The 57671-nt window shown below is 56.7% G+C and carries 48 protein-coding genes (3 of these 48 running past the window's edge); 23 read left to right on the top strand and 25 right to left on the bottom strand.

Annotated elements, in window-relative coordinates:
- Both ACR0EV_RS05215 and ACR0EV_RS05210 read left to right on the top strand, forming a co-directional pair.
- Window positions 1–1650, top strand: the 3' portion of a protein-coding gene (locus tag ACR0EV_RS05215) for a xanthine dehydrogenase family protein molybdopterin-binding subunit (RefSeq protein WP_480799105.1). 711 nt of this gene lie to the left of the window's left edge; 1650 of the gene's 2361 nt are visible here — the last part of the coding sequence; its start codon lies beyond the left edge, outside the window; the stop codon is at window positions 1648–1650.
- A gap of 93 nt (window positions 1651–1743) precedes the next feature.
- Window positions 1744–2535 carry an FAD binding domain-containing protein gene (locus ACR0EV_RS05210; RefSeq protein ID WP_480799104.1) on the top strand — a complete coding sequence of 264 codons (792 nt, stop codon included), beginning with the start codon at window positions 1744–1746 and terminating at the stop codon, window positions 2533–2535.
- A 141-nt stretch (window positions 2536–2676) separates the two neighbouring features.
- On the opposite strand, the gene ACR0EV_RS05205 is transcribed toward ACR0EV_RS05210, so the two are convergent.
- The 17 genes from ACR0EV_RS05205 to ACR0EV_RS05125 all read right to left on the bottom strand — a co-directional run bounded on the left by ACR0EV_RS05205 (window position 2677) and on the right by ACR0EV_RS05125 (window position 26658).
- Window positions 2677–4503 carry a BCCT family transporter gene (locus ACR0EV_RS05205; RefSeq protein WP_480799103.1) on the bottom strand — a complete coding sequence of 609 codons (1827 nt, stop codon included), beginning with the start codon at window positions 4501–4503 and terminating at the stop codon, window positions 2677–2679.
- A gap of 594 nt (window positions 4504–5097) precedes the next feature.
- Window positions 5098–5661: a sarcosine oxidase subunit gamma gene (locus tag ACR0EV_RS05200; RefSeq protein WP_480799102.1), complete on the bottom strand. Its 564-nt coding sequence runs from the start codon at window positions 5659–5661 to the stop codon at window positions 5098–5100.
- On the bottom strand, window positions 5654–8608 hold the full coding sequence (locus ACR0EV_RS05195; protein WP_480799101.1) for a sarcosine oxidase subunit alpha family protein: 2955 nt from the start codon (window positions 8606–8608) through the stop codon (window positions 5654–5656). The genes ACR0EV_RS05200 and ACR0EV_RS05195 overlap by 8 nt, the downstream gene beginning before the upstream one ends.
- Window positions 8605–8892 (bottom strand): sarcosine oxidase subunit delta, encoded by a 288-nt coding sequence (locus tag ACR0EV_RS05190; protein ID WP_171671459.1) that lies wholly within the window; start codon window positions 8890–8892, stop codon window positions 8605–8607. Before ACR0EV_RS05190 ends, ACR0EV_RS05195 begins: the two co-directional genes overlap by 4 nt.
- Before the next feature lie 12 nt (window positions 8893–8904).
- A complete protein-coding gene (locus tag ACR0EV_RS05185) occupies window positions 8905–10155 on the bottom strand; it encodes a sarcosine oxidase subunit beta family protein (protein ID WP_480799100.1) in 1251 nt (416 codons plus the stop codon).
- A gap of 253 nt (window positions 10156–10408) precedes the next feature.
- On the bottom strand, window positions 10409–11248 hold the full coding sequence (locus tag ACR0EV_RS05180; protein WP_480799099.1) for a response regulator: 840 nt from the start codon (window positions 11246–11248) through the stop codon (window positions 10409–10411).
- The gene (locus ACR0EV_RS05175; RefSeq protein ID WP_480799098.1) at window positions 11248–12492 is read right to left on the bottom strand and encodes a molybdopterin molybdotransferase MoeA; all 1245 of its coding nucleotides are present in this window, start codon (window positions 12490–12492) and stop codon (window positions 11248–11250) included. The genes ACR0EV_RS05180 and ACR0EV_RS05175 overlap by 1 nt, the downstream gene beginning before the upstream one ends.
- The gene (locus tag ACR0EV_RS05170; protein WP_480799097.1) at window positions 12485–12970 is read right to left on the bottom strand and encodes a plastocyanin/azurin family copper-binding protein; all 486 of its coding nucleotides are present in this window, start codon (window positions 12968–12970) and stop codon (window positions 12485–12487) included. The genes ACR0EV_RS05175 and ACR0EV_RS05170 overlap by 8 nt, the downstream gene beginning before the upstream one ends.
- A 14-nt stretch (window positions 12971–12984) precedes the next feature.
- The gene (locus tag ACR0EV_RS05165; RefSeq protein ID WP_480799096.1) at window positions 12985–15195 is read right to left on the bottom strand and encodes a HEAT repeat domain-containing protein; all 2211 of its coding nucleotides are present in this window, start codon (window positions 15193–15195) and stop codon (window positions 12985–12987) included.
- Between the two features lie 141 nt (window positions 15196–15336).
- Window positions 15337–18018: an arsenate reductase (azurin) large subunit gene (locus ACR0EV_RS05160; protein ID WP_480799095.1), complete on the bottom strand. Its 2682-nt coding sequence runs from the start codon at window positions 18016–18018 to the stop codon at window positions 15337–15339.
- Window positions 18019–18032: 14 nt separating this feature from the next.
- Complete coding sequence (locus ACR0EV_RS05155) at window positions 18033–18602, bottom strand: arsenate reductase (azurin) small subunit (RefSeq protein WP_170724694.1); 570 nt, start codon at window positions 18600–18602, stop codon at window positions 18033–18035.
- A gap of 5 nt (window positions 18603–18607) precedes the next feature.
- On the bottom strand, window positions 18608–19795 hold the full coding sequence (locus ACR0EV_RS05150; RefSeq protein ID WP_480799094.1) for a cytochrome-c peroxidase: 1188 nt from the start codon (window positions 19793–19795) through the stop codon (window positions 18608–18610).
- An 11-nt stretch (window positions 19796–19806) separates the two neighbouring features.
- Complete coding sequence (locus ACR0EV_RS05145; protein WP_480799093.1) at window positions 19807–20910, bottom strand: cytochrome-c peroxidase; 1104 nt, start codon at window positions 20908–20910, stop codon at window positions 19807–19809.
- 139 nt (window positions 20911–21049) lie between these two features.
- A complete protein-coding gene (locus ACR0EV_RS05140) occupies window positions 21050–23284 on the bottom strand; it encodes a hybrid sensor histidine kinase/response regulator (protein WP_480799092.1) in 2235 nt (744 codons plus the stop codon).
- Between the two features lie 120 nt (window positions 23285–23404).
- Window positions 23405–24835, bottom strand: coding sequence for an NAD-dependent succinate-semialdehyde dehydrogenase (locus ACR0EV_RS05135; protein ID WP_480799091.1), 1431 nt, complete (start codon window positions 24833–24835; stop codon window positions 23405–23407).
- An 81-nt stretch (window positions 24836–24916) separates the two neighbouring features.
- Window positions 24917–25882 (bottom strand): LysR substrate-binding domain-containing protein, encoded by a 966-nt coding sequence (locus ACR0EV_RS05130; RefSeq protein ID WP_480799573.1) that lies wholly within the window; start codon window positions 25880–25882, stop codon window positions 24917–24919.
- Window positions 25883–25884: 2 nt separating this feature from the next.
- Window positions 25885–26658: an aspartate dehydrogenase gene (locus ACR0EV_RS05125; protein WP_480799090.1), complete on the bottom strand. Its 774-nt coding sequence runs from the start codon at window positions 26656–26658 to the stop codon at window positions 25885–25887.
- 147 nt (window positions 26659–26805) lie between these two features.
- Here ACR0EV_RS05125 and ACR0EV_RS05120 point away from each other — a divergent pair, with 147 nt between their 5' ends.
- The 7 genes from ACR0EV_RS05120 to ACR0EV_RS05090 all read left to right on the top strand — a co-directional run bounded on the left by ACR0EV_RS05120 (window position 26806) and on the right by ACR0EV_RS05090 (window position 35970).
- The gene (locus tag ACR0EV_RS05120) at window positions 26806–27759 is read left to right on the top strand and encodes a dihydrodipicolinate synthase family protein (protein WP_480799089.1); all 954 of its coding nucleotides are present in this window, start codon (window positions 26806–26808) and stop codon (window positions 27757–27759) included.
- Between the two features lie 106 nt (window positions 27760–27865).
- Window positions 27866–28408 (top strand): 3-hydroxyanthranilate 3,4-dioxygenase, encoded by a 543-nt coding sequence (locus ACR0EV_RS05115; protein ID WP_480799088.1) that lies wholly within the window; start codon window positions 27866–27868, stop codon window positions 28406–28408.
- 24 nt (window positions 28409–28432) lie between these two features.
- Window positions 28433–29410: a TRAP transporter substrate-binding protein gene (locus ACR0EV_RS05110; RefSeq protein ID WP_480799087.1), complete on the top strand. Its 978-nt coding sequence runs from the start codon at window positions 28433–28435 to the stop codon at window positions 29408–29410.
- A gap of 83 nt (window positions 29411–29493) precedes the next feature.
- Window positions 29494–30681, top strand: a complete 1188-nt coding sequence (locus tag ACR0EV_RS05105) for a cytochrome P450 (RefSeq protein WP_480799086.1) — start codon at window positions 29494–29496, stop codon at window positions 30679–30681.
- 7 nt (window positions 30682–30688) lie between these two features.
- Window positions 30689–31213 carry a TRAP transporter small permease gene (locus tag ACR0EV_RS05100; protein ID WP_480799085.1) on the top strand — a complete coding sequence of 175 codons (525 nt, stop codon included), beginning with the start codon at window positions 30689–30691 and terminating at the stop codon, window positions 31211–31213.
- Window positions 31210–32469, top strand: a complete 1260-nt coding sequence (locus ACR0EV_RS05095) for a TRAP transporter large permease (RefSeq protein ID WP_480799084.1) — start codon at window positions 31210–31212, stop codon at window positions 32467–32469. Before ACR0EV_RS05100 ends, ACR0EV_RS05095 begins: the two co-directional genes overlap by 4 nt.
- Before the next feature lie 195 nt (window positions 32470–32664).
- The gene (locus ACR0EV_RS05090; RefSeq protein WP_480799083.1) at window positions 32665–35970 is read left to right on the top strand and encodes an ATP-binding protein; all 3306 of its coding nucleotides are present in this window, start codon (window positions 32665–32667) and stop codon (window positions 35968–35970) included.
- A gap of 104 nt (window positions 35971–36074) precedes the next feature.
- Here the strand turns inward: ACR0EV_RS05090 and ACR0EV_RS05085 are convergent, their stop codons facing one another.
- Window positions 36075–36767 carry a Crp/Fnr family transcriptional regulator gene (locus ACR0EV_RS05085; RefSeq protein WP_480799082.1) on the bottom strand — a complete coding sequence of 231 codons (693 nt, stop codon included), beginning with the start codon at window positions 36765–36767 and terminating at the stop codon, window positions 36075–36077.
- Window positions 36768–36952: 185 nt separating this feature from the next.
- Between ACR0EV_RS05085 and hemA the strand changes: the two genes are divergently transcribed.
- Complete coding sequence (gene hemA / locus ACR0EV_RS05080; RefSeq protein WP_480799081.1) at window positions 36953–38176, top strand: 5-aminolevulinate synthase; 1224 nt, start codon at window positions 36953–36955, stop codon at window positions 38174–38176.
- Window positions 38177–38232: 56 nt separating this feature from the next.
- Here hemA and ACR0EV_RS05075 read toward each other — a convergent pair whose 3' ends face one another.
- From ACR0EV_RS05075 to ACR0EV_RS05050, 6 genes are read right to left on the bottom strand one after another with little or no spacing between them, the layout of a single operon-like run.
- The gene (locus ACR0EV_RS05075; RefSeq protein ID WP_480799080.1) at window positions 38233–38520 is read right to left on the bottom strand and encodes a cytochrome C oxidase subunit IV family protein; all 288 of its coding nucleotides are present in this window, start codon (window positions 38518–38520) and stop codon (window positions 38233–38235) included.
- Between the two features lie 5 nt (window positions 38521–38525).
- Complete coding sequence (locus ACR0EV_RS05070) at window positions 38526–39074, bottom strand: cytochrome c oxidase subunit 3 (RefSeq protein ID WP_480799079.1); 549 nt, start codon at window positions 39072–39074, stop codon at window positions 38526–38528.
- The gene (locus ACR0EV_RS05065) at window positions 39071–40993 is read right to left on the bottom strand and encodes a nitric oxide reductase activation protein NorD (RefSeq protein ID WP_480799078.1); all 1923 of its coding nucleotides are present in this window, start codon (window positions 40991–40993) and stop codon (window positions 39071–39073) included. The genes ACR0EV_RS05070 and ACR0EV_RS05065 overlap by 4 nt, the downstream gene beginning before the upstream one ends.
- A 9-nt stretch (window positions 40994–41002) precedes the next feature.
- On the bottom strand, window positions 41003–41818 hold the full coding sequence (locus ACR0EV_RS05060) for an AAA family ATPase (protein ID WP_480799077.1): 816 nt from the start codon (window positions 41816–41818) through the stop codon (window positions 41003–41005).
- Complete coding sequence (locus ACR0EV_RS05055; RefSeq protein WP_171094611.1) at window positions 41818–43185, bottom strand: cbb3-type cytochrome c oxidase subunit I; 1368 nt, start codon at window positions 43183–43185, stop codon at window positions 41818–41820. The genes ACR0EV_RS05060 and ACR0EV_RS05055 overlap by 1 nt, the downstream gene beginning before the upstream one ends.
- A 16-nt stretch (window positions 43186–43201) precedes the next feature.
- Window positions 43202–43651, bottom strand: a complete 450-nt coding sequence (locus tag ACR0EV_RS05050) for a c-type cytochrome (RefSeq protein WP_171094608.1) — start codon at window positions 43649–43651, stop codon at window positions 43202–43204.
- A gap of 240 nt (window positions 43652–43891) precedes the next feature.
- Between ACR0EV_RS05050 and ACR0EV_RS05045 the strand changes: the two genes are divergently transcribed.
- Window positions 43892–44998, top strand: a complete 1107-nt coding sequence (locus ACR0EV_RS05045) for a Hint domain-containing protein (RefSeq protein WP_480799076.1) — start codon at window positions 43892–43894, stop codon at window positions 44996–44998.
- A 3-nt stretch (window positions 44999–45001) separates the two neighbouring features.
- On the opposite strand, the gene ACR0EV_RS05040 is transcribed toward ACR0EV_RS05045, so the two are convergent.
- Complete coding sequence (locus ACR0EV_RS05040; protein ID WP_480799075.1) at window positions 45002–46198, bottom strand: NnrS family protein; 1197 nt, start codon at window positions 46196–46198, stop codon at window positions 45002–45004.
- A gap of 244 nt (window positions 46199–46442) precedes the next feature.
- Here ACR0EV_RS05040 and ACR0EV_RS05035 point away from each other — a divergent pair, with 244 nt between their 5' ends.
- Window positions 46443–48119: a cytochrome D1 domain-containing protein gene (locus ACR0EV_RS05035; protein ID WP_480799074.1), complete on the top strand. Its 1677-nt coding sequence runs from the start codon at window positions 46443–46445 to the stop codon at window positions 48117–48119.
- Between the two features lie 125 nt (window positions 48120–48244).
- Window positions 48245–50029, top strand: a complete 1785-nt coding sequence (locus tag ACR0EV_RS05030) for a NapC/NirT family cytochrome c (RefSeq protein WP_480799073.1) — start codon at window positions 48245–48247, stop codon at window positions 50027–50029.
- 56 nt (window positions 50030–50085) lie between these two features.
- Entirely contained in the window at window positions 50086–50487 is a 402-nt protein-coding gene (locus tag ACR0EV_RS05025) for a cupredoxin domain-containing protein (protein ID WP_480799072.1), read from the top strand.
- A 187-nt stretch (window positions 50488–50674) separates the two neighbouring features.
- On the top strand, window positions 50675–51436 hold the full coding sequence (gene cobA / locus ACR0EV_RS05020) for a uroporphyrinogen-III C-methyltransferase (protein WP_480799071.1): 762 nt from the start codon (window positions 50675–50677) through the stop codon (window positions 51434–51436).
- Complete coding sequence (locus ACR0EV_RS05015) at window positions 51429–51812, top strand: c-type cytochrome (RefSeq protein WP_480799070.1); 384 nt, start codon at window positions 51429–51431, stop codon at window positions 51810–51812. The genes cobA and ACR0EV_RS05015 overlap by 8 nt, the downstream gene beginning before the upstream one ends.
- On the top strand, window positions 51809–52954 hold the full coding sequence (locus ACR0EV_RS05010; protein ID WP_480799069.1) for a cytochrome D1 domain-containing protein: 1146 nt from the start codon (window positions 51809–51811) through the stop codon (window positions 52952–52954). The genes ACR0EV_RS05015 and ACR0EV_RS05010 overlap by 4 nt, the downstream gene beginning before the upstream one ends.
- A gap of 3 nt (window positions 52955–52957) precedes the next feature.
- Window positions 52958–53947: a siroheme decarboxylase subunit beta gene (gene ahbB, locus ACR0EV_RS05005; RefSeq protein WP_480799068.1), complete on the top strand. Its 990-nt coding sequence runs from the start codon at window positions 52958–52960 to the stop codon at window positions 53945–53947.
- The gene (locus tag ACR0EV_RS05000; RefSeq protein WP_480799067.1) at window positions 53944–54393 is read left to right on the top strand and encodes an Lrp/AsnC family transcriptional regulator; all 450 of its coding nucleotides are present in this window, start codon (window positions 53944–53946) and stop codon (window positions 54391–54393) included. Before ahbB (ACR0EV_RS05005) ends, ACR0EV_RS05000 begins: the two co-directional genes overlap by 4 nt.
- Complete coding sequence (gene ahbB, locus ACR0EV_RS04995; RefSeq protein ID WP_480799066.1) at window positions 54390–54872, top strand: siroheme decarboxylase subunit beta; 483 nt, start codon at window positions 54390–54392, stop codon at window positions 54870–54872. The genes ACR0EV_RS05000 and ahbB (ACR0EV_RS04995) overlap by 4 nt, the downstream gene beginning before the upstream one ends.
- A gap of 3 nt (window positions 54873–54875) precedes the next feature.
- A complete protein-coding gene (gene nirJ / locus ACR0EV_RS04990; RefSeq protein WP_480799065.1) occupies window positions 54876–56090 on the top strand; it encodes a heme d1 biosynthesis radical SAM protein NirJ in 1215 nt (404 codons plus the stop codon).
- A protein-coding gene (locus ACR0EV_RS04985; RefSeq protein WP_480799064.1) for a cytochrome D1 domain-containing protein crosses the window boundary here: on the top strand, window positions 56065–57671 show its 5' portion. The gene runs 19 nt beyond the window's last position; the window shows 1607 of its 1626 coding nt (coding positions 1–1607); its start codon is at window positions 56065–56067; the stop codon falls past the right edge of the window. The genes nirJ and ACR0EV_RS04985 overlap by 26 nt, the downstream gene beginning before the upstream one ends.
- Window positions 57647–57671, top strand: the 5' end (the start) of a protein-coding gene (locus tag ACR0EV_RS04980; RefSeq protein ID WP_480799063.1) for a hypothetical protein. Its footprint extends 239 nt past the window's final position; 25 of the gene's 264 nt are visible here — the first part of the coding sequence; its start codon is at window positions 57647–57649; its stop codon lies off the right edge, out of view. Before ACR0EV_RS04985 ends, ACR0EV_RS04980 begins: the two co-directional genes overlap by 44 nt.

The raw sequence follows: 57671 nt of genomic DNA, 5'->3' as shown, positions 1-57671 counted from the left end.
GTTCTGGGCCTGCCCGAGCATAAGGTGCGCGTTGTAGCCCCTGATGTAGGCGGTGGTTTTGGCACGAAGATCTTCCATTATGCGGAAGAAGCGTTCTGCACCTTTGCTGCCAAAGCCTGTGGTCGTCCGGTCAAATGGACCTCCAGCCGGTCCGAGGCGTTTATGTCAGATGCCCATGGCCGTGACCATGTCAGTACAATCGAACTGGCGCTGGATGCCGACAATAATTTCATCGGTCTGCGTACCAACACCTTTGCCAATTTGGGTGCGTATCTGTCGACCTTCTCAAGCTCGGTTCCAACCTGGCTGCATGGGACACTGATGGCGGGCAACTACAAAACGCCGGTCATTCAGGTGAATGTGAAGGCGATGTTCACCAACACGGTGCCGGTGGATGCCTATCGCGGTGCAGGTCGCCCCGAAGCGACGTTCCAGTTGGAACGCGTAGTGGATAAGGCGGCGCGCGAGTTGGGCGTCGACCCTATAGCGCTGCGTCGTCAGAACTTTGTCACTCAGTTCCCCTATGACACACCGGTGGCGCTGACCTATGACACCGGGGACTATAACGGGACGATGGACAAGCTTGAGGCCGTTGCTGATCTGGCAGGCTTTGCCGCGCGTCGCTCGCAAAGTGAAGCCAACGGTAAACTGCGGGGCTTGGGCATCAACTGCTACATCGAAGCCTGTGGCATCGCGCCATCCAACATTGTTGGGATGCTCGGGGCCCGCGCGGGTCTTTATGATGCAGCCACTGTTCGCGTGAACGCCACCGGTTCAATCAGTGTCATGGTCGGCGCACACAGCCACGGACAAGGACATGAGACCGCCTTCCCGCAGGTTGTGGCCGACATGATCGGCATTGATGAATCGATGGTCGAAATCGTACACGGCGATACATCAAAGATTCCGTTTGGCATGGGCACATACGGTTCTCGTTCGTTGGCTGTCTGCGGCTCGGCCATGGTCAAGGCAACTGAGAAGGTGATTGAAAAAGCCAAAAAGATCGCCGCGCACCTGTTGGAGGCGTCCGAAGCCGATATCGAGTTGAAAGACGGTCAATTCAGTGTGGCGGGCACCGACAAATCGGTGGCGTGGGGTGATGTAACCCTGACAGCATACGTCCCGCATAACTTCCCGCTGGAAGTAGAACCAGGATTGGAAGAGACCGCGTTCTATGACCCGGCCAACTTCACCTTCCCGGCTGGTGCCTATGCCTGTGAGGTCGAAGTGGATCCGGACACTGGTCAGGTCAGCATCGAAAAGTTCACGGCAGCCGACGACTTCGGTAACATCATCAATCCGATGATTGTTGACGGCCAAGTACATGGCGGGATCGGCCAGGGTATCGGTCAGGCGCTGCTTGAGAATTGCGCCTATGACGAGAATGGCCAATTGTTGAGCGCGTCTTACATGGACTACGCCATGCCGCGTGCGGATGATGTGCCGTTTTATGGTGTTGACCATTCCAGCCAGACGCCCTGTACGCACAATCCGCTTGGGGTGAAGGGTTGTGGTGAAGCTGGTGCAATTGGCTCGCCACCTGCTGTGGTCAATGCGGTGCTGGATGCATTGAACTCGGGCGGCAAGGCGGTGGATCACATCGACATGCCGATGAGCCCGTCTCGCGTCTGGTCGGCGATGAACAGCTGAGGTGTTGGGGTGCGAGGGGCCAGCCCCTCGCGCTCCCCGGAGTATTTCCAAAAAGATGAAGGCCAAAGAGCGCCTTTCGGAAAGGAAAACGAAATGTACAATTTCGAGTTTGAAAAACCCGCGACCATTGCCGACGCCGTGGCTGCGTTGGGGGCTGAGGACGCGCAGGCGTTGGGAGGAGGGCAGACCCTGATACCGACGCTGAAGCAGCGGCTTGCCGCGCCGTCCAAACTGGTGTCGATGAGTGGGATTGCCGAGATGCAGGGCGTCTGCGTTGAAGATGACGGCTCTGTCTCGATCGGTGGGGCAACGACACACGCTACTGTGGCGCGCGAGGCCGCGGGGACCTATCCTGCGCTTGCAGCGTTGGCCGGGCAGATCGGTGATCCTGCGGTGCGCAATCGCGGTACCATCGGTGGCTCGGTGGCCAATAACGATCCGGCGGCCTGCTATCCGGCCGGGGTTCTTGGATCTGCGGCAACCATTGTGACCAACACGCGCCAGATCGCGGCTGACGCGTTCTTTGAAGGTATGTTCAGCACCGCGCTTGAAGAAGGTGAAATCATCACTTCGATCCGGTTCCCTGTCCCGCAGGCTGCAAGCTATCAAAAGTTCCTGCAACCCGCGTCTCGGTTTGCACTGGTCGGCGTTTACCTAGCCCGTTTTGCGGACGGTGTGCGGGTGGCTGTCACTGGCGCAAGTGAGGATGGCGTATTCCGTTGGTCTGAGGCCGAAGACGCATTGAACAAGGAATTCCGTCCTGACGCATTGATGGATCTTCGGGTTAATCCGGCCAACATGATCTCAGACTTGCACGGTAGTAAAACGTATCGCGCGCATCTTGTGTCCGTGATGACCAAACGCGCGGTCGAAGCCTGCATGTAAGTTTTTGTACCAAAAACCCAAAAAGCCTCGGTTCAGTCCGGGGCTTTTTTCATGCCCGGCTGAAAATGTTCGCCTTAGTGCTTACAAGTAGTCAGGCCGCCCATTTGGACGGCCTGACAGATCTCAAGATAACTGGCCTGACTATTCAGCTGCCTGCGTACTCACTGATCCGTGTTTGTCACGCTGGCTGTCGCGGAACAGGGCTTTACCCAATGCAAGGCACATAAGACCCATCACCATGGTAAACGGCAGCGCGCCGATGATCATGGCGTTGCGCAATGCGTCCAGCGGGTTGTTCGCACCGGCTGCCAGGATCAGTGCACCGATCACTGCAGTCAGGATCACGCCCCAGATAATCCGATGCTTGACGCCGGTTTCCTGGCTGCCGCCGGACATGATGGTGTTCATAACCAAAATGCCTGAGTCAGCTGAAGTTACCAGAAAAGTCAGGATCAGGATTACGCACATCACGTTCAACATGGACAAGAGCCCCCCATCGATCATGTAGGACAGCGTCACGAACAGTTTGTTTGTGTTCGATGCACCGATGATCGCACCTTCGGCTGCGCCAGCCAGCTCAAGATCAATTGCTGTGCCGCCCAGAACAGTCATCCAGGCAAAGCAGACAAGCGCAGGCGCAAACACACAGCCCAGAATGAATTCACGCACGGACCGACCTTTGGAGATGCGCGCAAGGAACAGACCCACAAAGGGCGAGAACGCGATCCACCAGGCCCAGTAGAACGTGGTCCAACCAGCCTGCCAACCGAACTGACGCCCTTGTTCACCTGCAGCATATGCCGCCGCGAGAGTCGCTTCGTCCAACTGTGCTGCAGCGCCTTCCAAGCCACTTTTGAAGCCGTCAAAGCTGCCCCAAGCGTTGGTCGCACCACCCATGAGGTCGTTTGCGTGAGCTTGCGCTTCAGCAGGCAAAGCCGCTGCAAAGGCTTCCACCGATAGCGGACCATACGCGTTAAAGCTAAGCGAAAGGAAGTGCAGGATGTAATCGACCATCGCTGTCCCGTAGGTGGTCATGGCGAAAACGAACGAGCCAAAAACGATGAACGTACCCAGCAGGATGACCGAGAGAACAAGGTTCAGGTTTGACAGGTATTTCACGCCTCGACCAACGCCTGACACAGCAGACAGGATCGACAAGGTCATAATCACGACCAGCCCTGTGATCAGACCTACTTTGCTGGGGGTCGGCACCTCACCGCTCAGGTCCATGATCCAATCCATACCAGTGATGGCGTACAGACCGTCAATGAATTGGCTGACGCCGTATCCAATGGTGACGGAAACACCAAGGATCGTTGCAACAACGCCCAGAACATCGACCACATGGCCGAAAAAGCCGTTGACGAAACGACCGAACAGCGGGGTCAGGGCCGAGCGAATAGTCAGTGGCATATCACGAGTGTAAGCGTAATAGGCCAGCGACAATCCGGTCACGACGTAGATTGCCCAGGCATGGAAGCCATAGTGCAAATAGGTGAAGCGGTAGGCCGATTGCAGAGCTTCGGGCGAGTTGCCTTCAACCGCGCCAGATACCACCACGGGGTTCGACCCCCATAGCCCGAGGGGTTCAGCCGTGGCAAATACCATCAGTCCTACGCCCAGACCTGCGCCAAACATCATGGAGAACCAAGAAAAGTTCGAAAACTCGGGTTTTTCACCTGGCGTTCCCATAATCCGGCGTCCCGTTGCCGGAATGATTGCGACAATGGCGAGGAAAAAGAAAAACAGGCCTACAATGACAACATAGAAGCTGTTGAAAATTTCAAGCAGCTTTCCATTTAAACTGCCCAGAGTGCTGTTTGCATTAGCAGGGAAAACCAAGGCCCACAAAACCAGGCCGACCATGATCGCCTTGCTCAGCAATGCAATCGGGACGCTGTAATTCTCATAGAAACCGGCATTCGCCGTTTCTATTTCAACGTCCGTAAAGGGTTCAGGTATCGACATGTTGCTTGCTCCTCCTTGCATATGCCGTTTTGTTGGTGTGCGAAACTGAACTGAGAGGTGGCGGGGCACACAGCGAAACACTTTGTTGCACCAACCATACCATGAACGGGCTCCGCCCGCTTTGGTTTGAGCTACGGTAATTTCGCCACGTCTCCCGGCATGGCGTACCGTTGGATTCCTCCCGCTTTTTTTTTACTTGCGATGCTTCCGGTTCCGGGGGGCAGACTAAAAAGCCGCCGAACCTGAACTTAATGCCGCAAGAGTTTTTGCGTGTTTCGATTGGAGGACCCTATAAACGAGGTGGGAGCAGGTCATTCAAAAAACCGACGCTTACGTCGAGCGAAGCGACCAACACATTCACACACCTTAGTGTTAGCGGAACCAAATGGGGTTGGAACTCACCGACGTTTGGAACTGGCCGAAGCGGCCGGTCTGGCGCCGGGGTGGACGCGTCTTATTCAACCTATGCTGGCCTCAGGTCCGCTAGCGGCACATGCCACATTCAGTGTATCCAACCCGGAGATTTTTTCCTTGTCGAGCCGCGCCGTGCTTAAGTACACACCCGAACTGCCTCAGGCGTCTGGCGACTGAGCCTCACAAGCCCTTTGCTACTTCTGTCAACGCGTGATGCACTGAGATCGCGTAGCTGCGCGGTGCATAGACAGAAAAGGCCGTCCCCGCCTGATTGCAGCGCAGCAGGCATCCCACATGGTGAATTGCCGTACGGGTGAACGCCCCGGTCGACATCTGCTCAACATCAAGGACGGTAAGGCGTTGAAACAGGTCGACAACACCTTGTCCGAACACGTCAATCCGAACAAAGGCGTCCGTCTGATCCGTGACCGACGCGACGCCTGTCAGCTCATCCGCAAGGCGACGGGCCAAAACCAATGGACCGGTATACGCCTCTTCACACAAGTATTGATCCGCGCCAAGCCAGTGCAAACTGTTGGCTTCGCCGTCTTCGCTGCATCCAGGTGCCGGGATCGCGACAGAGCAAAGGCTGCCCAACTTGGCTTTCAGCGCCTCCTCCTGACCCAAACGGGCTGAGACCGACGCCAGGGCGATGTCGTCACGCTCCTGAAAGGTCAGCGCTCCAATCACATCCTTCCGAGGTTCAGTACCGCCCAAGGCGGTTTTGGCAACAAAATCACGCACGGAGCCTGTCTCCTTCAGGGTCAACGAAGTGAGCGCTGACAAGGGTTGCTTTGATGTTCGCGTTATCCACCGGGCTCACGATTTGAACCGTCTCGCCCAGACGCTGCGCGCCGCGCTGAACAAACGCAAGGCCGATGCTGCTGGACAAGTGTGGCGAATAGCCTGCCGAAGTGACGTAACCCTGATCGTTCTGCGGCAGATGCTGGGCTCCTTCCGCGAAGACATGCGATCCGGCCAATACGGTATCTGAAGTGTCAACGGGTTGGATGCCGACCAAAGCCAAGCCATCAGGATCAACCAAAGCCTCTCGTGCACTCAGCGGTGCACCGATACTGTCCTTTTTAGTCGAAACCATACGCCCCATACCCAAGTTATGAGCGCTGACAGTTCCGTTGAGCTCATTCCCTGTCACATGACCTTTCTCGATCCGCAACACACCCAACGCTTCCATCCCGTATGGGGTGACCCCCAAAGGCTGACCAAGCTCCATCAGGTGCCGGATCAGCGCGTCGCCGTACCGCGTGGGCACTGCAAGTTCAAAAGCCAACTCACCCGAGAACGAGATGCGGAACAACCGCGCTGGGATGCCGCCTGCAATGGTGATTTCGGCGCAACCCATGAAGGGAAAAGCTTCGTTGCTGATGTCAAACTCTCGATCAACGACCTGCTGCAACAGCTCACGAGATTTCGGGCCGGCAACAGCGAACTGCGCCCAGGCGTCAGTGGTCGAAATCAGCTGCACGTCCATGTCCGGGAACAGGCATTGATGTACAAATTCCATATGACGATAGACGCCCACCGCGTTGGCTGTGGTTGTGGTGACCACAAAGTGATCCTCGGCCAGACGCGCTGCAGTACCGTCATCCATAACAAGACCGTCTTCTCGCAGCATCAGCCCATAGCGGGTTTTGCCCACGGGCAGCTTGGCAAAACCGTTGCAATAGACCTTGTTCAGGAAGGCAGCTGCATCTGCACCCTGAACGTCGATTTTACCCAATGTGGTTACGTCGCAGACACCCACACTGCTGCGCACGGCCAAGACCTCGCGGTCCACCGATTGACGCCAATGGTTTTCACCGGGCTTGGGGAACCACTGCGCACGTAACCACGGGCCAACCTCGACAAACACAGCGCCTTGTTCTTCAGCCCATTGGTGGCTGGGTGTCAGACGGGTGGGTTTGAAATCTTTCCCGACCGAGCGTCCCGCCCATGCACCCATCGACACCGGCGAATACGGTGGTCGGAAGATGGTGGTGCCTGTTTCAGGTATGCTCTTACCCGTAATCTCGGCCATAACGGCCAACGCGCCTACGTTTGCTGTCTTGCCTTGATCCGTCGCCATACCCAGCGTGGTATAGCGTTTCAGGTGCTCGACACTTCGGAACCCTTCCTGCTCTGCCAGCTTGACGTCCTTGACCGTCACATCGTTCTGAAAATCCAACCAGGCGCGGCCCTTACCAGGCACATGCCAGAGCGGAGATATTTGGTATTCTTCGTCTTTGCTTTCCGGCAAATCGATCCGTTTGGCTTTGATCCCCAAATCTTTCAAGGCAGCAAGCGCCGCATCCTTGCCGGACGCAAGCGCGCCGGAATTGGTAAGCTCACCCGCCGCGGCCCCTGCAACACACATTCCCGTTGGCAGATCTGCCGACGGCACGAAAGCTGCAAGTGTGTCTGACCATTGCGGACGACCACGTTGGTGACACGTCAGTTGCACATTCGGGTTCCACCCACCCGAGACACCCAGCCCGCTTACCTCAATTGGTCGGGTCTGACCGTCGGACAATTGCACGGTGATCATTTTCAACCCTAGACGGCCCTGCGCATCCGTGACCTGTGCGCCCGCGAGCAATTCACATTCGGCAATACGTTGCGCGTCGTGACGAGGGTCGATCACAGCGACAACTTTTACCCCTGCGCGGATCAAGTCTTGCGCGGCAAAGTGGCCTTCGTCGTTGTTGGTGAAGATCGCAACACGCTGACCCGGTGTAACCGCCCAACGGTTTGCATATTCGCGCATCGCACCTGCCAGCATGATGCCCGGTCGATCATTGTTGGCGAACGCGATGGGCCGTTCCGTCGCCCCGGCACACAATACCGAACGCTTTGCGTAAACGCGCCACAGGATCTGCCGCGGCTTGCCCGCTTCGGGCACCGCCAGGTGATCTGACACGCGCTCGAGTGCACCAAAGATGCCATGATCGTACACACCAAACACAGTGGTACGCGTCAGCAGGCGGACATTGTCCATCGACGCCAGCTCACCCAACGTCTGAGCGACCCAATCGGCATTCGATACACCCTCGAACCGGTCGCTATCAGCCAGCAGGCGACCGCCCATCTGACTGTCTTCGTCCGCCAGAATGACGCGTGCCCCGGACCGGGCGGCCGTTAGTGCGGCGATCAATCCCGACGGACCCGCCCCGATCACAAGTACATCGCAATGCAGGTAGCCTTTGTCGTAGATGTCCGGATCGTCTTCTTGTGATAGGCTGCCCAAACCCGCGGCCTTGCGGATCATTGGCTCGTACAACTTTTCCCAGAACGCTTTAGGCCACATAAAGGTCTTGTAATAGAACCCTGCCGTCAGAAACGGCGACAACCGGTCGTTGATCGACATCGCATCAAACGCCAATGAGGGCCAGCGGTTCTGCGATTTCGCCTCAAGCCCGTCAAACAGTTCGATCGTTGTCGCGCGCGTGTTCGGTTCTTGCCTGTTGCCCGTTCGCAATTCGACAAGCGCGTTGGGTTCTTCCGAACCCGCAGCCAGAACGCCGCGTGGACGGTGATACTTGAAGGAACGGCCAACCAGCCGCACGTCATTGGCAAGAAGGGCCGAGGCCAGCGTGTCGCCCTGGAAGCCTTCGTACGACTTCCCATCGAAGGTAAAACGCAGCTTTTTCGAGCGGTCGACCAAGCCCCCTTGCACGCGATTTTTCTGAGTCATTTCCCGCGCCCCATCTTGCGGGCAACGTCCCGCGCCAGTTCCGTTGCCAGAATTTCATGCGTCAGCGTATTGCGGGTAACCACCAGCCAGGACCGGTCCCCCTGTTCATGAAACCAAAGCTCGCGATGCGTGCCCGCAGGGTTGTCCCGCAGGTAGACATAGTCGTGAAATTCGTCTTGCGCCGTTTCTGACTGCCAATCTGGCCGTTCGATCAACGAGGCGTCGCCCAGATAGGTGAACTCGGATGCATCGCGCGGGCCAAGCAATGGGTGATTGATGATCATGTCCTGGCTTCCTCAGTGCAGATTCGGTTGCGCGCCCGCGCCTCTTTCGTCAATCATTCGACCGGTTGTGAAGCGGTCGAGGCGATACGCGGTGGCGACCTCATGCGGGCGATCGGTGGCCATCAGATGCGCAAAGCAAAAGCCAGAGGCTGGCGTCGCCTTGAAGCCGCCGTAGCACCAACCGCCATTGAAATAGAGACCCTCAATGCCTGTGTGATCGATAAAGGGTGATCCATCCATCGACATATCCATCACACCGCCCCACATCCGAAGCAGGCGCGTTCGGCCTATCATCGGCATAACTGCCATGCCCCCTTCAACAACATCCTCTACCACCGGCAAATTTCCCCTTTGGGCGTAGGTGTTGTAGCCATCGATATCGCCACCAAACACCAGCCCGCCTTTGTCGGACTGGCTGATGTAAAAATGCCCTGCCCCATAGGTGATTACACCGTCCAGAACAGGCTTTAGACCTTCTGACACAAAAGCCTGCAAAACATGACTTTCGATAGGCAGACGCATTCCCGCATGCCCCATCACGCGACCAGACGAACCGGCAACGGCGACGCCTACCTTTTTGGCACCGATGTACCCTCGGGTGGTTTCAACCCCCAGAACTTTGCCGTTTTCGATGCGAAATCCGGTGACTTCGCAGTTCTGAATAATATCAACGCCCCGCTGGTCCGCCGCTCGTGCATAGCCCCAGGCCACACCGTCATGTCGCGCTGTGCCCCCACGCCGGTGCAGCAAGCCGCCGAGGATCGGGAACCGCGCGTTGTCAAAATTCAGGAAGGGATACATCGCGCGCACGCCCTCTGTATCCAGCAGTTCGGCACCGGAGTCGGTGAACATCATCGCGTTGCCCCGACGACGGTAGGCGTCGCGCTGCGAATCCGTGTGACAAAGGTTCAGAATGCCGCGCTGGCTTACCATCGCGTTATAGTTCAGGTCCTGTTCAAGGTTTTCCCAAAGCTTGAGTGAAAGCTCATAAAACGGCTGGTTGCCGTCCAGCAGGTAGTTGGCCCGGATGATGGTTGTGTTCCGACCGACGTTACCACCACCGATCCAGCCTTTTTCCAAGACCGCGATTCTGGCTGCACCGTGCTCTTTCGCCAGGTAGTAGGCAGTTGCCAAGCCGTGACCGCCACCGCCAATAACGATGAAATCATAGTCTGATTGCGGCTCGGGATCTCGCCACGCGGGGCCCCAACCCCTGTGACCATTCAGAACCTGTCGCAAAATAGCGAGTGCCGAATACCGCATATGGATGTGTTCCTAACTGTCTGTGCACCGACGCATCTTGATGCACCCGAATGGCCGCGTCAGTGCTTATTCCGTCATACACTTTAACAAGAGCGACAATTTGTAGACGAGTATATGCCTGTTCTGATGAGATGTGACTGCAAGAAGCCCTTCATTAACCTCAGAAGCGGGAGAATACCGGCGTAAAAAACAACCGACCCGTTCATGACCCAGATAACGCTTATTGGGTCAACTGCCGGGCCCGCACTGCGATTCAGCCGCCGGATTTCCGCACGTTTGCGGCAAAACAATACCCGATTCCATGAACCGTCTTGATGAATGTCGGCTGGGTCGGGTCGGGTTCGATTTTTTTGCGAAGCCGTAGAACGTGGACGTCAATCGTACGGTCACCGACTACGGTCTCGCGCCCCCGAGCTTTGTCCAGCAACTGATCGCGTGAAAAAACCATATGCGGACTTGTGACAAAAGCTTGCAATACATCAAACTCTGTCGTGGTTAGGGGTGTTTGCTGACCGCTGTCTTTGGAGGTCAGTGTCCGTTCATGAGGGTTCAAAACCCAATCACCGAATGTGATTAGCGCGGATTCAGACCCGTTTTCAGAGGTCACACTCTCTTCAGCGCGACTTCTGCGCAGTACGGTTCTGATACGCGCCAGAACCTCGCGTGCTTCAAAGGGTTTGGTGATATAGTCGTCGGCCCCGAATTCCAGACCGACAACCCGATCAAAAATGTCATCGCGGCCCGACAAAACGATAATCGGAATATTCGATTCAACGCGAAGCTCACGCGTAATGTCAAAGCCGTTACGCCCTGGCAAACCGATGTCCAACAGGATCAGATCCACACCCCCTTCGGCCAGAACCGCATCCATTGCAGTGCCATCCGCCGCGCATGTGACCTGACAACCCTGCTTCTCAAGGTACCTCTGCAAGAACGAGGTGATCTGCGGATCATCATCAACAACAAGAATATGTTCTTTGACCATAAGGGTTTCCGGGCGGGCGTTACAGGCTGGCGCAGATCTGTTGTAACCGCGCCCGCTTGGATCGCGCAAGCCGTGAGCGGTAACAGTTTTCAACATAACGCGCGACATCAGAACCTTAGAAAGCTCAGCCCCTGCCCCGGGGACATTGTTTCAGTTTCGGCCGGTATGACCACCAAACCGTCGGCCTGCGCCAGCAACGCGACACGCCCACTATAGGACGGAGCCATCAGCCGCAGGCGCGGCGACCCATCTGTGGAAAATCCTTCGATCTGGACAGGGCGGTATTCTTGCCGACCAGGGCGGCGTTGCAGCGGTTCCGCCAGAATCGCGTGTTCCGGTGCTTGAGGTGTGCGATGCAACCCGGCTCTTCTTGCCATCATTTGCGATCCGATAATTTGCCAGGTCACATAGGCCGACACCGGATTGCCCGGCAGCCCGACATAAAGAGCGTCCCCGCGCCGTCCGAACATGATCGGTTTGCCGGGTTTCATCGCAACCTTCATCACTTCGGTCCGGCCGCCGATCGCCTCAAACAAGCGTGGCATGTGGTCTTCATCCCCAACCGAAACACCACCGGTCGTGATGATCAGATCAGATGTCTCACACGCATCACGCAAAACCTGCTCTAACAGGGTCGGATCATCTTCGACCGGGCCCTTGTCGGTCAAATCGATCCAGGGTTTATCCAACAACGCCCGTAACATATAGCGGTTCGAGTTGTAGATCTGACCGGGAGCAAGATCCTCACCTGGTTGTTTCAGCTCGCTTCCCGTTGAAAAGATCGTAACCTTCAACTTGCGCACCACGTTCACCGCACCAAACCCGGCAGAGGCCAGGGCTGCGGCTTCTCGCGCGGTAATCTCGCATCCTCGACGCAGGATCGGGGCACCTGCCTTCAGATCTTCGCCCACCCTGCGGATATGCTGCCCCGGTTTCGGCCGGCGGGTGAACCGGATGCCGTTCTCTGTGACGTCGCAATCTTCCTGCATCAACACCGCGTCGAAATCGCTTGGAACCGGCGCGCCGGTGAAGATACGCAGAGCACTGCCCAGAGGGGCCGAATGCTCGCCGCTGTCGCCCGCTGCAATGCGCCCGCCAACGGATAAATCGAACAGCGGACCGTCGCCCAGATTCTGAGTCCGAACCGCATAGCCGTCCATTGCCGAATTATCAAAGGCGGGCATGTCGACCTTGCTTGTGCAGTCCTCTGCCAGAACCCGTCCAATCGCTTGGATCAATGGCAATGTTTCCGTGTCGGTCACCGGATCAGAGACGGCCAGCCCACGGTTCAGGGCCTGATCGACAGACAGGTACATATGAGCGTGGCGGTCACAGGCGCATCCATCAGCCACTTTGGTCCTCCAATTGTTCGAACAACGCTTCAAATCCAGCTTGTTCCGCCTCACCGAGTTTGGGCAGATAGGCGCGCGCTTCTTCAAGGTTCGAGTTAGGGTCGCCGACAACCAGCAGCATCACCATTCCGTGTCGGCCATGCACGCGGCAGCGAATACCATAGACGCCCTCTTTCTCGAAGGTCAGGTCCATCTCGGGCTTGCCCCTGATCTCGAAACTACGGGCTCCGACGGGGATCATTCGGATAATCGACGTTACCGTGTGACGCCCGGTCGACCCCTTGAAACGCACGGTTGCCCCGGCGGGGACACGCAACAGGTTCGGCTCAAACCGAAAGGCATGCGCCGGGGTATCCGCGTTCAAATCGATGATCTGATGCACAACGGCAACCTCGGGAACATCCGTGGCCTGTGCGGCAGAAGCAAATGCCAATGCCCCTGCCAATATCGCTGCATATGGTTTCAGCGAAAATGTCATCTGTCCCTCCGGGTTCAGGCCGCCCGTGAAGGTTCCCCCAACAATTCGGCCAGCGCGCTTATCATTACCGGCCATTCGGCGCGGTGGTCTTCGTCGCGCAACTCGGTCAGCAATTGGCGACCAATGGACATCACCGCAGGGGCGTCGTCTTTGACATAGGTCAGGATTCGCTGCTCGGGGTTGGCCAGAAGGAACGGCACAATAGCAGCGCCTGCCTGATCCGGAGCTGTCACTGACAAAAGACGCATCGCTGCTTGCCGTACCGGGGCCGAGATGTCATCCAGCAGGCTGCGCGCCACGTCGGGCGTGCCATCCCATTGGGTCAGGACGTGCATGGCGTCGATGCGAAAGGCGGTATCCCCGGTTCTTACCATGGCCCGCAACTTACCTCTCAGAGCGTCTTGCGGTGGCAGATCGGCCTTTTGCAGCAATTTCAGCGCTTGCAACGAAAGGGTGGAGTCTGTGTGCGAAAGCCCTTGAGAAATAAGGTCGACCAGTTGCGCTTCGTCCAACTCAAGCCCGTTGCGCACAACCGAAAAGCCAAGCGCTGCAAAGGCTTGTTGTGCTATGTCGCTTTCAGGGTCCTTGGCGATCTGAGCAAGCATGATCTGCATCCCGCGAATTTCACCCAACAAGCGGATGGCAGACATGCGGGTCTCTCTTTCCAGCGCCTCGGCATCGTCGTCCAGCGCGACGCGGCGGCGTTTGGGATGGCGGGTTGCCTTGGCCAAAAGAGCTTGTTCGCGCGGGGTAAGCGGCTGAACGTCGTCTTCAGCGGCCTCTTGTGTCATCTCAGCAGCAATAGCATCATGACCCAGAATCGCACCGAGGCTGGACGTCGGGCCATTCTCGCCACCTTCAGAGACATCCAGACCGGCGTCCTGCAAAGCAGCGATGTCGGTTAGCGGAGCGTCTTCTTCTGTCTCTTCCTCTTCTATTGCAACCGGCATAGGGGCCAAAGCGTAGGACAGTAGCAACTCGCGGCCCTGTTGTTGGTTTACATGCGGTCGATCCGTATCAGTAACAATCAAGGCAAGTGACGCCACAGCCTTGAGCCGAACGGACCGGAAGGGCGAGCGGCATGCACGCTGCAACCATTCTGCCGCCTCACGCAGGGGCGAAGCTGCAAGAGCATCCACGATAGCCCATTGCAAACGCTCAGCCTTGAGGTCATCACTTTCAACAGAAAAAAGCGCATTCAGGCGATCCGCCACCAAAGTCGGCGCCAAGGCTGACAACAGACCCAACGCCTGCGCCGAGACCTCGGGCTGTTGACCGGTGGCGAGGAAGTCCAGCACTTGCCAGCGCAAATCTTCCTGATCCGTGATAGGCTGGCTACGGTCCAGTCGACCGATTAGCGCCAGTTGAACTTTGGCACCGGGATCACGCATCATACGGTCCAGCAGTTCGGGTTCCGAAAAACCGGACTGATTGAGCGCGGCGATCCGAATTTCTTCTACAGAGTCCGTCAATGCCTGCTCGACCAAAACCGGATCGTTGGGCATCAGTGCCTCATAGGCAATCAAACGAACAGCGCCATCCCTATCAATCAAAGACTTGCGCAGAAGACTTTCGGCTTCTTCACCACCAATCGTCGCCAGGGTACGTAACGCGCGATGGCGCAGGCGGCGGTTTGAAGACTGCGTGAAAACGCCCAGAGTTGGTACGGCTGGTACGCCAATCCGTCCCAAAGCCTCGCAGGCAACATCGCCCAACTCCTGCCCGTCTTCGTCCATCAAAGCCATGACAATGGGTTCAATCGCAGCTGCATCCTCCATCTGGCCCAATGCCTTGATGGCCGCGATTTGTGTGTCCAGCCAATCGTCCCACTCATCCTGATGCAACTCGTCTTCGTCCCACGTGATCTCGTCGCCACGTCCGGTTACGAGCGTACGCAGATAGGGCGCGGCATCCGCTGCCTTCAACTCGGCCAGGGCGGTAACGCAGGCCAACTTGACCTCACCACAAGGGTCGTGGATCAGGTTTTCAAGCAATTGCGGGGCTGCTTCTGTCACACCCAATGCCCCCAAGGCTTGGGCGGCATCTTGTCGGACGTCCTCATCATCGTCCAGAAGCGCTTCGATCAGGGCCGGGCTATTGCTGGCTCCAATGGTGGTCAGGGCCTGAATCGCGCGCAGACGAATGACGTCATATTCGGATTTTGCATATTCGGAAAACAGGCTGGTGGCCTCATCTCGCAGGGCGGTATTGGTCTGAATGTTCATATCAAGCTGCCATGTTTGTGTTGGGAAGGTTGGGAAGTGGAAGGCAGGTTTCCCAACCGATACCTGCCTTCCAGGTGGTCCCTTCTGCAGTGGGACCGAACCAGAGGGGCGGCATGGCGTCCGCCCCCCGGTATGCTGTCATCAGGCGATGTCGCGCGGTGCAAAGGACATCGTGCGGAACGACGTCTTGTAGGGGCTGGGCCCAAGTTTGCGGACTTTGGCAACACCCATCTTGTAGTTGTAGTTGCCGCTGATCCAGTCGACGATCCGACCCTCAAGCGCGTTTGCAGGCTGCTGCATGTGCAGGAAGTCCATGTAGACCACGCTTTTCTTGATGGCGGGCGTGACCATGGCCACGGCGGTAATCGCCGCTTTGGTCAGCTCGATATGCCCGTTTTCCATCAGTTTCGAGAACTGGAAGTCGTCGCCTTCCACACCCAGCAGCGTGTGTTTGTTGCCCGGAACGCGTTCCGAATACACCATCACGTAGTCGCCGCTTTCGATGCCGCGCTCAGCCGCATCGTCGGGATGGATTTCGACCCAGTTTTCCGGCCAGCGCTGCACGATATACGGGCGACGGCGGTCGTCAAAACCGGATTGCCAACGCTCGTTGATCCGACCCGAGGTAGCCCAAAGCTCGCCTTCTTCCTTGTTCGGGCTGAGCCATTCCCAATAGTCCGAGAACAGGCCCCACGGCGATTTCTGGATGTTGCACTTGCCGGTCTGACTATTGAAATGCGTCAGCTTCTTGTTGAACACATCCGCGCCGGCTGCACCGGTGTCGGGCAGCGTGCGGGTTGTGTCGTGCAGACGCTTGGTTTCAATCAGAGTGACACCATCAGCATCCAGCATGACAGGGCATTGTACACCATCGGTGCCAAACTCACGTACCTTCTGGTGCAGGCCTTTGCCCTCTTTCTTGGCCAAACGGTAAACAGCGTGGAAGTCCTTGCGCGACCCACGGGTAAAACGCACGGCCTCTTCCGCGACCTCGTTCGAGTTCTGCCAATCGAACCCGTCAAAGCCCATCCGCTGCGCCAACTGTCCGACGATCCACCAGTCAGGTTTCGCTGAACCGGGCGCATCATAGAACTTCTGATACAGACGCAGGCGGCGTTCGCCATTGGCGCGTAAGAAGTCCTCTTCGCCCCAGGTCGCTGCGGGGAACACGATGTCGGCATAGCGGTTGCCGATCGGGTCCTGCAGATAGATGTCCTGGTTGATCACCACCATGCCACCACTGTCGGCGCGGGCCTTCAGCGTATCGATCATCTCTTGCTTGTCGAAGCTGGCGATCTGATGCGGGTTGCGAACGGTGAGTTCCTCGAACTTGTCGGCCAATTGCTGGCTACCGCACATGGATTGGATCCAGGTGGTGCCGATCACGTGGGCCATACGGGTATGGCCCGCGATAAGATACCGGTCGGTATCCATGGCGCGGCGACGGCGTCCCGGCAGTTTCTCAGGCGATTTGTTGCGCGGGTATTTCCCGCCCTTCACGCCGCCCCGCTGGTGGCCACCGGCCCGGCCAATGACCTGACCCGGACGTCCGCCACACCCACAGATGATACCCAGAGCGGAGATCGCCTGCGTGTTGCCGGTATTGTTGGACCAATAGAACCCTTTCTCGATCATGATCGAGGTTTTCGGGCGCGAGCCGTCATCCTTGGGTTTAGCAAGCCATTCGGCGGCAGTGTAAATCTTCTGCACGTCGATCTCGGCCATGGCCGCCGCAGTCTCAGGCGCGAATTCGTCCTGCGACAGAAGCCACTCTTTCCAGTCTTCAAAGCCCTTGGTCTGGAACTTGCCCCAGGTTGTCCGCCACTGCCATGGCGTGTTCCGGGTGCCCTGACCAAAGCCGGATGAGCTTTCCCACTTGTTGTTGACCCATTTCTTGATCCAGTCGCTGTCTTCCCAGCCATTTTCCACGATGACGCGGGCAATGGCGTTGACGACAAGCAGGTCAGTGCCCGGCAGAACGTCGATATGCAGACCGCCCATCTTCTCAGCATGGGCTACACCGGCAGACCGGCGTGGGATCAGATAGATTTCTTTCTGACCGTTCTGCATCCCCTTCATCATCCATTGGGTATAAAGGATGGTCTTGGTCTCATACGGGTCGGTGCCGCAGACCAGCAGGGTTTCCGCATCACGCCAGTCCTCGTACGAGGGGCCAAAGTTGTCAAAACCCGCATCCCGGAAACCGGGGGTCGAGGTCACATCAGACGGCGTGTCGTGGAAGGTGAAGTTCGCAGTGTTGATATGGCGCAGCGCGTATTTCGAGATCGCATAGGTGTTCTCGATATACTGATAGCTGAAGGTTTTCACGCCATAGGCGTTGGTGCCGTGCTTGGCGATGACGTGGTTGCCCACCTCAGCCGCCACATCCAGCGCCAGATCCCACGGAACCGGCATCAATGTGCCATAGATCCGCATCAGTGGGGTCTTCAGACGGTCGCGTGTCGGTGTCTGCGGGTTATAGCATTTCTGCGCGATACACCCGCCCCGCAAGGAACTGTCGCCGTCGGTGTTGACGTATTGTGTGTCCTTGTCGGGAATGATCACCACGTGGTGCGGCTGACCTTTGTGCAGAACGATATTGTGCTGGTTCGGCGCGACCCAGGCACCCAGCGGTGCAACGGGGAAATCCTCGCCAAAGGCATTCTCGTCTGCGGTTGGGCCGCCGGGTTTGGCTGTCACGGGCCAGCGGTAGACTTTGTAACCACACGCCACGATGCAGTAATCACAGGCGGTCGAGATGACTTCAGCGCCCTTGGGCGGCAGCGGGACGTTGGTTTCGGGTACGTAATACGGGGTTGCCATGATACCGTCTCCCCTTATGCAATCAGGTTGTCGTAACGGCCGTAGATCAGGCCGAACATGCCAACGGCGTAGATGTCATCACCGTCCAGTTCCAAAAGAACCTGCGGCAACGACTGGTAGGCTTGCCCCGAAACGAGGATGCCGTGCCGTGTCACGTCATAGGTGGACAGGTGCAGCGGGCACGGGCCCAGCACCTTATGTTCGGGCTTGTAGCTGTCATACATCGACCCGCCCTGATGGGTGCAGGTGAGGTTGAAGGCCACAACATCCTTTTGCGGACCGATGCCACCGCCGCTTTCCACGCCGGTCTTGACCAGGATCGAGTCCGAATAATCGCCCTCATCAGGGTAGTAGAATTCGACAGGTACATCCTGTTCCAGCTCGGACAGCTTGCCGATCAGCTTGCGCGGATAGGTGGATACAAGGGCGGGAACCTGTTCGGCCTGACCGTGGCGGGTGGGCATGGCCACCATCACGGCAAAGGTCGTGGCACCCGAAGCGAACAGGAACTGGCGGCGGTTCACGGTGCAGGCCTTTTTGGCCTCGCCCGAACAGCTGCATCCGGTTGCGTTATGATCTTTCATGACGCTTACTCCTCTGCTGCAACCGCAGGAAGCGGTTGGTAGTCCGGCAGATCAGGTTCTTCGACCAAGATCTCGTCACCGGACAGGGATTTCAGGAAGGCCACCAGATCCGCCTTTTCCTGATCATTCAGGCCAAGGGGTTGGATCAGCTGGGTTTTGTTGGCCGAGAATTCATTCTCGCCGCCGCCCTGGTTGTAGAATTCGACCACATCCTCAAGCGTCTCCAACATGCCGTTGTGCATGTAAGGTTCGGTATAGAGGGTATAGCGCAGGCTTGGCGTCCGGAACTTGCCCTTGTCAGCCTTTTCCTTGGTGCGGAAATAGAAGCCGGGGTCGTCCTTGGTGTGGCGATACATCTCTTCGGTCGAGCCTTTGGCATAGAGCTCATACCGGAAAGTCACCTGCGCCAGACCGTCATCCTGCCAACCGTCATAAGCGGGCACGCCGGTGTTGTAGTATTTCTCATCTGACAACAACGCGCCGTTGTGGCATTCGGAACACTGCGCCTTGCCGGTGAACAACTCCAACCCGCGCTTTTGCTCGTCCGTCAGTGCCGCATCATCCCCGCGCAGATAGTTGTCGAAGGGCGTATCGGTCTGAACAATTGTGCGTTCAAACGCGGCGATCGCACGCCATGCGTTCGAGATACGCGGCCACTGGTCACCGAAGACATCGTTGAACCGTTCTACATATTCGGGAACGAAGGCCAAACGCGCCTCCATCATGTCGGCCTCGCCGTTGCCGGCGACCGCACCGCCTGCGGCGGATTTGGCCTGGCTCTCAAGGCTCTTAGACGAACCCGCCCAGAACAGTTTCCCATAGTAAGCCGAGTTCACAACGGTCTGGCTGTTGCGCCAGTGGGTTGTACCCGGATAGCCAAACGAGATAGGCGCTTCGACGTCCCAGCCAACATCGGGCAGGTGGCAAGACGAGCACGGGGTCGAGGGGTTGCCGCCCAGACGCGGATCGAAGAACAGCATTTTGCCCAGTTCGATCTTGGCGTCGGTCTGGGGGTTGTCTAGCGGGATGGGTGGTTCACCCAGCGCCACCAGCGGCGCATCCGGGTCGGGGTCTGCCCCGCCGATACCAGCCTCAATCTCCATACTGGTTTCCGCGATGGCCTGCGAACCAAGGACGGCAAACAGGGCAGCGGTGGCGATTGTGCCTGAAAGGTAAGACTTAAGGTCTTTCATGGGTCCACTCCTCAGTTTGTTGCGTCTTGCCAGTTTTCGATCGGCGCATAGTCCGTATCGATCTCTTCGGCGACGAATTCGGGGCCAGTCAGTGGCTCGCCGGACAGTGCCTTGAGGAAGGCCACCAGCTGTGCTTGCTCGGTCTCGTTCAGGTTCAGCGGTTTGATGCGCGGATCCTTGTTTTCGTCGTCACCGCCACCGGCGTTATAGAACGCGATTACATCCTCCAGCGTCGCGATTGAGCCGTTATGCATATACGGTGCCGTGTAGGTCAGCTCGCGCAGTGTGGGGGTCATGAAGGTGCCGAACGTTTCAGCGGTGTGTGTGCGGATATACGCGCCGGGATCGTCGCGCAGGTTCATGTAGTTCTCGACGCCGAGGAACTTCATCATGGTTACGAAAGTGATGTGACGTTCCGGAGTTGCCCAGATATCGGGATTGTCGCCAACGCCGATATTGTGCGGCAGGTCATCGGTGAACCGCTCGCCCGAGTGGCACGAATTACAGCCGCTTGCATTGAACAGCTCGTACCCTGCCTTGGCCTCATCCGACATCTCGCCTGTGTCAAACGGAGCACCGCGCGAAATCAGGGTTTTCAGGTATTCCGGGATCGCGTTGCGAACACCACCATTCGAGGGCTCGCCAAATCCGGCGGCTTCGAACATCTCGATATAGACTGGGTCCTGCTTGATGCGTTCCTGCATCAGGCGCATGTCCATATTCATCGAGTATGTCTCGGTGATGCTTTCGCGGGTCACGTCGTTGAGGTTGGTGCCTATGCGACCGTCATGGAACCATGCTGCGCGCTTGGCGCTGTTGATCAGCGTCGGCACGTTGCGGAAATGCAGGCTACCCGCATAGGCGTCTGACAGCGCTTGCCCGTCGGTGAACCCGTTTTCCGGCTGGTGGCAGCTGGCACAAGACAGCTCGGTGTCGCCTGACAGTCGTGGATCAAAAAACAGTCGTTTGCCAAGGGCCGCCTTGGCTGGGTCGAACTCTATGGCTTCTACCGGGCCCGGCTCATCCGCCTGGGCCTGGTGAACCGGGAACGCGACGCCCATCGTCAGCAGCGAAACTGTCGATAGCGCCGAGAACCATGTTCTGGCTTTGGTCATCATCTAAAAGCCCCTTTTTCGCTATTCCGATCTCTCGGCTTGGCCAAGGACCGGCTGAGCAAATACTAAGGAGCAGTTGTTTCGTGAGAATTTGACCTTTGTTAAACTATGAGAAGAGATGTTAAATTATGTTACAAGCTCAGGTCATCTGAGACCGGATGATCCGGGCAAGTGACTGAACTTCTAGTGGTTTTTGAACCATGATTGGCGAAGCGCCAGCAACCGTCACCTCGGCATCGTCGAAATAACTGCTAATCAAAATTGCAGGCAAGTCAGACCGCACCGCGCGTACGGATTCGATCAGATCTGTACCCCGCAGACCGGGCATCATCAGGTCGCTGATCAGGATGTCATAGCCGTCGGGGTTCTCGCGAAACGCATCGCGCGCTTTGAGCGGATCGGAATACGCCTCGACCCGATAGCCGTATCTCGTCAGCAACCGCCGGGTCACGTAAAGAATGTTCTCATCATCGTCGACCAACAAGACATGTTCGTCCCCGGCTACAGCCTCGAGCTCGGACTGATCTTCAAGGCTGAGCGCAGGCATCAACGGATAGTACAGGCTGAAACAGGTGCCTTTGCCTGGCTCCGAATGCAGTTCAACACGACCATGGCATTCCTCAACGGTGTTGTGCACGATGGTCAGGCCCAGACCGGTGCCTTTGCCAACAGGCTTAGTGGAAAAGAAGGGTTGGAATACCTGTTCCTGCAGGTCCTGGGCAATGCCCGGGCCCGTGTCACTGACATCCAGACGGATCACGCCGATGGCGCCGTCTGGCAGGTCATCCAGCGTATCCTTTTCGGCCAAGCCTATGCGCAACACAACTTCGCCGGGCTGATCGCCGATAGCTTCAAACGCATTGTGACACAGGTTCAAAAGAGTCTGGAAGAACAGGGTGCCATCAAAATCGGAAAAAGCGGTTTCGATCTCTACATCAAAGCGCGTTTGGACACTGGGTGGCGCAGACACCCGAATAAGGTCCAGTGCTTCCTGCGTAGCTTTGACCATATCGCCACGGCGCGGGTTGCGCGGTCTTTGCCGCGCGAAGGTCAACATCTTGCGGACCAACGCTTGCGCGCGGCGCGCAGCAATACGAATATGGTTGACCGAGGTCTGGATGTCGTCATTCCCATCCGCATCCAGTTCGATCAAATCGGCATTCCCGGTGATACTCATCAACACGTTGTTGAAATCATGCGCAACTGAGCCTGCCAGAATGCCCACGGCTTCCATTTTTTGAACTTGGGCAAATTGTTCATGTGTGCGCCGGGTTGCGGTGATGTCTTCACCGATACCGATGTAGTGCGTAACCTTGCCGTTTTGATCGACCAAAGGGAAAATCGCGGTCGAGACCCAAAAATGGTTACCGTCTTTGCTGAGGTTCCGAAATACGCCGTACCAGCTTTGCCCGCGTTGCAGTTTCTGCCTTAGATCGGCGTAAACCCCCTGCCCTGAATGTCCTGATTGCAGCATTTTGGGGGTGCGCCCATAGATTTCGTCAGCCTCATATCCGCTGAGATCAAAAAACTTGCGATTGGCATATTCGATCTTCAGTTCGGTGTCCGTGATTATGATGGAGGCCGGGCTTTGTTCGACTGCCCGTGCAAGTTTGCGCTCGGCCAGCTCTACTTGTTCACGCAGCTCCAATTCGGCTTTCAAACGCCGGTTGGCTCGCAGGATGTTCGTGATAAGCAATGTGGTCAGGATCGCAATAACGCCGACAACGACAATCAGTCCAACCAGCAGGACAGAAAAACGCCGCACCAGTTGTTCCCCTTCCGAGAATGCCTGTACCATGTCTGACAAGCTTTGATCCCGCTCGGTGATCCAAAGCGCCTCGAGCTGGGACAGCGCTTCTAGTGCATCGCTGTCATCGACCCGCACCAGCGCATCTATTTCTTCTGCACGCAGGCCGTCGGCTATGCCCGCTTCGATTTTGGGAATGTTCCCAATATACTCGCGCGCCACCTTTTCAATCCGCTGCAAGGCATCCAGCTCAATCTGCGAAGGGGCAGCATTTCGATAGGTCTCAATCGTTGTAAGCAGGTTCTGCGACTGCGTTTGCAAGATCGGGCTGTATTCGGCGTCAAGCCGCAAGACGTAGTTCTTGAAGTTGTGGATCAGCCCACCATAGCCAAAATATCCCCGGATTTCCGAGATCCAATATCCGCGCGGGGTCGTCTCGACAGAATATCCCTGCCAAACCTTTCGCATCTCGCCGATACGGTCCGTTGTTTCTCGGGACATGTACAGAAATACCGAAAGTATTAAGGCAAGCGCGACACCCATGGCGATGGCGACACCAAGAGGTGCGGTCGCAGACTTTTCGGGTGGGGTGTCTTTAGTTGTCGCGGGATGGCTGTGACTGAACACCTTGGTACCTCCGACCTGATGCTTGCCGAGTAGACTTACCCTTGGTACCCGGACAACGCGTTATTTGCGAAGCGTTTAATGCGCGGCAAATCGTGCCGTCTTCGGAATTTGCTGATCTGCTCAGACAATCTTGGCTGAATGCCAGACGTTCTTAACCGTCATGTAATTCTCAAGCCCTTCGGTTCCGCCTTCACGACCGGACCCGCTGGATTTGACCCCTCCGAAGGGTGTTTCCGGCATCGACGCTTCAAGCGTGTTGATCGACAGGTTGCCAACCTCAACCTCATCGACCAGCCGGTCAATGTAGTCCGCCCTGTTGGTAAAGGCGTATCCGGCCAGACCATAGGGAACAGAGTTTGCTTGTTCGATTGCTTCGTCCAACGACGACACAGGGTTGATGACGGCCACTGGACCAAACGGTTCTTCCTGCATGATCCGCGCAGTCTCAGGAACGTTCAACAAGACCGTAGGTTGAAAGAAATAGCCCTGGTTTCCCAAAGACGCGCCTCCTGTAGCGACAATTGCACCGTTGGCGCGCGCGTCCTCGACCAATTCACTCAGCGCGGGCACGCGTCGTTCGTTGGCAAGCGGTCCCATCTCGACCTCAGCATCCAAACCGTTACCAACAACGGTGTCAGCAGCCCGCTGCACAAAATCACGAGCATATGACTCAAAAATGCTTTGATGCACAAAGAAACGAGTGGGCGAGGTACAGACCTGCCCCGCGTTGCGCATCTTGCGCACCGCGCCAGAGATCGCCGCAGCCTGTACGTCTGTGTCTTCGCAAACAATGACCGGTGCATGCCCGCCTAACTCCATCAGAACGCGTGTGTCACTTTGCGCTGCCAGAGCGGTCAGGTGTCGCCCAACAGTTGTAGATCCGGTAAAAGCCACAAGGCGTACCGGATCCTGAGGGATCAGATGCCCGGAAATTTCCGCCGGTTCCCCAAATACCAAATTCAGAACACCCGGCGGTAACCCGGCATCTTCAAACGCCTTGGCGATATGTAAGGCCCCTGCGGGGGTTTCTTCTGCGGCTTTCAAAATCACCGAACACCCCGAAGCCAATGCACCGGCAATTTTCCGGGCCGGTTGGCTCATGGGAAAGTTCCACGGTGAAAACGCAGCAACAACACCAATTGGCTGGTGATGCACGGCGAACTTGTGACCTCGGGCCGCCGGAATGATACGCCCATAGGTTCGCATGGCCTCGCCCGCGTCCCATTCAAAGAACTCGGCCCCGCGGATCACTTCAAGTCGGGCTTGCTTGAAGGGTTTGCCATGTTCCTGGGTCATTGAATGCGCAATCACGTCGATGCGTTCGCGCATCAGGGCCGCAGCACGCAGGATTGTATCCGCGCGTTCGCGAGGAGACGTTCGGCTCCAGACGCGGAAGCCTTTGACAGCAGCTTCCAGCGCATCGTCCAGGTCCTTGACCGACGCGCAGGGCAGCCGCCCAAGCTCTTCTTCGGTCGCCGGGTTAATCACCGGGATGTCACGTCCGGTCTTTCGCCACGCGCCATCTATGAACAGTTTGAGCTCTGGATACATGAAGCTGACACCTCTTCTTGCCTTGTTTTCAAATCGCGCGACGCCTCGTATTACATCAAGTGAATTGAACAAATACGGGTATCACTTTGGCGAATAGCTGACCGGTTTACCCTGAGCCGCCCTGTGCAATGCTGTCTTAAAGGCCCGGCCGGCGGGCGACAGATCATCGTCTGCTCGGAAAGACACACCAATCGGTCCCTGCCCGAACGGAACCGCCCAGGCCAGCTGGGCAAGGTGCCCGTTTTCGATATCCTGCGCGACGACTTCTGCGGGCATAAGGCCGATCAAGTCGCGTGATTGCAACAGCGCACGGTTCGTCAGATATGACACCGACTCGATCATAACTGGCGGCACATATTGCTGCTGGCCAACAAAGAAATGATCGACCTGACGCCGCAACGTGGTCTCTTGCGGGGGAAGTATCCAGCCGAATGGTTTGGTTTGGGCAAATGTCACGTTGTCCCAAGCGGCCAGCGGGTGCTGCGGACCGACAATGGCCAATATTCGATCCTCAAACAGTTTTTCCTGCCGGATCTTGTCGCGATGCCGATGCGAGGGCAGACGGCCCACAACCATGTCGATCTCTCCTGAAAGCAGCCGGGGCATAAGGACCTCGTTGGTGCCTTCGCTGATCTTGACCGCCACATTCGGGCGGTCTTCCAGCAGCAGTTCAATGGCCGCAGGCAAAAGACTGGTCGACGCTGCAAGCAACGTGCCAACCACAACGCGACCCGAATTCCCTTCGTTTAAGTCATCAAGTTCCTGCGCAGCGTTCGAAACCTGGGCAAAGATCAGTTTGCCGTGACGGATCAGGGTCTCTCCGAAAACAGTTGGGACCACCCCACGATTGGTGCGCGTGAACAGTTTAACCTCGAAGTCCAGCTCAAGATCCTGAATCATCTTGGTGGCAGCGGGTTGAGAGATTCCCAACTCGCGCGCAGCATTCTGGATGTTTCCATGCGCACCCACCGCGACCAGCAGACGCAGTTGGCGCAGCTTCAGCCGGGTCAACGCACGATCCACGATGCGGGAATGACGCCCAACCATGGCTAGAGAACAATCGGTTTGCAAAGCTGATCCAGCTTGGACAGCACGCTCATCGCCGCAAGCGCAGAGCTTCGCGGATTGTCGGGCAGAGCTGTGCCACTGATCCGAAACTGAAAGGTGCCAAAGTCGCCTTCGGCCTCGACCTCGTGAATGTTCTTCTGGATTGTCGGGTCGGCGATCAGACGAACCTTTGTTTTATCAAATCCTACACCCGCCAATGCAACGGCAGCCGCGACATTGGCATTCTTGGGATAGGCCAGCGCTGCTTCTCGTGCAGAACCCTGAAAATGCGTTTCGGCCTTGCTGATATTGCCCAAATCAAGAGCGTGCTCAGCACGCGATCCTTTCCACCCCACAGGTGGTTTGCGCCCCACATAGGTAACGGACTTGAGCGGACCAACAGCAGCAGCGCTGAGGCAGTCCAACCCGCCAATGGCGCCACTGGCCAAATGCAAGCGGCCTCCTCCTTGTCGCGCGGCCCTGTCCAACCGGTCGGCAACCTGCTGGTCCGCCAGCGCCCCGACCGAGACACTGACAATATCGGTACCCTGCGCCAGAATGTCTGGCCCCAAACCGGCCAAAGCCTCGTGCCCTGCGCAGTCAAGAACCATATCAACCCCATCCGGCAGATCCTCAACCGAGCCGATTGACAGGGGCGATTTTGAATCGACACGATGCGGCCTGACCATAATGGCCGCCAACTCATGCCCATGTTCTGGCAAGGCGTGCTGCACATATTGCGCTATTGCGCCGGTTCCGATGACTGCAATTTTCATGCCTGAACCCTAGACCAGCATTGAAAAAATCTGAATTGGTAAGTTTGTGATATAAAAATTTCCGATAACCATTTCCCTGAAATTGCTCTGGATCGACTGTCGCGTTGTGCTTTTCATAAGATCAAAGCCACTGGGACTGCGCTAAAAATGAAATACTCAAAACACGACGCCAAAGCCTACGCTCGCGAAAACATGACGGGGATCTGGGCCGCGGCGTTGAATCCGTTCAATGAAGATCTTTCGCTGGATGAGGCCGGACTGCGCGCCAACATCCGCCATTGGATCGACGATCTGGACATTCAGGGCCTGTTCATTGCCGGAAAACAGGGCGAGTTCTTTTCGATGAGCCTTGAGGAACGCAAACGGAACTTCGAAATTGCCGTCGAAGAATGCGCGGGCAAGGCCGGCGTGATTGTTTCAGTCTCAGATCAAAACATGAATACGGCTTTGGAGCTGGCGCATCACGCTCAGAATTGTGGAGCGGACTACATCGTGCTGCACGCGCCGGTTCTGAGCTTTGTGCAGGATCGCGGTGAGGTTTTGTATCAGTATTACAAACGTTTTTGTGACGAACTGGATATCGGCATCGCCATGTGGAGCCACCCGGACAGCGGTTATTTGATGCAGCCCGAAGAATGCGCGCGCATAGCGGATTTGCCGAACATTGTGGCCATCAAATACTCGGTCCCGCGTGAGATGTATGTGAAACTGACCCATATGGTGGGCGACAAGATCCATGTCTCAACTTCAGCGGAACATGAGTGGCTGGACAATATCCTGGAACTCGACTGGAAGCTCTATCTTTGCTCCTCTCCGCCCTATCAGTTGCAAAGCAAGGTCGATCAGCGGATGAACGAATACACGCAACTGGCCTTTGCCGGAAAGGCGGATGAAGCGCGACGTGTGTTTGACAGTCTGAACCCTGTTCGGGATGCTATGAAACGCACGCGACCTGCAAGTAAACCTACGGCATTTGGAAAGTACTGGCAGGAGTTATTGGGTCAGGTTGGTGGCCGGGTGCGCCCGCCGATGCTTGAACTGACCGACACTGAAAAGACAATTATTCGCAAAGCTTTTGACGAAAGCGGTCTGCGCACCTGAACCCTAAAACGACGGGGCAGTATAAAGAAATCTGATAGCGAGATGCTGATAATTCCTTTGCAGTTATGGAAAAACGCGCCAAACTTTCAGGAATAGGGAGTGGGACATGTCAAAACTGAAAGCGTTCAACTTTAAGGCTTGGATCGACGAACACCGCCATCTGCTCAAGCCACCTGTAGGCAATCGTCAGGTCTGGGAAGATGCCGATCTGATGGTCACGGTTGTTGGCGGTCCGAATAAGCGGACGGATTATCATGACGACCCTGTCGAAGAGTTTTTCTATCAGCTGGAAGGCGACATGGTTCTGAAAATCTTTGACGGAGAGGAATTCTATGACGTTCCGATCCGCGAAGGTGAAGTGTTCCTGTTGCCCCCACACGTACGCCATTCTCCGCAACGCCCACAGGAAGGCTCGATCGGGCTTGTGATCGAACCAAAACGCCAGACGGGAGAGCTGGATGCAATCGAATGGTATTGTTTCGAATGCGGATCACTGGTGCATCGTGCGGAAATGCAGCTAAAGTCCATCGTTGATGACCTGCCTCCGGTTTATCAGAAGTTCTATGCCTCGGAAGAAAATCGCACTTGCCCGAACTGTCAGGCGGTGCATCCGGGCAAGGAACCGCCCGAGGGCTGGGTTACATTGTGAAATAAGATCGAAACAGGGGAAGTCATGAAACACTTTGCAAAAATCGCCGCCTCTGCGGCTGTACTGGCAATGTCATCCGTCGCCGCTCAGGCCGAAGAATTCCGGTTGGGCCTGATCACACCTCCACCCCATATCTGGACCAAAGCTGCCGAGGCTTTTGGGGCTGAGTTGAATGAGGCTAGTGGCGGCGCCCATTCAGTATCAGTATTCCCAGCCCGCCAGCTGGGGAACGAAGCGGAAATGCTGCAGCAATTGCAGACTGGTGCTTTGGACATGGCGTTTCTGACGGTCGCCGAAGTGTCCAATCGGGCACCGGACTTCGGCGCGTTCTACGCTCCGTTTCTGGCCGATGACATCGGCCACGCAGCCCGCATCATCCAGTCGGACTATGCGCGTGACATGCTGGACCAATTGCCCGGCACCGTTGGAGTTGTGGGATTGGGTTATGGCATGGCCGGCCTGCGGCAGATCGTGTCGCGCGGAGAAGTCACGTCAGCCGACGATTTGGCAGGCAAGAAACTGCGTATCACTCCGTTTGAGCCTATCCTCGATTTCTATTCGGCCCTAGGCGCCGCGCCCACGCCCATGCCACTTCCGGCGGTTTACGAGGCGCTTGCCAACGGCCAGGTAGATGCCATCGACATGGACGGTGAATTGATCTGGGTGCTGAAATACTACGAGCATGCCGATACGATTGTTGAGTCAAATCACATGATGTTCCCGATGGTGGGGCTGGTGTCTGCCAAAGTCTGGGCCGGTCTGTCGGAAGACGACCGCGCAATGATTTCCGAGCTGATGAACAAGCACCTCGCAACGGTCGTCGACTCCTATGTCGAAAAAGAGCCTGCCTGGATCGACCAGATCAAAGGTACGGGTAAAACCTATATCAAGGTAGATCCCAGCTTTTTCGGGGATGTGACCGAAACCTGGAATGCGAAGTGGTCAGAAAAATCCGGTGCGCTGGAAGGTTTGCGCGCGGTTGCGGCTGAAACTGCCCAGTAACCCGAACCAAGCCTGAAATGGGCAGCCGGTCAGCCGGCTGTTCAGGCTTGTAAAGACACGGCATCCCCGGCAAGGATTGAACGATGACCGACCGACCCAGCTCTGACATTGATCTTTTTTCGGACGAGGCAATCCAAACGCCCTATCCGGTCTGGAAGGAGCTTCGCGACATCGCGCCTGCGGTGTGGCTGACACGTTACGACATGTGGGCTGTCGCGCGGTACGAGGATGTCAAAGCTGTGCTCGGCAATTGGGAGGTCTTCACGACAGCCCATGGCGTGGCGATGGACGACAAGGTGAATGCCGCCACTTCGGGGCCGGGTCGGGCCAATTCGCTGACCAGCGACCCGCCTCTGCATGACGACATTCGAAACGTAACGGGGGTGCCCTTGCGGCCCCGCGGGCTGCGTGAGATCGAAGAGCAGGTACACGACGCGGCAAATGAGCTTGTGGATGACATTTGCGCACGGAAAGATGTCGACGGTATGGAGGACGTGGCCCATATCCTGCCGATAAACCTTGTGCGCGAATTTGTGGGTCTGCCCGCGACCGGCAAAGAAAATATGCTGAAATGGGCGGCAGCGACTTTCGATGCCATGGGCCCAATGAATGCGCTTGGTCAGGCGGCGATCCCGAACATTCAGGAACTGCACCAATATTGCATCAATGATGCGGTGCCACCGAACCTGAAGCCGGATGGCTGGGCTGACAAGCTGTATCAGGCCGCCGAGGCAGGCAAAGTCGAGCGCAGTCAATGCCCCGGCATGATGCGCGAATATATCGGCCCTGCTCTGGATACGACCATTTTCGGCATCGGCCATCTGCTGCGGTACCTGTCACTGGACCGCAGCCAGTGGGACGGGCTCAAGGCTGACCGATCACTGGTGCCAAACGCAATAAACGAGGCATTGCGCATGGATGCACCGATCCGTTCGTTCACGCGATTGGTGCGCGAGGACACAACTCTTGGGGATGTGCAGTTGAACGCAAATGATCGGGTTATTGTTCTCTATGGGTCCGCCAATCGGGACGAGCGGCACTATGACGATCCCGACCGCTTTGACATCACGCGCAACAATCGCGACCAACTCGCCTTTGGCTATGGCCTTCACACCTGCGGCGGCATGCATCTGGCGCGTTTGGAAATGACAGCCTTGCTCGAAGCGATGTTGGACAAGATCGCGTATTTTGAAACAGACACTCCGACCATTGCCATGAACAATACCCTGCGGGGGTTCGATGCAATGCCCATGAGGGTGTTCGCCGCGTGATCCCAAGATGCTGAGACGTTTTTCGGCCCGTGTGGCATGGCTAGAACTGTGGCTGGCGGCATGTCTGGCCGTGTGCGTGACCGTACTGATCCTGCTGAACATTGTGACCCGGTATTTCGGCGCAGCCCTGTTCTGGGTGGATGAACTGGCCATCTACACCATGGTCTGGATGACATTTCTGGGGGCCTCTGCCGCGTTGCATCACAGGGATGCGATTTCCATCACATTGGTCACCGATGCAGTGCCAGAGAGCGTCCGGCGGCTGCTTCTGAAATGCGTTGATGTGATCATATTCGGCTTTGCCCTAGCGATGCTATGGTTCTGCTGGCGTTGGTTCCTGCCGCTTGACATCGCGCGCGCAGGCTTTGACACACAAACGTTTCAGGGCACCACGTTCAACTTTATCTACGCCGAGCCGACCACCACGTTAAGCGTGCCCAAATACCTGTTCTGGCTGGTGATGTGGCTGTTTTCGCTGGGGGCGACACTGCATTCGGCCATGCATCTGTTTTCACGGGAGCCACAGGCATGAGCGCAGTTGTCTTCATAGTTGCGCTGCTTTTGTCTGTGCCCGTGGCCGTGGTGCTGGCTGTAACCGCGATCTGGTACATCTGGCAAAGCGGCAACACGGTGCTGTTCGACAGCTTCGCGCAAAAGATGTTCGGTGGTTTGGAAAACTATGGGCTGCTGGCGATCCCATTGTTCATGTTGACCGGAGAGTTGATGAACGAAGGCGGCATGACCCGTCGTCTTGTCGCCTTGGCGCGTATCTTTGTTGGTGGCTTCCGAGGAGGGCTGGCCTACATAAATTTATTGGCGAATATGTTCATGGCCGCCATCATCGGGTCGGCCACGGCGCAGATCGCTGTGATGTCGCGCGCGATGGTGCCCGCGATGAAAGATGAAGGCTATGGCGAGGGTTTTGCAGCGGCGTCCACGGCGGCGGGCGGGTTGTTGGCTCCCGTGATCCCGCCATCCATGCTGTTCGTCATTTTCGGGGTGCTAGCGCAGGTTCCCATAGGTGACATGTTCATCGCCGGGATCATCCCGGGGCTGTTGCTGTCAGTGTCGTTTGCGCTGGTGATTACTCTGATCGGATGGTCACAGGACTTTCCAAAGGGCGATTGGATGACACGTGGTGAAGCACTGGAAGCTTTTGTCGCCGCCATCCCGGCACTGTTGGTCCCTTTCGCGATTATTGGCGGCATTCTGTTTGGCATAGCAACGCCGACAGAATCCGCCGCTGTGGCGTCATTCATTGCGTTCTTGGTCGGCTGGCTGATCTATAGGGACCTTGACCCCCGTAAATTGGGAGAGATGTTCAAACGCACGGCGGCAAACGCCTCGATGATCCTGTTTATGATCGCGGCGGCAAGCGTGTTCGGCTGGGTGATCATCTATGAAGAACTTCCGCAGAAACTCGCCGGTGTCATTACCTCGATCACGTCCGATCCATTTATGTTCCTGCTGATTGTGAATTTGGCGTTGCTGCTTATCGGCATGATCATCGACGGAATTGCTGCAATCATACTGATCACTCCGATCCTGCTGCCGATTGCAACCGGGTCGTACGACATCAGCCCCTATCAATTCGGAATCGTCGCCTGTCTGAACCTGGTCCTCGGTCTGCTGACCCCGCCCGTCGGGATTGGCCTATACATTGCCTCATCCATGAGTGGCACAACACCGGGCTCGATCCTCAGATCGCTTTGGCCTTTCCTGATCGCGGTGGCTTTGGTTCTGCTTTTGCTCAGCTATTTCCCCATCCTGTCGACGGCGTTGATCTAAAGTTGATCCCAAAGGCCCAACAACCCAAGCAATCTGACAGGAAACATCCTGTCTTCGCTCTGCGCTCTTGACCCGTCCTGCCCCGTCGTTCTTGATGAGATTAAACACTCTTGACGGCTCCCAAGCCGGTCTTAAGGGTCAAACGAAAAAGCGGAGAGCATGGCACCGTATTGACGATGCCACGCGCAAGGTCAAATGGGCGATATTGCAAACTGGCTGAGCAAACATGGCTTGTCCAAATATGCTGATGCCTTTGCCAAGCATGAGATCGAGTTAGGCGATCTCTCGGAACTCAGCGACGATGACCTTGTAACCATTGGCCTGCCCCTTGGGCCAAGACGCCGTTTCCTGAAAGCTGTTCGCCAAGGCGCTCAAAGCCGTTCTGGCACTGAAGCCAATATCATTGCGGAACGCAGACAACTGACGGTGATGTTTATTGACCTAGTGGGCTCCACACCGCTGTCGCAACAGCTCGATCCCGAAGATCTGGCCGAAGTTCTGAGGTTGTTCAAAGAAACATGCGCAGCAGCCGTTGCAGCTTATGACGGCCACATCGCCAGCTATTATGGCGATGGCATCATGGTGTTTTTTGGCTTTCCGCACGCGCACGAGGATGATCCCGAACGCGCCATTCACGCAGGTCTGCGAATTATTCGCGAAATCCCGGCCTTGAGAACGCATGCCCAGCTTCAGGTGCGGATTGGCATCGCAACCGGATTGGTCGTTGTGGGCGATTTGCGTGGCGAAAAGATGTTCGAGGATGGCACGGCAATGGGGGAAACTCCCAACCTTGCCGCGCGGCTACAATCCATGGCGGATCCGGGCACGCTTATTGTCGCGCCGACGACCCACGAACTTGCGGGTGACACGTTTGAATATGTGCGTCGTGGGGCGTTTCAGTTAAAAGGCTTCGCCAAGGAAGTCGAAGCTTGGCAAGTCACCGGAACGCGCCAGAACCTAAGTCGCTTCATCGCGTCCGGTGACATCGCGATGAACTCTCTTGTTGGTAGAACGCTAGAGTTCAAAACGCTGCACAGCAAATGGGATTTGGCCCGCCAGGGGCATGGTCAGGTGGCGTTGGTGTCAGGCGAGGCGGGTATCGGTAAATCGCGTCTGATTGAAGAGCTGAGCCGTACGATCCCCGAAGCCTCTTTCCGGCACATCCGTTTCCAATGCTCACCTTACCATGATGCAAGTGCGTTATATCCCGTTATTCGCCAACTTGAGTCCGCCGCAGGGTTGAGAGCGGACGACAGCGCGACCCAGAAATTGGACAAGCTAAAACGCGTTTTGGGCACACAGTCCGACAGTGCGTTAAAATTGGCCGCGTCGCTTCTGTCGATTCCGTTCGAGGATCAGTTAGGCCCACTGGATCTGACGCCTGAGCAGGTCATGAAACAGACCTTGGACATGCTGGTGGACCATCTGGTCACAATGTCCCGAAAGACCCCGATTCTGGTGCTTTTTGAAGACGCGCATTGGGTCGATCCGACGACAAAGACGCTGCTGGATCTTTTTGTCGATCAGATCGGTGATGCATCAATTCTTTTGGTGATGAGTTATCGCACAAGTTTTAACCCGGGCTGGTCATTTACCTCAAACCTCACACATGTTGATTTGAAGCAGTTGGGCTTTGCAGAAATCAAGGAGATCGTGAACGAAGTCGCCAGCGGCACAGCCGTTCCAAACGCAGCCTATGACCTGATCGCGGCGCGCTCGAATGGGGTTCCGCTCTATGTCGAAGAAGTTACCAAGGATCTGCTGGAAGCCAGTTTCCGGCCAGATAGCCCGGATGACTATACACCTGATCAAACCTCAGCGTCGTCATCAGTCCCGAAAACCCTTCATGACGCCTTGATGGCGCGACTTGATCGATTAAGCTCGGCCAAGGAGGTCGCTCAGATTGGAGCGGTCATTGGCCCCCAATTCTCGTATCCTTTGATCGCGCAGGTATCGCGTTTTGATGAAACGGCCTTGCGAGCAGGTCTGGATTTGTTGGTGGATGCTGGCATCATGACGCTGTCGGGGAAAGAATACGAAGAAACATTCAGTTATCGGCACGCGCTGATCCGCGACACGGCTTACAATAGCCTTTTAAAGCGAGAGCGCCGAGCGTTACATGCCCGGGTGGTTGCAACACTGAAGCAGGCTGAACACCAAGACACGGCTGTTGGGCCGGAAATTCTGGCCCATCACTACACGATGGCGGATATGTCAGAGCAGGCGATCGATCACTGGTATATGGCCGGTCAACGCGCTGTGGAACGATCAGCTGCAGTGGAAGCCGTGACACAGCTGGGCAGAGCTATCTCTTTGCTGGAAAAGCTGGAGGAATCCGTTGACAGAGACCGCAAAGAAACGCGGATACAAATTTTGCAGGCTGGCGTTCTTCGTTCAACCGCAGGAATAGCAGCAGATGAAACAGGGGCGGCTTACGCTCGAATTCGCGACCTGTGCAACCGGTTAGGTGAAACTGAGCAGTTGTTTCCGGTACTAAACGGCCTTTACGCGTATCACCTTGTAAGGGGCGAGTACAATCTGGCCAGGGACACGGCCGCACAATTGCTGGACTTGGCAAAGCTGACCAAGGAAACACACCATACCATGATCGCCCATCGGGCCATGGGTGCGGTCTTGTTGCACATCGGGGATTTGGAGCCGGCCTGCGATCACCTGAAACAGGCGCTTGAATTGTATGATTTGGAACAGCACGGCCGCCTTGCATATGTGTATGGCACCGATCACGCAGCCATCACATCGTGTTTTCTGAGCATCGTTGTCTGGATGCGTGGTGAACCAGACCGGGCGCTCGAGATTCAACAGCAGGCGGTTTCGGCTGCACAAGAGTTGAAACATGCGCACAGCTTGGCGCAGTCATTGACCTATCTTTGCATGCTGCACCTGCTCCGGCGCGAGCCTGAACAGGTCTATGGTGTTGTGGTTCGGTTGGAAGCTCTGGCCGTAAAGCACGCTTTTCCGTTCATGACTTTGACGGCCAATGTCTGGCGCAGCTGGGCGGATGCATTGCTTCATCCAAACCAACAAACTTTCAGTGCATTGCGCAACGCTGCCGAAGCGTGGTGGGCCAGTGGGGCAGGAAACTACAGACCGCTGTTTCTGACCGCATTGGCCGAGGTCTCGTTGAACGCAGAGGATGCAAAAACAGCGCAAGATCTGCTGAATGAGGCACGTGCGCAGCAAGAGTTGACCAACGAAGGATGGGCGCAGGCTGAAACAGACCGTGTCGAAGCAATGGTGCAGTCCTCGGATCAACCGGCCGACGCCCCTTTTGCACGCGCCTTGAAAACAGCGCGCGAACAGCAAGCCAGAATGTTTGAGCTGCGAACTGCAGTGGAATACTTGCGGACCTGCGAACGTTGCGGTTTTGCACCACAGTTTCCACCAGACGTGGACGGCATTCTAGGCACGATCAAGGGTGGAAAACAAAACCGAGATGTTGAAGACGCTTTGGCCGTGCTGGAACACGCGAAAACGTCGTAAGTTTATTTTCAACCTAGAGAGTGAGTGAACCAGCTCAAAGTCTTCCAGGCTGAATTTACCGTTTGAATTGTCTGAGCGTGAACTCGATTTACGACTTTCGGAGGTTACCTCTCGCTCGGGTCGCTTTCCGCATAGTCGCGCAAAACATCGATATCCGCGATATCGGCATGGTTTCTGTTAATCTTGACACCCACAGATTTCAAACGTGAAAACGCGCGGCTCAGGCTTTCGGGTTTCATTCCCAGACGCCCGGCAATCAACATCTTGTCGTAGGGAAGTTCCACTTCGCACGCACCACTTTCGATTTCACACAAATTCAGCAGGAACTCTGCAACGCGCTGCGCGCCAGTTTGCGCCTTGAGCTGCTCAAGCTGCGCTACAAGTGAATGCAGGTGTGTGAAGGTAGACGCCAGGATCGAGACACCTATTTCAGCATCTTCCCGCATCAGCGCCAACAGTACGGGGCTGGGAATGTGCATCACTTCGCAAGGTGACACGGCTTCGGCCGAGACCGGGTACGGTACGTCCCGAAGGGCCACGGCCTCGCCAAAACTGTCTCCACGCGTAAAAACGCTGACGACCGCTTCCGCACCCGTAGGTGTAACCCGGAAAAGCTTGACCCAGCCGGCCAGGACGACGTGAACGGCTTTGGCTTCTTCCTCTTGAAGAAAAATCGTCTCGCCCCGGTCATATTGCCGCCAGACGGCCTGCCGCAACAATGTATCGACATGCTGCTCGGGCAGGCTGCGCAACAGCAGTGATTGGCGTGCGATTGCCTTCTGAGCCTCATGCGACATGCAGGCATCCCCCTGTTAGTCCGTTCCGGGCCGACCCCGGGTTATCATCCCTGGGCAAAGCTATGCCAAAGCACGCTTAGTGTTGCCAGCCCTATTCTTGCGCCGAAACTTGACAATTGTCATGTCACGACCAAGTCGACTGACTTAAATTCAGCTCAAAGCCAGTTATCCGGGGAGCACGTCAGATGGACTTCGAGCGATTTTTCAGCCAGAGCCTCGACACCTTAAAAGATGAAGGCAACTATCGGGTTTTCATTGATTTACAACGACATTGCGGCGCGTTTCCAAACGCGCGGCAGACGGATGGACCGGTTCAGCGGGACGTTCGAATCTGGTGCTCAAACGATTATCTGGGCATGGGTCAGCACCCCTCGGTGATCACCGCCATGCACGATGCGCTGGATCGCTGCGGTGCTGGAGCGGGTGGAACCCGCAACATTTCAGGCACCACCCATGACCATGTGGTACTTGAGGCTGAACTAGCTGACTTGCATGGCAAAGAAGCGGCGCTTCTGTTTACCTCTGGTTATGTTTCAAATTGGGCCGCGTTGGGGACGCTGGCGGCGAAGATTCCGGGTCTGATAGTTTTCTCTGATGCGTTGAACCATGCCTCTATGATCGAAGGCATCCGCCACTCACGGGCGCAGAAGGTGATCTGGAAACACAATGACCTTGCGGATCTGGAAGCCAAACTGGCCGCCGCTGACCCCAACGCGCCCAAGATGATCGCCTTCGAGTCTGTCTATTCGATGGATGGCGACATTGCCCCGATCAAAGAGATTTGCGATCTGGCCGACAAATACGGCGCGATGACATATCTGGACGAAGTACACGCCGTCGGTCTTTACGGCCCACGCGGAGGCGGTATTGCTGAACGCGAAGGGCTTATGGATCGTTTGACCGTTATTGAAGGTACGCTGGGTAAAGCTTTTGGTGTAGTGGGCGGGTATATCGCTGCCTCTGCCGCACTGTGCGATTTCGTGCGCAGCTTTGCCAGCGGGTTCATCTTCACCACCGCATTGCCGCCATCCAACGCGGCAGGCGCTGCGGCCTCGATCCAGCATTTGAAGCGATCGAGCACGGAACGAGACTTGCAAAAACAACGGGTGGCGCAGGTTCGGGCGCGGCTGGATGCCGAAGGCATTCCGCATTTGCCCAACCCAAGTCACATCATCCCGGTGATGGTCGGCGATCCGGTGAAATGCAAGTTCATCTCGGACACGCTGCTGGAAGAATTCGGCATCTACATCCAGCCAATCAACTATCCCACCGTTCCCAAAGGCACCGAGCGGTTGCGGATCACGCCGTCTCCGGTTCATACCGACGAGGATATCGATCATCTGGTTGGAGCGCTGTCAGCTCTGTGGCAGCGCTGTCAGATCGCGCGGATGCCAATGGCCGCGCAGTAATTCAAAGCACCCCTTTGCTTGAAAGACTGCCGCCCTTCGGGGCGGCACATTTTTGTTCAGAGCAGATAGAGGACGAAGACGACCAGTGCAAAGCCTGTCAGCGCAACGGAAAACCCTCGCAGCCAGGCCGGGCTGGTTGCAAGGTCGAGATACTGCGCCAGGATGATGCGGCACTTGAGAAGCGCAAGGCCCAGAATACCTGCACCAACGATTGTAGGTCCAAGCGGTAACATGGTCAGCAGCGCCGACGTTATGCTGAGCACCAACAGGGTGAACCACGCGCGTGTGAGTGCGTTCGGGAGCCTCCGGCGGGAGTATTTGTGAAAAGATGAAGACGCGGGCATCTTGACTATCCAAGCAGGTAGATCACGGGAAAAAGCATGATCCAGACCAGATCGACCATGTGCCAGAACTGCGCGCCTGCCTCAATGTTGCGTGGGTCGTCGCGCCAGGCCACCAAGAGAAGGAGTGCGACCCCGGCCAAGACATGGGCGGCGTGGAAGCCAGTCAAAAGGTAATAGAACAGAAAGAAGGGGTGGGTTTCATAGGTGATGCCCTGCGCTGCCTTTCCTGCGTATTCCGCACCTTTGATAACAAGGAATACAACCCCCAGCGCAGCCGCAGCCGTTAGTGCAATCCGTGCCTTGAACCGTTCCGCGGCGCGGCGCCAGAGCAGAGCCTGCGCGGCAAGGTAACCTGACGTGACAAGCACCGCAGTGTTGAAGGCCGCACCGGTGCGATAAAGATGCGATTGTGCATCGGCAAAGCCTGAAGGATCAGTCAGCCGCACGCCCATGAAGGCAATGAGGCCCGCACCGAAGACCAGTAGTTCCGAGATGATCAGAACCCACATCAGCAACTCGCCAGGAAGCTCGTCAATCAGAGAGGCCTCGCTCATGCCCCGACCAGTTGGCGGTAGATCTGTGGCAGGGCCATGGTCAGGCGGTGCGGGTCGGGGATGACAGCGAAACCGCCCTGCCCAAACATGCGTGGGAACCAGCTTTTGCCGGATTTGTCGATGGTGACGCCAAAAACCGATTGCCCGGCACGGCGCGCCTCACGCACTGCCATGCAGGTGTCTTCGATACCATGGCGACCTTCGTAGTGGTCGAGGTCGTTGGGCTTGCCATCTGTGATGACCAATAGCAACCGGCGCTTGCGGGATTGGCTGGCCAGATCGGCGGAACAATGACGGATCGCGGCACCAAGGCGCGTGTAGTGACCGGGTCGCAGTGAGGCTATACGTTGCTCAACCTTTGCCCCCATTGGTTCATCAAACCGCTTGCAGCGCTGCACATAGACACGTTGACGTTTCAGAGAACTGAACGCATGGATCGAGAAGTCGTCGCCACAGGCGTTCAGACCCCAGGCAAGCGCTGCCAAAGCCTCGCGTTCGATGTCAATCACGGCGCGACCTGTGACCGCGCTTTCGGTCGAACGGCTGACATCCAACAGAATCGACACCGCCAGATCGCGGGCTTCGGGGCGCGATTGCATCCAGATGCGTTCGTTTGCTTCGCCGCTCGCCATTCGCTCGGTCTCGGCACGTACCGCAGCTTCGATGTCAAGCTGGTCTCCGTCCAGATGGCCGCGCGTCATCACACGTCCGGGGCGGAGAGCCTCGAACTGGCGTTTCACGGCACGGATACGGCGGGCGGTTGCAGGGTCCTTGCCAAACTCTGCCGCGTCCTCGCGAATTTCAGCGTCTGAGAGCAGAACATTGACGTGATCGGGCAGGTATTGCCCGGTCCGAACGTCCCATTCAGGATAGAGGATCCGACCTGACAAGCGTTCGCGGTTCACATCCTCTGGTGCAAGGTCCAGATGTAGTTTCAATTTGGTTGGCGGCGCTTTTGAGATCTGACCCAAGCCGATTTCTTCCTGGTCGTCAGCGGCTTTTTTAGCGTTGTCAGGATCATCGTCATCGATGCGGCGGTTTATATTCAGGAACTCGGCCCAGCTGAGGATCGCTTCGAATTTGTGCAGGATGAAACTGTCGCTGCGCTCGGCCTGATCAGATTTTCGACGGCGGGCCCAGTGGGTTTTCTCACCAGACTCTTCAGGTTCGCCCTCGGTCTCGGGGTTTTCCACCTCATTATGTTCGGAGAACCCAACCGCCCGCAATTCAGGCCACAGGGGAACCGGGCGGAAGCTCTGATACCCGCGTGGGGCAGTCAGTTCATCGTCCAGCGCCAAGAATAGTTCTGCCTTCGGCGACAGGGGGGCGGAGTCACCCAGCATATGACGGATTAGTTCTTCAACTGCCGCCTCATCTGAAGGCAAGTCGGGAACGTCGCGATGATGCAGAACGCCCTTGCAAAGTTCAGTGTAGAGCGGACGCAACCCGGGGGCGTTCTCAAGTGTCGCCGCAACCATGTTACGGGAAGCAGCCAGAGCACGCAAGTCAGCACGTAGTGGGTCGTCTTCCTCGATACGGGTACCGGCATGGGCCGCAGCGGCGGCAAGCCAGACGTAAAGCGCACCGTTTGCTTCGCGTGCGGGAAAGACAGCCAGCCGGTCCGGCAGGCGCAGCACTTCGCCGTCAAACGACGCGCGGGGCATCAGTTCGGCCTCGGTCGCCAAACGCCGGCGCCAGCTGAGACGGTGGCGCGAAACCTCGGGTGAGACCGGGCGCAATTCTACGCCCGGGCTACCCCCAAGTCCTCGGAAGAGGACAGCCAGCCGCCCCGCGACCTGAGACAGGTCAACCGCGGCTCCTACATGCACCTGAGGTGCATCGAGGCGGCTGGCAAGGGTGTGCCACAGTTTCCCGATCGTTTCTTCGGGTTCCCATGGCTCAAAGTCGATCTTGACCATCGGCCGGCCTCACCCAAAGACAGCCGTGACAAGATCGAGGAGCCCGCGTTTGATATCCTCGTCATCGGTCAGAGGTTCGATCATTGCGGCGAGGATGGCGCGGTCGGTGGACATGCCTTGCGCAATCAGTGTCGCGGCATAGACAACCAGACGGGTAGAGACGCCTTCCTCAAGGTCCTGACCCTTAAGCCCTCGAAGCTTGTTCGCCAGTCGGATCAAAGGCTTGCAACGTTCCAGTGGCAAACCGCTTTCCTGGGAGACAACCTTGGCCTCCATATCGGGAGATGGAAAGTCGAACTCCAGCGAGATAAACCTCTGACGGGTCGAGGGTTTCAGGGTTTTCAGGATATTCTGGTATCCGGGGTTATATGAAGCCACCAACATAAAGCCGGGCGTGGCTTCGAGCTCCTCACCCGTACGATCGATTGGCAAGATACGCCGATCATCTGTCAGCGGGTGCAACACGACGGTGACATCCTTGCGGGCCTCGACCACCTCATCAAGATAGCAGATCGCGCCTTCGCGCACCGCACGGGTCAGGGGGCCATCGACCCAGACCGTCTCACCGCCTTTCAGCAAGTAACGTCCGATCAAGTCGGCTGCAGCAAGATCGTCATGGCAAGCTACGGTATAAAGCGGGCGGCCAAGTTTGGCGGCCATATGGGCAACAAACCGTGTTTTGCCGCATCCTGTCGGCCCTTTCAGCAGAACCGGCAGGTCGTTATTATAGGCGGCGGTGAACACATCGCATTCATCGCCTTGGGGTAGGTAGAAGGGGGCGTTTGCCGCCCCCTCATTCAGTTTCATGGAGCCATCCATATCCATCACTCCGCAGGAGTTTCGGCTGCGCCGGGTTCAATGACCTCTTTCCGGGGCACCCAGATCGAGTAGATGAACAACAGTGCACCAAGAACCACGACCACACCGGAACCGAGACGCATCCAGTAGAAGACTGCGATTTGGTCCTGCACATCCATGAAGTAGTCACCGACCACACGCTGCATATGCGTTTGCACTGTACCGCCGAAGGTCAGGACAAAGGTCATGAAGACCATGCCGCTGGTCATCAGCCAGAACGAGCCCATGTTCAGCACTTGATTGTACGGATCCCGGTTTTTCAGGATTGGCATCGCATAGGTGAAGATCGCCAGGTTGAGGCAGACATAGGCGCCGTAGAAGGCCAGGTGACCGTGTGCGGCAGTGATCTGCGTGCCGTGGGTATAATAGTTCACCCCGTGCAGCGTGTGCAGGAAGCCCCAGACACCTGCACCGAAGAAGGCAAGCGTGGCACAGCCCAGCGACCACAGAAGTGCTGCCTTGTTGGGGTGGTCACGGCGGCCCTTCCAGACCATGACGAAGGCAAAGGCCATCATTGCGAAGAACGGGATTACCTCCAGGCTTGAGAAGATCGAACCGATCCACTGCCAGTATGCAGGCGTACCGATCCAGTAGTAGTGGTGCCCTGTGCCAAGGATGCCCGAGAACAGCGCGGCGGCGACGATGACATACAGCCATTTTTCGACGATCTCACGATCCACACCGGTTAGCTTCAGCATCAGATAGGCCAGGATCGAAGCCATGATCAGCTCCCACACGCCTTCCACCCACAGGTGGACAACATACCACCAGTATTGCTTGTCCAGGGACAGATTGCCAGGGTTGTAAAAGGCAAACAGGAACAGCAAAGCCAGACCCCAAAGGCCCAACAGAAGAATGTTGGAGATGGCGGTCTTCTTGCCCTTCAGGACGGTCATGGACACATTGTAAAGGAACATGAGCGCGGCCACGACGATACCCGCTTTGACCCATTTGGGTTGTTCAAGGAACTCGCGCCCCTCTTTGCCCAAAAGCCAGTTTCCTTCGAACAGGTTGAAAACATAGGTCACAACAACACCCAGAGTACCAACCACAAGAATGATCAACTGAAGGTAGGCCAGTGTTGGCGAATGGATTTCGCGCTCGGTCTCTTCCGGGATCAGGAAGTACGCCGCACCGAAAAAGCCGAGCAGCAGCCAGACGATCAGAGAGTTTGTGTGCAGCATCCGCACGATGTTGAATGGCAGAAGCTCACTCAGGAAGTTTGGGAATACATAGATGAAACCGGCTAGAAGGCCGCCGATCACCTGTATTGCGAACAGGGCCATGGCTACCGCAAAGTAGGCGTAGGCGATTTTTTGGGATTCGTATTTCATTGCTCCGTTCCCTTTCTCAGCCTGCCTCGTTGGGCGGCCAGTCCTGAGCGTCGATATTGTCCGTCCAGATCAGGAAGTTCGTCAGATCTCGGATCTCTTCGTCGCTGAGGTTGAAATTGGGCATCTGTCGGCGGCCGGGAATGCCGGTCGGCTGTGCTTCCATCCATCCTTTGAGGGATTCAAAGGCCGATTCCGGATCATCCAGCACGCCCCAACGGGTCATCACGTTGCCCACTTCGGGCGCATAGTAGGCCCCTTCCCCAAGGATCGTGTGGCAGTTGATACAGGCGTGTTTTTCCCAGACATGCTTGCCGCGGATCACACTTTCATCAAGCTTGGCGGCGTTTTCCGAGTTAACGATATACAAGTGCGAATGGGCCGACAGGGCCAGAAAGATGAGGATGAAGAACAGTGACCCGCCATAGAAAATGTTACGAGCCATGCTCTTTGTCATGACTTCTCGCATCGCGCTCTCCTTTGCGCAGATTAGCTAGTGTTGTCAGCATGGCGGGTGGCGCGCATCCATGCCTTAACGAAAGTCAAGACATTGAATGTGACGCGATCATGTCTCTAAACTTCTTTATGAGTACCCAAATCGCGCCCTGAAATTGACTTAAAATCACACAGTGTTAATTGGTATCGCGTGAGAGTATCCGAAGAGTGCATCAACGCTTCGGATCAGTAGTAAATAGTGACGGGTTAATCGATGGCGAACTATTCATATATCGGCTATGTGCCGGGGGTCATTTCAGTAAACTTCACCGGGTTTAACACTGGCACGATCACGCTTTCGGGAACCTATGACGCTGCAACAGACCGACGGGTCTTTGATGTAACTGATGCGGCCGGGGGCACGCTGGTCAATGGCGCCCCAGACAACGGAACAGATTTCAACGGTGATCGGTTCAATAACGAATTTGGCGATGACCTGACCCAAACCGGTGTCGTGACCAACCTTGATGGTTCTGTCACGATAGATTCCGGTGCGATCTATCTCGAGGAATCTTACAGCCTCAGCAAACCGGGTGGCGGCACCATAGACGTGTTTCGGGTCGAAGTTGAAGGTAATCTGGTCGGATATATCACCTCAGAACCGCTGGTCCCTGGAACTAATTATTCCTTTGTCAGGTCAAACGTTACACCGACCAACGCACCGGACACATCAGACCCAACCGCGATTGTAGATGTCCCCTGCTTCGTGGCCGGAACACGGATTACGACACCGGATGGCTCTGTTCCCATAGAAGATCTAAGTGTCGGGGATTTTGTTGTAACAGCCGATAACGGGCCGCAAGAAATACGCTGGATTGGTTCGCGTGTGTTGGAGGCGACCGACTTGGCCGCATATCCAAAACTTCTGCCCATTCGGATAACGGCTGGAAGCCTTGGAAAAGCTCTGCCGGAACGGGACCTTTTGGTCTCGCCACAACATCGGATGATGCTTCGTTCACCCATCGCCGTTCGTATGTTTGACAGCGCGGAAGTTCTGGTTCCGGCCCACAAACTGGTGGGCATTCCGGGTATAAATGTGGAGGTGTCGGCGCAAGACGTCGTCTATTTTCATATTCTTTTCGACCAGCATGAGATTATCTATTCCGAGGGTGCCCCGTCCGAGAGCCTGTTCACCGGTGCCCAGGCCATGGCCAGTATTCACGCGGACGCGCGCACTGAGATCTTCGAACTGTTTCCAGAGCTTGCGCATCCGAACTACGTCCCACAACCCGCAAGGCAAATCCCTGAAAAAGGCAGGCGCGCACGCGCTCTTGTCTCTCGCCATATTAAGAATGAGCGTCCACTGATTTCCGAATGCTAGGTCTCAGATCGCCTTTGCAACCCGTGGCCCTGTCAGGGCAGGCCACATCGCAAAGACATACAGCCCAACCGCTGCAATCCAAAGGCCGTCTGCCATCAACATGGCAGACATGTAGCCGCCTGTCAGCTCTGACCCCAACCAACGCACCAAGGCCGCAGCGGCCATCAACCCATAAGCAACCACCATCGGAGACGGTGCAACAAGCGGGCGGCCACTGTGACCCAGTGCAGCGCGGCTCATGACCGCAAGGGTCATGCCACCCACGCACCCGATCCCCAGCAGGTGAATCGCGCCAACCTCGTTACCAAACCCAATAGCTGCCAGCCCCCAAAGAATCAGTCCAAGAGCCAACATTCCAAGACCTAAAAACAACGCGAGTAGAATAGGCTGACGCATAGCCCATTGTGCTCTCCAACGCGCCATACGTAGTATTTGCACGCAGCCCAACACCAGAGCAACAACACCTGCCACCGGGCTTGTTTGCAGCGTCAGCACAAGCAAAGGCAAAAGCAGCGCCAGAAACATCGCAAACCTGTCCAGCTGCGGCACAGAAACAGGCCAGGTCGCCTCTGGCTGACCAGCACGCTTCATTGCATTTCGGGTAAACGCTGGCGTGATCCGGCCCCCCAGAATCGCAATCATCGAGCAAAGGGTGAGTAACCCTGTCCGCACCCCTGTGTTCAATGTATCAACGGTTAAACCAATCCATTCCAAATGAACCATAAGATTAGCCACCCAGATCAAACCTAGAAGGTACACAAACACCATGTTTTGCAGCTTGGGTCGACGGATCAACTGGCTCGCAACTTTTAATGCCAGAATTGGTACAAAAATCAGATCCAAAAAGGCCACGACCAAGGGTGACAAAGAACCAGAAAACCAAACGGCCACCCGCCCGGCAATCCAGAGAAACGCGACAACAGTAATAAAGCGTGCCCGCGCCTCGGGGGCTCCGGTCCAATTCGGAACAGCGGTCAGGAAAAATCCACCCAAAGCCGCGGTCGCATAGCCAAAGATCATTTCATGGGCGTGCCACATGACCGGTGGCATGGCATAGCTTTGATCCCGAAGCGGCAACAGACCGTCCAGCGAAGCCAACCATGCGCCCCAGGCTACCCCTGCGAACACACCGTAAAGACCTGCCAAAAGGAAAAAGACACGAAACCCCTCGCTGAAAACGCGTTTTATCACAGATGCCATGCCCGCTCTCCATAGCCTCGCCAGTGGTTACGCAAGCTCTATCGCGGCGGGTTTTGCGCGGCCTTAACAGAAATCAAGACTCGATTAAACATGCGCGAAAATCTCAAGTTTTATTGGCGTTTCAACCGTTGAATTTTTGCCATGAAGTCTCAGTTTGCGCCCTTTCCGTTGACTTTGGTCAAGGATGACACCCCGGTGATGTCGCAGTCTCTGTCGTGCCTCACCACGCAAATGGAGAGTGATCATGTCACTTGGAATCAGCTACAACAAAACTGGCCGCGCATTGGGGGTCGGGTTGGCAATGTTGTTGGGCAGCGTCGCTGCTCCAACCTTTGCCGAAGAGCCAACTCTCAGCAAGGAAGCTTTTGAATCTTCGAAACAACTGTACTTTGAACGCTGCGCCGGGTGTCACGGCGTATTGCGCAAAGGGGCAACAGGTAAAAGCCTTGAGCCCATGGTTGAAACGAAAAATGCCGATGGCACCGTCACCGAATCCGGCACTCTGAAACTGGGTCAGGAGCGGCTTGAAAAAATTATCGCCTGGGGAACCGAAGGCGGGATGAACAACTTCTCGGACGTTATGACCGAGGACGAAATCCGCGATATGGCGACATATATCCAGATGGAGCCACCCAAGCCCCCGGAAATGTCGCTTGAGCAGATGATGGCGACCCGCAAGGTCTATGTCGAACCAGAAGACTACCCAACCGAGCCGCTACATGGTCGTAATTGGGAAAACTTCTTCGTGGTTATCGAACGTGACGTGGGCAAAGTGGCCGTGATCGACGGTGACACAAAGGAAGTTCTGGCGCACATCCCGACAGGCTACGCCGTGCACGTTCTGAAAGCCTCGGAGCACCATAAACTGGAAGAGCCGGAAAACCCGGGCCGCTTCTGGTATACCATGGGCCGCGACGGCAAGATGACCAAGATCGACCTGTGGCAAAACCCTGAGAATATGCTCGTGGCCGAGGTCAAGATTGCTTATGACGCTCGCGACGTGGCCGTATCCGGCGATGGTAAATACGTCATTGGCGGTGGTTACTGGCCCCCTCACTTCGCCATTGTTGACGCCGAAACCATGGAGCCGAAAAAGGTTGTTTCAACCCGCGGTGTGAACGTGGATGGTGACTATGTGGAAGAAAGCCGTGTGGCAGCCATTTACACCACCCCGAACGAGCCGACATGGATCGTCGCTGTTAAAGAGCTCGGCCAGCTTTGGCAGGTCGACTATACCGATCTGGATAATCTGCGGATCGACAAGATCGACAGCGCCAAGTTCTTGCATGACGGGTTCTTTGACCCATCCGGCCGTTTCTTCCAGATCGCTGCCAACGCATCGAACAAGATGGTTGTCGTGGACACCCAGACCCACAAATTGGAAGCCATGATCGACACCGCGCCGTTGCCACACCCTGGACCGGGTGCCAACTGGGACGACCCGAACTGTGGTCCTGTTGCCGGGACAACCCACCTGGGTGAAGGCACGGTTACAGTGTGGGGTAACGACCCCGAAGGTCACCCGGATCAAGCGTGGAAAACCTGCTATGAGGTGGAAACCGACGGACCCGGTCTGTTCATCCGAACACACCCAACCTCGGACTACATCTGGGCAGACCAGACCAAGCACCCTGAGCCTGAAATTCAGCAATCGGTGCAGGTCATCGACAAGGCAACCGGTGAGATCGTGAAAACGATCCAGATCACCGAAGAGGAAGGCAACGTCGCCGTCCACTTCGAGTTCAACCAAGACGGATCTGAAGTTTGGGTTTCTAAATGGAACCGCTCGACCTCGAAAGAACCGAACGGTGAGATCGTGATCTTCGACGCCAAGACGCTGGAAGAGATTGGCCGCGTGAAGGGTCTGTTTGCGCCGACCGGCAAGTTCAACGTCTACAACCGGTCGAACCACGTCACCTGACGCGTTTGGACCCAAACACCGGAAAGGGCGGGCCCCTCGCCCGTCCTTTCCTCGTTTGACGGCACAGCCCAACTCACCGGCCTACCACCCAGGGCCAGAATACAAATCCAAAACGGAGCCTGGATATGACCTCCGAACCGGAAAAGAAAAAACCGATCTGGCGACGGTATTTCCTGTGGGGAATGCCTGTGGCCGGAATTGCTGCGGCATTTGCAGGCGGCATCATCTTCTGGGGCGGGTTCAACACCGTCGTTGAAGCCACTAACACAGAGCCGTTTTGCCTCTCGTGCCACGAAATGCGTGACTATGTCTACGAGGAGTACAAAGGCACGATTCACGATGTGAACCGCTCTGGTGTGGGGGCTGTGTGCTCAGATTGTCACGTGCCCAAGGACTGGACACACAAGATGATCCGCAAGGTCAAAGCCACGAAAGAGCTGTATGGCAAGGCGGTTGGTACCATCAGCACGCCCGAAAAGTTTGAAGCCAAGCGTATTCATCTGGCTATGAACGAATGGGAACGGATGAAGGCATCTGATTCACGCGAATGTCGAAACTGTCACGATTTTGAATCGATGATGCCGGAATTTCAGAAACCCCGCGCGCGTCAGCAACACCTGAACGCGATGGAAACCGGCCAGACTTGTATCGACTGTCATAAGGGGATCGCACACTCGAATATCCGCGATCGCGCCAGCGATGAATACCTGGAAGAGCTTGAGGCCCCAAACCCGGCCTTCATCCGCCCGATTCCACCAGAATACCTTGCCAGTCTCGAAAAAATCGAAGCCCAGGAAGCTGCTGAAGCTGAGGCGGAAAAAGCGGCCAAGAAAGCTCAGCAGGAAGCGGTTCAGGCTCAGATCGCAGCGGCTGTTGACGCGGCCGTAGCGGAAGAGCGCGCCAAAGCAGCCGGTGAAGAAGCCGCAGCCCCTTCAGGCGGCGGCGGAGACGTGGCAACCAACATCGACTGGAACGCGGTTGCCAGTGCGGATTTGAAACTGTTCTATCCTGGTCAGGCTTCCTTTGAGTGGGTCCAGAATGGCAAGTTTCACGGTGGTGCTCGGCCTTTGACCAAAGGGGGCGATCAGTGCACCACGTGCCATGCGAAAGAACTGGACGCGATTGGCAACAAAATTGTTGCGGGCGGAGACCTTGAACCTACTCCAATCCCTGGCAAGCGGGGTGTGATTGACGCTACCGTTCAGGCTGCACATGACAATGAAAACATCTACGTCCGCCTGCAATGGCCGGATGCTGGCCACAACCCTGTCCCGTTTGTTGACGGCGGCAAGATGGATCCCGACAACCAGATCAAAGTGGCCATGATGATCACCGGCACCGGTATTGAGCTGGGTGAGCAGGTTGGATGCTGGGCCTCTTGCCACGCGGACAACTCTTACATGCCGTTTGATCCGGGCGCCGAGGCGATTGCTGCCAATGGTGACGTAGCTGGTCGCCTGAATGTGCAGGACACCGTGACTAAGTACATAAGCGAAAGCCGGACCGAGGTCGAAGTCAAAGGCCGCCGTGGCAAGGCGCTGGGTGGCTGGGACAAGCTGCAGGCTGCAGAACAGATCGAGCAGTACCTGGCCGACGGCACCTATCTTGACCTGATGCGCGTTTATGCGGACGGCAGTGCCACTAACGGCTACTTGCTGGAACAGCGTGTGGTCAATGAGGGTGAAATCGCCGCTTCGGCCGAACTGTCTGGTGGCAATTGGACCGTGGTCTTTACGCGCCCGCTGAACTCAGGTGCGCCCGGCGATGTGGCACTGGAAGCAGGCCAGACCTATACCGTTGGCTTTGCGATCCACGATGACTTTGCAGCCGCACGGTTCCACCACGTCACGCTGGATACCAGCCTCGCACTGGATGACGACAACGCTTTCATCAACGTGGTCAAACAATAACGGATCGGGGCCGGTTCATCCGGCACCCGTCATTTTTTGGAAAGGAGTCATGGATTATGAAGCCCCAACGCCTTCTTCCCGCGCTGCTGCTACTGGCCGCGCCCGCCTGGGCGGATGAAACCGTCGAACTGTGTGCCGAAGCAGAAGACCGTTATGTCGAGCTGTTTGGTCAGCCCTCATCCACCGTCGAGGACGCCGAGGTGGTGCTGATGCATAAATATAATTTTTGCCCTTTTGAGCTGACCGTGAAGGCGGGCACAACTGTTCGTTGGGTCAACGTGGACAAACGCACCAGTCATTCGGTTCTACTGAAAGACGGCAGCGAACCCGAAAGCGACCGTTTGTTCCCAGAAGAATCCGTTGATCTGACGTTTCTCACACCCGGCCCGCAGGAATATCTATGCGGTCCGCATTGGGAAACACAGAACATGATCGGAATGATCACCGTCGAACCCTAAAGCAATAAAATACAGGCAAGAAAACAGGAGCGCAGGCGCAAATCCCGCGCTCCTTAACTTATGTCAAGGAGGTCGGTTTGCGATTGCGCCAACTTGCTCTCATGACACGCCCGGCAAGCCCAGCGACGTCCCGTTTACGCAAGGCAGATCCGGGTTTCGATGACATTCAGACCAAGCGAGTTTGCACATGAGCGGTAAGGTTTTTCTGATTGGCGCAGGCCCTGGCGATCCCGAGCTGATGACCCTGCGCGCACTACGGATGCTGCAAGAAGCAGATGTGGTGGTTTATGATCGGTTAGTGTCTGCCGACATTCTAAATTTGCATAACGAAGACGCTCGGCTAATCCCGGTTGGCAAAGCGCCTAAATGCCACACGGTTCCACAAGACCGCATTAATGAAATCCTGCTTGAAGAAGCCCGCGCCGGGCACACGGTTGCTCGTCTGAAAGGCGGCGACCCTATGATTTTTGGTCGCGGCTCAGAAGAAGCGGCTTTTCTGATGGCCCGCGGTGTTGCTGTCGAATACGCGCCGGGCATTACGGCGGCACAGGGTGCGTCCGCTTCAACCGGCGTTCCGCTAACCCATCGCGGGCTGGCTACGTCAGTGCAGTATGTCACCGGGCACCGTCAGGCCGACAAAGTGCTGGACCTCGACTGGAAACGTCTGGCCGATCCGGGCTCGACGCTGGTGGTCTATATGGGTGTCGCCAACATAGGCCAGATCGCCATGGGCCTGATGACCGAGAACCTTCCCGGCTCGACACCGGTTCTTGCGGTCGGAAAGGCGACCACGCCGGATGAGTGCCGCATGATTTCAAGGCTGGACCAATTGGCCACCGACGTGCGCGAGGCTGGTTTGAAAGCACCCACGCTCTTCATCATTGGCAAGGTTGTCTCGCTTTACGCGGAACGCCCCGTGGCCGAGCTTTTGGAGCAAGCCCATGGCTAAATTTGGACGTAGACCAAGTGCAACCAACGATGCCGTCGCGCAGAGCCCGACGGTACGTCGGCATTCAGCGCATTCGGTGCTGTTAACAACGGTCGTTCTTATTGCGACGTCAGCCTTCGCGGCCGACACGCTTGACCCCGATGCCTTGAAGCGTCTTGTGCATCAGGATTGCGGGTCTTGCCACGGGTTGTCATTGAAGGGCGGTCTTGGCCCCGACCTGCGCAGTAAGACGCTGGATCACTACGATGCGGACGTTCTGACTGGCGTCATCCTAGACGGCATCCCCGACACCGCGATGCCCCCCTGGCGGCCCCTGATAAGCGAGGAAGAGGCCGAATGGATTGCCCGTTACCTGCTGGAACAGGAGGCACAATGAAACACCTTGTACTTGGCCTTGCAGCCTCATTGATGTTGACTACCGCACACGCCGAACCGACAGCGACCGGAGATCTTGGTCTGGTGATCGAACGCGCCAAAGGATCGGTCCTTTTGGTCGATCAATCCGACCGAGCGGCTCTGGCCCGTATCGAAGGCTTGGGCGATTTGTCCCATGCCTCTTTGGTCTATTCGCCTGATGAACGCTTTGCATACGTCTTTGGCCGTGATGGCGGGCTGACCAAGGTTGACATCGTCACCCGCCAGATCGTGAACCGAGTGGTTCAAGCGGGCAACGCCATTGGCGGTGCTATCTCAGATGACGGTACACTTGTCGCTGTGTCGAATTATGAACCCGGTGGTGTGCGCGTGTTTGATGCGGACACGTTGGAAATGGTCGCAGACATCCCCACCGACAGCAAAACCATCGGTCTTGTGGACGCGCCGGGGCGTCGGTTTGTCTTCACCATGTGGGATACAGGCGAGACATGGATTGCCGACTTCGCCAACGGTGAGCCAACAATCACCAAAATCCCCGATATGGGCAAGAACCCCTATGACGCGCTGATCACCGCCAATGGCCGCACCTATATCACCGGCTTGTTTGGCGAAGACGGGCTAACCGCGCTTGATCTATGGGCCGACACTCCGGAGCCCATCCGTGTGCTACCTGACTATGGGCGCGGGCAAGAGGAAATGCCTGTTTACAAGATGCCCCATCTGGAAGGCTGGGCGTTGACCGGGCGCGAATTCGTGTTGCCTGCGGTTGGTCATCACGAAGTGCTCTGGGTGGATGCTGACACTTTGTCCGAAACCGGGCGAACCAAAACGCACGGTCAGCCGGTTTTTGCTATGGCGCGCCCGGACGGGCGGCAAGTCTGGGTCAATTTCGCCCACCCGTTGAACGATACCATTCAAGTGATCGACAGTGTCAGCAAAGAGATCATCCACGAATTCAAGCCCGGCCCTGCGGTATTGCATATGGAATTCACACCGCGCGGACATGAGGTCTGGATCAGCGTACGCGACGCTAACAAGGTGATGGTCTACGATACGCAAACGTTTGAGAAGCTGCGCGAAATTGATGCCGACAGCCCTTCGGGCATCTTCTTCACGGCCCGCGCGCACAAAACGGGGCTTTGACGGATGCAGCATATTACCGACCCAATCGATTGCCGCCTGTTGGACGACTTTCAGCGCGATTTCCCGATCACAGATCGCCCTTTTCAGGTGTTGGGAGACGCGCTGGGGCTGGACGAAACCGAAGTACTTGACCGTCTGACACGGATGCGTGCCACCGGTCGCATCACGCGGGTTGGCGCAACCATCACGCCCGGCGCAGTCACAGCGAGCACTCTCGCGGCCGTGTCCGCTCCGGAAAACCGGCTGGAAGAGGTTGCCGCCCTGATCGATGCCGAACCTGGGGTGAACCACAATTACCAGCGTGAAGATGCCTGGAACCTCTGGTTTGTCGCAACAGGCCCGGACCGCGAACATGTCAACGAGACGCTGGCGCGGATCAGCCGGGCCTCGGGCTTGCGGGTGCTGGACTTGCGGCTGGTCCGCCCGTTCAACGTGGATCTTGGGTTTCGCATGACTGCTGGCGCCAAGAATGTTCCTAGAGCGCGCAAAGTCGACGCATCGGCCATGCGCGACGGGGATCGTTGTTTGCTGCAGACACTCAGCTCGGGACTAACTCTGGTCGCGGAGCCCTATGAGGCTCTGGCCAGTTCATTGAACCGGAACGTGGATGATGTGATGGCCCGGATCGTCGCCTTGCACGCCGCTGGCATCATTTCTCGGCTCGGCGTTATCGTGCGCCACCGGGCACTGGGTTGGTCCGCCAATGCAATGGTTGTTTGGGATTTGCCCGCGGAACAAATTGACACTGCCGGTCCGGCGCTGGCTGCCTATCCCGGTGTCACGCTATGCTACGAACGCAATCCGGTTGAAGATGTCTGGCCCTATCGCCTCTATTCGATGATCCACGCCCGGACACGAAATGAGGCTCTGGACGTGCTGGCTGGCGCGATGGAGCTGCCCGAACTGGCTGGCGCGCGGAACAAGGTGCTGTTTTCGACCCGCTGTTTCAAGCAGACAGGAGCGTTGATTCAAGCGCGGGAGGTTGCCGCATGACTCTCGAAGACAAAGACCGCGCGATCCTGAACCGCATGCAGGACGATCTGCCGCTCACCTCACACCCTTATGCCGTTGTGGCCAAAGAGCTTGGCCTGTCCGAAACCGAGTTGCTGGACCGGCTGACGCACATGAAGGAAGCCCGCGTCATCACACGTTTTGGCCCGTTTTTCGACGCTGCCGCCATGGGTGGGGCTTTCTGCCTGTGCGCCATGGCCGTTCCGGCTGAAAATTTCGAAACCGTCCTGACCAAAGTCAATGCACATCCGGAGGTCGCCCATAATTATGAACGTACGCACCGGCTGAACATGTGGTTCGTGCTGGCCACCGAAACACCCGAGGGGATCAGGGCCGCTGCCGATGCCATCGAACGGGAAACGGGGATCCAGGTTCTCCGTTTCCCCAAACTCCAGGAATTTTTCATTGGCTTCCGGGTGGCAGCATGATCGATGCAACCGACAGACAGATAATCGAGGCGTTGCAAGGGGGATTGCCCCTGACCCCGACGCCGTATGCGCAGGTTGCCAATGATCTTGGGCTACAGGAAACCGATCTGCTCGAACGGTTGTCAGCCCTGAAAGCACGCGGTGTGATCCGCCGCATTGCTGCGGCCCCCAATCACTACAAACTTGGCATGACATCGAACGGCATGACTGTTTGGGATGTGGACGATGCCAGCATCACCAAGTTGGGTGCCCAGATCGGTGCCCTGCCCTTTGTGACCCATTGTTATGAACGGCCCCGCGCCCTGCCCGATTGGCCATATAACCTGTTTGCTATGGTGCATGGTGCCAACCCTGATGAGGTTGAACAAAAGCGTGCCGAAATCGCCGCAATTCTGGGTGATGCCTGCCGGGCCAAAGACATCCTCTATTCCACGCGTATCCTGAAAAAGACCGGGCTGCGCCTGAAAAAGAAAGGCTGAGACATGTTCCGCCTGACAGAATACATGCACCAGCTGGTCACCCCGACTCCGGTGCGCAAACGCCGCACCGGCCCAGTGAAACCTGTGGTGATCTGGAACCTGACACGACGCTGCAATCTGAAATGCCGCCATTGCTATACCGTCTCGGCGGATGTGGCGTTCCCCGGTGAGCTCAGCCATGAGCAAGCCATGGTAACCCTTGAGGATCTTGGCCAGTTTCGCGTCCCGGCCTTGATCCTCTCGGGTGGGGAACCGCTTGACCGGTTCGATTTCTTTGACATCGCCAAACGCGCCCGTGATCTGGTGCCGATGCTCGCTTTGTCGACCAACGGCACGCGGATTTACGAGGAAACCGCCGACATGATTGCCGATGTGGGGTTCAACTATGTGGGCATCTCGCTGGATGGAATTGGAGCGACGAATGACTGGTTTCGTGGCGTCGAGGGCGCTTTTGCCGACGCCTTGCGTGGCGTGCGAGAGTGTAAAAAACGCGGCATCAAGGTCGGCCTGCGTTTTTGCCTGACCGAAGGCACGCAGCATCACCTGCCGGACCTGCTGCAAATGTGTGACGATGAAGGCGTTGACAAATTTTACCTGTCGCACCTCGTCTATGCCGGGCGCGGTGACAAGAACCGGGGTGAGGACGCCGAACACCAGCGCACCCGCAAGGGATTGGACCTGTTGTTGGAGCGCGCATGGGAAGCGGCCTCGGGTGGGCGACCGCTGGATATCGTGACTGGCAACAATGACGCCGATGCTGGGTATTTCCTGAACTGGATCCGCGCGCATTTCGATGCCGAGAAGGCTGCGCATGTCCGCGCGCATTTGTCTGCGTGGGGTGGGAATTCCAGCGGTTTGGGCGTCGCGAACATCGACAATCTGGGCCGGGTTCATCCCGACACCTATTGGTCCGATTACACGGTCGGCAATGTGAAAACCAAACCGTTCTCTGAGCTTTGGACCAGCGATGACCCGATGCTGGCCATGCTACGCACCCGCCCCCGCCCCTTGAAGGGCCGCTGCGGCGCATGTGAACTGAAGGACGTCTGCGGTGGCAACACGCGTATTCGCGCCTTGCAACTGACCGGTGATCCCTGGGCCGAAGATCCGGCTTGTTACCTGTCAAACGAAGAAATTGGTGTGGACGATGCAGGAGAACGCCTGCGGGTCACACCGTTCCGAGGGAAAAGCCATGATCCGGCGCATCAGTTCTTTTGATAACCCGTTCCTGTTCCAGCAAATCGTGCCGCCTGTGAAGCCTGCGGGAGCCTCCGGCGGGAGTATTTGGAAAAAGATGAAGATCGGGCTGATGTGTTCCGTTCTGAGCTTTGGCGTGGCATGGGCTGATGCGCCCTCGGATTACGCTGAACACTGCGCTTCATGCCACGGCGAAAACCGATTGGGCGGCGTTGGGCCCGCTTTGATCCCTGAGACGTTAAAGCGGATGCGGGGGCCGCGTGTTGCTGCGGTGATCGCCGAGGGCCGCGCGGCGACGCAGATGCCCGCGTTTTCACATGAGCTTGACGCGTTGCAGATCGAGGAACTGGCGGGGTGGCTGAAATCTCCGCTCGAGAGCGACCCGGAATGGGGTGAAGCTGACATCATGGCCAGCCGTATTCTGGACCAGGATCCCACCCCGGTCGAAGCACCCGTGTGGGATAGCGACCCGATGAACATCACGCTGGCGGTTGAGACCGGCGATCACCACGTCAGTGTTCTGGATGGTGACACGTTTGAAGTGCTGGACAGATTCGAGACCCCCTTTGCCGTTCATGGTGGCCCAAAGTTCAGCCCCGATGGCCGGTATGTTTTCATCATGTCACGTGATGGCTGGGTCCAAAAATACGATATCTGGGCATTGAAGCAGGTGGGGCGCGTACGCGCCGGCCTCAACAGCCGCAACATCGCAATGTCAGGCGACGGCAAATGGGTGGCCGTGGCAAATTACCTGCCCAACAGCCTGACCCTGCTGTCGACGGAGGACCTGTCGGTCGCAACCGTCATTGAAGTCAAAAGCAAGAAAGGTGTGCCCAGCCGGGTGTCCGCAGTCTATCAGGCACCGCCAAGGGAGAGCTTTGTTTTGGCCCTGAAAGACGTGCCCGAAATCTGGGAAGTGTTCTATGGGGACAACCCGCCGCAATTTGGTATCGGGCATGATTTCCGCATTGAAGGGCAGTTCAAGAATCCCAACCCCTTCCCTGTACGTAAGATCACAACGCCCGACTACCTGGACGATTTCTTTTTCGACCAGAGCTATGAGTTTGTCATGGGGGCGTCACGTGACGGCAAAGGCGGTCAGGTGATTGATCTGGTGATCGGGCACAAGGTGGCCGATCTTGCTCTGCCGGGTATGCCGCATCTTGGGTCCGGCATCACATGGAAGCACGGCGATACGACCGTGATGGCCACCCCTCATCTGACCAATGGCACCGTGTCTGTGATTGACATGGAAAGCTGGGAAACCATCAAGCGGATCAAGACCGAGGGGCCCGGATTCTTCATGCGTAGCCATGAAAACTCACCATACGTCTGGGCCGACGTTTTCTTTGGCCCGAATAAAGACGCCATGCATGTGATCGACAAGCAGAGCCTTGAAATCGTGAAAACTCTGCGCCCCGCGCCAGGTAAAACCGTGGCTCATGTGGAGTTCACCAAGGATGGTAGCCATGCGCTGGTTTCGATCTGGGAAGATGATGGCGCGGTGATCGTCTATGACGCGCAAACGCTGGAAGAGGTCCGCCGCCTACCAATGCGCAAACCGTCTGGAAAGTACAATGTCTGGAACAAAATCACCTTCTC

Source organism: Ruegeria sp. CF8 (assembly GCF_056537285.1).
The sequence above is the reverse complement of the archived record's forward strand: the minus strand, read 5'-3'. Positions and strand labels throughout refer to the sequence as shown.

Coding starts and splice junctions, on each gene's coding strand:
- ACR0EV_RS05210 (WP_480799104.1), top strand. CDS start 1,744: ATGTACAATTTCGAGTTTGAAAAACCCGCGACCATTGCCGACGCCGTG.
- ACR0EV_RS05205 (WP_480799103.1), bottom strand. CDS start 4,503: ATGTCGATACCTGAACCCTTTACGGACGTTGAAATAGAAACGGCGAAT.
- ACR0EV_RS05195 (WP_480799101.1), bottom strand. CDS start 8,608: ATGACTCAGAAAAATCGCGTGCAAGGGGGCTTGGTCGACCGCTCGAAA.
- ACR0EV_RS05190 (WP_171671459.1), bottom strand. CDS start 8,892: ATGATCATCAATCACCCATTGCTTGGCCCGCGCGATGCATCCGAGTTC.
- ACR0EV_RS05185 (WP_480799100.1), bottom strand. CDS start 10,155: ATGCGGTATTCGGCACTCGCTATTTTGCGACAGGTTCTGAATGGTCAC.
- ACR0EV_RS05180 (WP_480799099.1), bottom strand. CDS start 11,248: ATGTCGCGCGTTATGTTGAAAACTGTTACCGCTCACGGCTTGCGCGAT.
- ACR0EV_RS05170 (WP_480799097.1), bottom strand. CDS start 12,970: ATGACATTTTCGCTGAAACCATATGCAGCGATATTGGCAGGGGCATTG.
- ACR0EV_RS05165 (WP_480799096.1), bottom strand. CDS start 15,195: ATGAACATTCAGACCAATACCGCCCTGCGAGATGAGGCCACCAGCCTG.
- ACR0EV_RS05160 (WP_480799095.1), bottom strand. CDS start 18,018: ATGGCAACCCCGTATTACGTACCCGAAACCAACGTCCCGCTGCCGCCC.
- ACR0EV_RS05155 (WP_170724694.1), bottom strand. CDS start 18,602: ATGAAAGATCATAACGCAACCGGATGCAGCTGTTCGGGCGAGGCCAAA.
- ACR0EV_RS05150 (WP_480799094.1), bottom strand. CDS start 19,795: ATGAAAGACCTTAAGTCTTACCTTTCAGGCACAATCGCCACCGCTGCC.
- ACR0EV_RS05145 (WP_480799093.1), bottom strand. CDS start 20,910: ATGACCAAAGCCAGAACATGGTTCTCGGCGCTATCGACAGTTTCGCTG.
- ACR0EV_RS05135 (WP_480799091.1), bottom strand. CDS start 24,835: ATGTATCCAGAGCTCAAACTGTTCATAGATGGCGCGTGGCGAAAGACC.
- ACR0EV_RS05130 (WP_480799573.1), bottom strand. CDS start 25,882: ATGGTTGGGCGTCATTCCCGCATCGTGGATCGTGCGTTGACCCGGCTG.
- ACR0EV_RS05125 (WP_480799090.1), bottom strand. CDS start 26,658: ATGAAAATTGCAGTCATCGGAACCGGCGCAATAGCGCAATATGTGCAG.
- ACR0EV_RS05120 (WP_480799089.1), top strand. CDS start 26,806: ATGAAATACTCAAAACACGACGCCAAAGCCTACGCTCGCGAAAACATG.
- ACR0EV_RS05115 (WP_480799088.1), top strand. CDS start 27,866: ATGTCAAAACTGAAAGCGTTCAACTTTAAGGCTTGGATCGACGAACAC.
- ACR0EV_RS05110 (WP_480799087.1), top strand. CDS start 28,433: ATGAAACACTTTGCAAAAATCGCCGCCTCTGCGGCTGTACTGGCAATG.
- ACR0EV_RS05105 (WP_480799086.1), top strand. CDS start 29,494: ATGACCGACCGACCCAGCTCTGACATTGATCTTTTTTCGGACGAGGCA.
- ACR0EV_RS05100 (WP_480799085.1), top strand. CDS start 30,689: ATGCTGAGACGTTTTTCGGCCCGTGTGGCATGGCTAGAACTGTGGCTG.
- ACR0EV_RS05095 (WP_480799084.1), top strand. CDS start 31,210: ATGAGCGCAGTTGTCTTCATAGTTGCGCTGCTTTTGTCTGTGCCCGTG.
- ACR0EV_RS05090 (WP_480799083.1), top strand. CDS start 32,665: ATGGGCGATATTGCAAACTGGCTGAGCAAACATGGCTTGTCCAAATAT.
- ACR0EV_RS05085 (WP_480799082.1), bottom strand. CDS start 36,767: ATGTCGCATGAGGCTCAGAAGGCAATCGCACGCCAATCACTGCTGTTG.
- hemA (WP_480799081.1), top strand. CDS start 36,953: ATGGACTTCGAGCGATTTTTCAGCCAGAGCCTCGACACCTTAAAAGAT.
- ACR0EV_RS05075 (WP_480799080.1), bottom strand. CDS start 38,520: ATGCCCGCGTCTTCATCTTTTCACAAATACTCCCGCCGGAGGCTCCCG.
- ACR0EV_RS05070 (WP_480799079.1), bottom strand. CDS start 39,074: ATGAGCGAGGCCTCTCTGATTGACGAGCTTCCTGGCGAGTTGCTGATG.
- ACR0EV_RS05065 (WP_480799078.1), bottom strand. CDS start 40,993: ATGGTCAAGATCGACTTTGAGCCATGGGAACCCGAAGAAACGATCGGG.
- ACR0EV_RS05060 (WP_480799077.1), bottom strand. CDS start 41,818: ATGGATATGGATGGCTCCATGAAACTGAATGAGGGGGCGGCAAACGCC.
- ACR0EV_RS05055 (WP_171094611.1), bottom strand. CDS start 43,185: ATGAAATACGAATCCCAAAAAATCGCCTACGCCTACTTTGCGGTAGCC.
- ACR0EV_RS05050 (WP_171094608.1), bottom strand. CDS start 43,651: ATGCGAGAAGTCATGACAAAGAGCATGGCTCGTAACATTTTCTATGGC.
- ACR0EV_RS05045 (WP_480799076.1), top strand. CDS start 43,892: ATGGCGAACTATTCATATATCGGCTATGTGCCGGGGGTCATTTCAGTA.
- ACR0EV_RS05040 (WP_480799075.1), bottom strand. CDS start 46,198: ATGGCATCTGTGATAAAACGCGTTTTCAGCGAGGGGTTTCGTGTCTTT.
- ACR0EV_RS05035 (WP_480799074.1), top strand. CDS start 46,443: ATGTCACTTGGAATCAGCTACAACAAAACTGGCCGCGCATTGGGGGTC.
- ACR0EV_RS05030 (WP_480799073.1), top strand. CDS start 48,245: ATGACCTCCGAACCGGAAAAGAAAAAACCGATCTGGCGACGGTATTTC.
- ACR0EV_RS05025 (WP_480799072.1), top strand. CDS start 50,086: ATGAAGCCCCAACGCCTTCTTCCCGCGCTGCTGCTACTGGCCGCGCCC.
- cobA (WP_480799071.1), top strand. CDS start 50,675: ATGAGCGGTAAGGTTTTTCTGATTGGCGCAGGCCCTGGCGATCCCGAG.
- ACR0EV_RS05015 (WP_480799070.1), top strand. CDS start 51,429: ATGGCTAAATTTGGACGTAGACCAAGTGCAACCAACGATGCCGTCGCG.
- ACR0EV_RS05010 (WP_480799069.1), top strand. CDS start 51,809: ATGAAACACCTTGTACTTGGCCTTGCAGCCTCATTGATGTTGACTACC.
- ahbB (WP_480799068.1), top strand. CDS start 52,958: ATGCAGCATATTACCGACCCAATCGATTGCCGCCTGTTGGACGACTTT.
- ACR0EV_RS05000 (WP_480799067.1), top strand. CDS start 53,944: ATGACTCTCGAAGACAAAGACCGCGCGATCCTGAACCGCATGCAGGAC.
- ahbB (WP_480799066.1), top strand. CDS start 54,390: ATGATCGATGCAACCGACAGACAGATAATCGAGGCGTTGCAAGGGGGA.
- nirJ (WP_480799065.1), top strand. CDS start 54,876: ATGTTCCGCCTGACAGAATACATGCACCAGCTGGTCACCCCGACTCCG.